This is a genomic window from Anoxynatronum sibiricum (genome assembly GCF_039414295.1).
Taxonomy (GTDB): Bacteria; Bacillota; Clostridia; order Peptostreptococcales; family Tindalliaceae; genus Anoxynatronum; species Anoxynatronum sibiricum.
In genome coordinates this window covers 288,358-346,028 of sequence record NZ_JBCITM010000002.1, presented here as the reverse complement: position 1 = coordinate 346,028, position 57,671 = coordinate 288,358, and the positions used below count along the sequence as shown (strand labels likewise).

The 57,671-nt window shown below is 44.3% G+C and carries 61 protein-coding genes and 1 tRNA gene (1 of these 62 running past the window's edge); 56 read left to right on the top strand and 6 right to left on the bottom strand.

The genetic code is table 11. The annotated features are described in order from the left end of the window. Positions 1-42 precede the first annotated feature (42 nt). The 8 genes from AAIG11_RS03680 (at position 43) to AAIG11_RS03645 (ending at position 7,453) form a co-directional block, all read left to right on the top strand. The gene (locus AAIG11_RS03680; protein ID WP_343184906.1) at positions 43-558 is read left to right on the top strand and encodes an ECF transporter S component; all 516 of its coding nucleotides are present in this window, start codon (positions 43-45) and stop codon (positions 556-558) included. A gap of 207 nt (positions 559-765) precedes the next feature. After that, entirely contained in the window at positions 766-2,376 is a 1,611-nt protein-coding gene (locus AAIG11_RS03675; RefSeq protein ID WP_343184905.1) for a peptide chain release factor 3, read from the top strand. A 209-nt stretch (positions 2,377-2,585) separates the two neighbouring features. Beyond that, positions 2,586-2,972, top strand: coding sequence for a universal stress protein (locus AAIG11_RS03670; RefSeq protein WP_343184904.1), 387 nt, complete (start codon positions 2,586-2,588; stop codon positions 2,970-2,972). 5 nt (positions 2,973-2,977) lie between these two features. Continuing rightward, positions 2,978-3,943: a tRNA modification radical SAM protein MnmL/YtqA gene (gene mnmL / locus AAIG11_RS03665; protein ID WP_343184903.1), complete on the top strand. Its 966-nt coding sequence runs from the start codon at positions 2,978-2,980 to the stop codon at positions 3,941-3,943. A 156-nt stretch (positions 3,944-4,099) separates the two neighbouring features. Continuing rightward, entirely contained in the window at positions 4,100-4,522 is a 423-nt protein-coding gene (locus AAIG11_RS03660) for a hypothetical protein (RefSeq protein ID WP_283408291.1), read from the top strand. A 184-nt stretch (positions 4,523-4,706) separates the two neighbouring features. After that, entirely contained in the window at positions 4,707-5,720 is a 1,014-nt protein-coding gene (gap, locus tag AAIG11_RS03655; RefSeq protein WP_343184902.1) for a type I glyceraldehyde-3-phosphate dehydrogenase, read from the top strand. A gap of 145 nt (positions 5,721-5,865) precedes the next feature. Beyond that, complete coding sequence (yjbM, locus tag AAIG11_RS03650; RefSeq protein WP_425499404.1) at positions 5,866-6,738, top strand: GTP diphosphokinase; 873 nt, start codon at positions 5,866-5,868, stop codon at positions 6,736-6,738. A gap of 13 nt (positions 6,739-6,751) precedes the next feature. Beyond that, positions 6,752-7,453 carry a metallophosphoesterase gene (locus AAIG11_RS03645; protein WP_343184901.1) on the top strand — a complete coding sequence of 234 codons (702 nt, stop codon included), beginning with the start codon at positions 6,752-6,754 and terminating at the stop codon, positions 7,451-7,453. Here AAIG11_RS03645 and fba read toward each other — a convergent pair. Further along, complete coding sequence (gene fba, locus AAIG11_RS03640; RefSeq protein ID WP_343184900.1) at positions 7,430-8,359, bottom strand: class II fructose-1,6-bisphosphate aldolase; 930 nt, start codon at positions 8,357-8,359, stop codon at positions 7,430-7,432. The two genes, AAIG11_RS03645 and fba, sit on opposite strands and share 24 nt — an antisense overlap. Before the next feature lie 280 nt (positions 8,360-8,639). On the opposite strand from fba, the gene pssA reads away from it, so the two are divergent. The 11 genes from pssA (at position 8,640) to typA (ending at position 19,603) form a co-directional block, all read left to right on the top strand. Further along, on the top strand, positions 8,640-9,155 hold the full coding sequence (gene pssA / locus AAIG11_RS03635) for a CDP-diacylglycerol--serine O-phosphatidyltransferase (RefSeq protein WP_343184899.1): 516 nt from the start codon (positions 8,640-8,642) through the stop codon (positions 9,153-9,155). Between the two features lie 108 nt (positions 9,156-9,263). Continuing rightward, a complete protein-coding gene (locus tag AAIG11_RS03630) occupies positions 9,264-9,815 on the top strand; it encodes a DUF6648 family protein (RefSeq protein WP_343184898.1) in 552 nt (183 codons plus the stop codon). 46 nt (positions 9,816-9,861) lie between these two features. Continuing rightward, entirely contained in the window at positions 9,862-10,626 is a 765-nt protein-coding gene (locus AAIG11_RS03625; RefSeq protein WP_343184897.1) for a class I SAM-dependent methyltransferase, read from the top strand. 67 nt (positions 10,627-10,693) lie between these two features. Beyond that, positions 10,694-12,058 (top strand): 23S rRNA (uracil(1939)-C(5))-methyltransferase RlmD, encoded by a 1,365-nt coding sequence (gene rlmD, locus AAIG11_RS03620; RefSeq protein WP_343184896.1) that lies wholly within the window; start codon positions 10,694-10,696, stop codon positions 12,056-12,058. Positions 12,059-12,150: 92 nt separating this feature from the next. Further along, positions 12,151-12,906 carry a hypothetical protein gene (locus tag AAIG11_RS03615; RefSeq protein ID WP_343184895.1) on the top strand — a complete coding sequence of 252 codons (756 nt, stop codon included), beginning with the start codon at positions 12,151-12,153 and terminating at the stop codon, positions 12,904-12,906. 119 nt (positions 12,907-13,025) lie between these two features. Next, the gene (locus tag AAIG11_RS03610; protein WP_343184894.1) at positions 13,026-14,033 is read left to right on the top strand and encodes an NAD(P)/FAD-dependent oxidoreductase; all 1,008 of its coding nucleotides are present in this window, start codon (positions 13,026-13,028) and stop codon (positions 14,031-14,033) included. Next, positions 14,020-14,673 carry a protein disulfide oxidoreductase gene (gene pdo / locus AAIG11_RS03605; protein WP_343184893.1) on the top strand — a complete coding sequence of 218 codons (654 nt, stop codon included), beginning with the start codon at positions 14,020-14,022 and terminating at the stop codon, positions 14,671-14,673. The genes AAIG11_RS03610 and pdo overlap by 14 nt, the downstream gene beginning before the upstream one ends. Positions 14,674-14,900: 227 nt before the next feature. Further along, positions 14,901-15,947 (top strand): P1 family peptidase, encoded by a 1,047-nt coding sequence (locus AAIG11_RS03600; protein ID WP_343184892.1) that lies wholly within the window; start codon positions 14,901-14,903, stop codon positions 15,945-15,947. 56 nt (positions 15,948-16,003) lie between these two features. Continuing rightward, entirely contained in the window at positions 16,004-16,747 is a 744-nt protein-coding gene (gene larB / locus AAIG11_RS03595) for a nickel pincer cofactor biosynthesis protein LarB (RefSeq protein ID WP_425499403.1), read from the top strand. 47 nt (positions 16,748-16,794) lie between these two features. Next, on the top strand, positions 16,795-17,649 hold the full coding sequence (gene larE / locus AAIG11_RS03590) for an ATP-dependent sacrificial sulfur transferase LarE (protein ID WP_343184890.1): 855 nt from the start codon (positions 16,795-16,797) through the stop codon (positions 17,647-17,649). A 130-nt stretch (positions 17,650-17,779) separates the two neighbouring features. After that, positions 17,780-19,603: a translational GTPase TypA gene (gene typA / locus AAIG11_RS03585; RefSeq protein ID WP_343184889.1), complete on the top strand. Its 1,824-nt coding sequence runs from the start codon at positions 17,780-17,782 to the stop codon at positions 19,601-19,603. A 30-nt stretch (positions 19,604-19,633) separates the two neighbouring features. On the opposite strand, the gene AAIG11_RS03580 is transcribed toward typA, so the two are convergent. Both AAIG11_RS03580 and AAIG11_RS03575 read right to left on the bottom strand, forming a co-directional pair. Beyond that, positions 19,634-20,845 carry a M20 family metallopeptidase gene (locus AAIG11_RS03580; RefSeq protein WP_343184888.1) on the bottom strand — a complete coding sequence of 404 codons (1,212 nt, stop codon included), beginning with the start codon at positions 20,843-20,845 and terminating at the stop codon, positions 19,634-19,636. Between the two features lie 163 nt (positions 20,846-21,008). Further along, a complete protein-coding gene (locus AAIG11_RS03575) occupies positions 21,009-21,275 on the bottom strand; it encodes a hypothetical protein (protein ID WP_343184887.1) in 267 nt (88 codons plus the stop codon). A 102-nt stretch (positions 21,276-21,377) separates the two neighbouring features. Here AAIG11_RS03575 and AAIG11_RS03570 point away from each other — a divergent pair, with 102 nt between their 5' ends. Beyond that, positions 21,378-22,766: a pentapeptide repeat-containing protein gene (locus tag AAIG11_RS03570; protein ID WP_343184886.1), complete on the top strand. Its 1,389-nt coding sequence runs from the start codon at positions 21,378-21,380 to the stop codon at positions 22,764-22,766. A 57-nt stretch (positions 22,767-22,823) separates the two neighbouring features. Then, a complete protein-coding gene (locus tag AAIG11_RS03565) occupies positions 22,824-23,033 on the top strand; it encodes an FmdB family zinc ribbon protein (protein WP_343184885.1) in 210 nt (69 codons plus the stop codon). Between the two features lie 5 nt (positions 23,034-23,038). Here the strand turns inward: AAIG11_RS03565 and AAIG11_RS03560 are convergent, their stop codons facing one another. After that, positions 23,039-23,689, bottom strand: a complete 651-nt coding sequence (locus AAIG11_RS03560; protein ID WP_343184884.1) for an NUDIX hydrolase — start codon at positions 23,687-23,689, stop codon at positions 23,039-23,041. Between the two features lie 152 nt (positions 23,690-23,841). Here AAIG11_RS03560 and AAIG11_RS03555 point away from each other — a divergent pair, with 152 nt between their 5' ends. The 27 genes from AAIG11_RS03555 to AAIG11_RS03425 all read left to right on the top strand — a co-directional run bounded on the left by AAIG11_RS03555 (position 23,842) and on the right by AAIG11_RS03425 (position 50,514). Then, the gene (locus AAIG11_RS03555) at positions 23,842-24,381 is read left to right on the top strand and encodes a cob(I)yrinic acid a,c-diamide adenosyltransferase (RefSeq protein ID WP_343184883.1); all 540 of its coding nucleotides are present in this window, start codon (positions 23,842-23,844) and stop codon (positions 24,379-24,381) included. A 32-nt stretch (positions 24,382-24,413) separates the two neighbouring features. Continuing rightward, the gene (gene hpt, locus AAIG11_RS03550) at positions 24,414-24,941 is read left to right on the top strand and encodes a hypoxanthine phosphoribosyltransferase (RefSeq protein WP_343184882.1); all 528 of its coding nucleotides are present in this window, start codon (positions 24,414-24,416) and stop codon (positions 24,939-24,941) included. Positions 24,942-25,362: 421 nt separating this feature from the next. Then, positions 25,363-25,947 (top strand): phosphate propanoyltransferase, encoded by a 585-nt coding sequence (gene pduL, locus AAIG11_RS03545; protein WP_343184881.1) that lies wholly within the window; start codon positions 25,363-25,365, stop codon positions 25,945-25,947. Between the two features lie 158 nt (positions 25,948-26,105). Next, positions 26,106-26,912, top strand: coding sequence for a prolipoprotein diacylglyceryl transferase (gene lgt, locus AAIG11_RS03540; protein WP_343184880.1), 807 nt, complete (start codon positions 26,106-26,108; stop codon positions 26,910-26,912). Positions 26,913-27,251: 339 nt separating this feature from the next. Then, on the top strand, positions 27,252-27,683 hold the full coding sequence (gene mraZ / locus AAIG11_RS03535) for a division/cell wall cluster transcriptional repressor MraZ (protein ID WP_343184879.1): 432 nt from the start codon (positions 27,252-27,254) through the stop codon (positions 27,681-27,683). 24 nt (positions 27,684-27,707) lie between these two features. After that, positions 27,708-28,649 carry a 16S rRNA (cytosine(1402)-N(4))-methyltransferase RsmH gene (rsmH, locus tag AAIG11_RS03530; protein WP_343184878.1) on the top strand — a complete coding sequence of 314 codons (942 nt, stop codon included), beginning with the start codon at positions 27,708-27,710 and terminating at the stop codon, positions 28,647-28,649. A 55-nt stretch (positions 28,650-28,704) separates the two neighbouring features. After that, positions 28,705-29,205, top strand: a complete 501-nt coding sequence (locus AAIG11_RS03525) for a septum formation initiator family protein (protein WP_343184877.1) — start codon at positions 28,705-28,707, stop codon at positions 29,203-29,205. Positions 29,206-29,238: 33 nt separating this feature from the next. Then, positions 29,239-31,407, top strand: coding sequence for a penicillin-binding transpeptidase domain-containing protein (locus AAIG11_RS03520; protein ID WP_343184876.1), 2,169 nt, complete (start codon positions 29,239-29,241; stop codon positions 31,405-31,407). A 46-nt stretch (positions 31,408-31,453) separates the two neighbouring features. Then, on the top strand, positions 31,454-32,929 hold the full coding sequence (locus tag AAIG11_RS03515; RefSeq protein ID WP_343184875.1) for a UDP-N-acetylmuramoyl-L-alanyl-D-glutamate--2,6-diaminopimelate ligase: 1,476 nt from the start codon (positions 31,454-31,456) through the stop codon (positions 32,927-32,929). Next, entirely contained in the window at positions 32,916-34,316 is a 1,401-nt protein-coding gene (locus AAIG11_RS03510) for a UDP-N-acetylmuramoyl-tripeptide--D-alanyl-D-alanine ligase (protein ID WP_343184874.1), read from the top strand. Before AAIG11_RS03515 ends, AAIG11_RS03510 begins: the two co-directional genes overlap by 14 nt. 19 nt (positions 34,317-34,335) lie before the next feature. Further along, the gene (gene mraY, locus AAIG11_RS03505) at positions 34,336-35,280 is read left to right on the top strand and encodes a phospho-N-acetylmuramoyl-pentapeptide-transferase (protein WP_343184931.1); all 945 of its coding nucleotides are present in this window, start codon (positions 34,336-34,338) and stop codon (positions 35,278-35,280) included. Between the two features lie 60 nt (positions 35,281-35,340). Then, positions 35,341-36,705, top strand: coding sequence for a UDP-N-acetylmuramoyl-L-alanine--D-glutamate ligase (gene murD / locus AAIG11_RS03500; protein ID WP_343184873.1), 1,365 nt, complete (start codon positions 35,341-35,343; stop codon positions 36,703-36,705). A gap of 66 nt (positions 36,706-36,771) precedes the next feature. Then, positions 36,772-37,896, top strand: a complete 1,125-nt coding sequence (gene ftsW, locus AAIG11_RS03495; RefSeq protein ID WP_343184872.1) for a putative lipid II flippase FtsW — start codon at positions 36,772-36,774, stop codon at positions 37,894-37,896. Between the two features lie 2 nt (positions 37,897-37,898). Continuing rightward, positions 37,899-38,972, top strand: a complete 1,074-nt coding sequence (murG, locus tag AAIG11_RS03490; RefSeq protein ID WP_343184871.1) for an undecaprenyldiphospho-muramoylpentapeptide beta-N-acetylglucosaminyltransferase — start codon at positions 37,899-37,901, stop codon at positions 38,970-38,972. A gap of 73 nt (positions 38,973-39,045) precedes the next feature. Next, positions 39,046-39,807 carry a cell division protein FtsQ/DivIB gene (locus AAIG11_RS03485; protein WP_343184870.1) on the top strand — a complete coding sequence of 254 codons (762 nt, stop codon included), beginning with the start codon at positions 39,046-39,048 and terminating at the stop codon, positions 39,805-39,807. Continuing rightward, positions 39,794-40,528 carry a DUF881 domain-containing protein gene (locus tag AAIG11_RS03480; RefSeq protein WP_343184869.1) on the top strand — a complete coding sequence of 245 codons (735 nt, stop codon included), beginning with the start codon at positions 39,794-39,796 and terminating at the stop codon, positions 40,526-40,528. The genes AAIG11_RS03485 and AAIG11_RS03480 overlap by 14 nt, the downstream gene beginning before the upstream one ends. Positions 40,529-40,538: 10 nt before the next feature. Next, positions 40,539-41,261: a DUF881 domain-containing protein gene (locus AAIG11_RS03475; protein ID WP_343184868.1), complete on the top strand. Its 723-nt coding sequence runs from the start codon at positions 40,539-40,541 to the stop codon at positions 41,259-41,261. Between the two features lie 5 nt (positions 41,262-41,266). Then, positions 41,267-41,608 (top strand): small basic family protein, encoded by a 342-nt coding sequence (locus AAIG11_RS03470; RefSeq protein WP_283408327.1) that lies wholly within the window; start codon positions 41,267-41,269, stop codon positions 41,606-41,608. A gap of 161 nt (positions 41,609-41,769) precedes the next feature. Next, on the top strand, positions 41,770-42,873 hold the full coding sequence (gene ftsZ, locus AAIG11_RS03465; RefSeq protein ID WP_343184867.1) for a cell division protein FtsZ: 1,104 nt from the start codon (positions 41,770-41,772) through the stop codon (positions 42,871-42,873). A 94-nt stretch (positions 42,874-42,967) separates the two neighbouring features. After that, entirely contained in the window at positions 42,968-43,441 is a 474-nt protein-coding gene (gene nrdR / locus AAIG11_RS03460; RefSeq protein ID WP_343184866.1) for a transcriptional regulator NrdR, read from the top strand. A 14-nt stretch (positions 43,442-43,455) separates the two neighbouring features. Further along, entirely contained in the window at positions 43,456-44,823 is a 1,368-nt protein-coding gene (locus tag AAIG11_RS03455; protein WP_343184865.1) for a DUF512 domain-containing protein, read from the top strand. Between the two features lie 4 nt (positions 44,824-44,827). Next, positions 44,828-46,156, top strand: coding sequence for a ribosome biogenesis GTPase Der (der, locus tag AAIG11_RS03450; RefSeq protein ID WP_343184864.1), 1,329 nt, complete (start codon positions 44,828-44,830; stop codon positions 46,154-46,156). Next, positions 46,153-46,755 carry a glycerol-3-phosphate 1-O-acyltransferase PlsY gene (gene plsY, locus AAIG11_RS03445; protein WP_343184863.1) on the top strand — a complete coding sequence of 201 codons (603 nt, stop codon included), beginning with the start codon at positions 46,153-46,155 and terminating at the stop codon, positions 46,753-46,755. Before der ends, plsY begins: the two co-directional genes overlap by 4 nt. A 4-nt stretch (positions 46,756-46,759) precedes the next feature. After that, positions 46,760-47,800 (top strand): NAD(P)H-dependent glycerol-3-phosphate dehydrogenase, encoded by a 1,041-nt coding sequence (locus tag AAIG11_RS03440; RefSeq protein ID WP_343184862.1) that lies wholly within the window; start codon positions 46,760-46,762, stop codon positions 47,798-47,800. 110 nt (positions 47,801-47,910) lie between these two features. Further along, positions 47,911-47,987 (top strand) — tRNA-Pro (locus AAIG11_RS03435). 169 nt (positions 47,988-48,156) lie between these two features. Further along, positions 48,157-49,437 (top strand): L-lactate MFS transporter, encoded by a 1,281-nt coding sequence (locus AAIG11_RS03430; protein WP_425499402.1) that lies wholly within the window; start codon positions 48,157-48,159, stop codon positions 49,435-49,437. Positions 49,438-49,800: 363 nt separating this feature from the next. After that, positions 49,801-50,514: a hypothetical protein gene (locus tag AAIG11_RS03425; protein ID WP_343184860.1), complete on the top strand. Its 714-nt coding sequence runs from the start codon at positions 49,801-49,803 to the stop codon at positions 50,512-50,514. Positions 50,515-50,537: 23 nt separating this feature from the next. Here AAIG11_RS03425 and AAIG11_RS03420 read toward each other — a convergent pair whose 3' ends face one another. Then, a complete protein-coding gene (locus AAIG11_RS03420) occupies positions 50,538-50,816 on the bottom strand; it encodes an acylphosphatase (protein ID WP_343184859.1) in 279 nt (92 codons plus the stop codon). A gap of 312 nt (positions 50,817-51,128) precedes the next feature. On the opposite strand from AAIG11_RS03420, the gene AAIG11_RS03415 reads away from it, so the two are divergent. The 8 genes from AAIG11_RS03415 (at position 51,129) to AAIG11_RS03380 (ending at position 56,754) form a co-directional block, all read left to right on the top strand. After that, entirely contained in the window at positions 51,129-52,409 is a 1,281-nt protein-coding gene (locus AAIG11_RS03415; protein ID WP_343184858.1) for a biotin/lipoyl attachment domain-containing protein, read from the top strand. 61 nt (positions 52,410-52,470) lie between these two features. Beyond that, positions 52,471-53,169: a YggS family pyridoxal phosphate-dependent enzyme gene (locus AAIG11_RS03410; RefSeq protein ID WP_343184857.1), complete on the top strand. Its 699-nt coding sequence runs from the start codon at positions 52,471-52,473 to the stop codon at positions 53,167-53,169. A 12-nt stretch (positions 53,170-53,181) separates the two neighbouring features. Beyond that, complete coding sequence (locus AAIG11_RS03405) at positions 53,182-53,643, top strand: cell division protein SepF (protein ID WP_343184856.1); 462 nt, start codon at positions 53,182-53,184, stop codon at positions 53,641-53,643. Between the two features lie 16 nt (positions 53,644-53,659). Further along, positions 53,660-53,935 carry a YggT family protein gene (locus tag AAIG11_RS03400; protein WP_343184855.1) on the top strand — a complete coding sequence of 92 codons (276 nt, stop codon included), beginning with the start codon at positions 53,660-53,662 and terminating at the stop codon, positions 53,933-53,935. A gap of 7 nt (positions 53,936-53,942) precedes the next feature. Further along, positions 53,943-54,728 (top strand): YlmH family RNA-binding protein, encoded by a 786-nt coding sequence (locus AAIG11_RS03395; protein ID WP_343184854.1) that lies wholly within the window; start codon positions 53,943-53,945, stop codon positions 54,726-54,728. 18 nt (positions 54,729-54,746) lie between these two features. Next, positions 54,747-55,307: a DivIVA domain-containing protein gene (locus AAIG11_RS03390; RefSeq protein WP_343184853.1), complete on the top strand. Its 561-nt coding sequence runs from the start codon at positions 54,747-54,749 to the stop codon at positions 55,305-55,307. Positions 55,308-55,375: 68 nt separating this feature from the next. After that, positions 55,376-55,831: a signal peptidase II gene (lspA, locus tag AAIG11_RS03385; protein ID WP_343184852.1), complete on the top strand. Its 456-nt coding sequence runs from the start codon at positions 55,376-55,378 to the stop codon at positions 55,829-55,831. After that, positions 55,828-56,754 (top strand): RluA family pseudouridine synthase, encoded by a 927-nt coding sequence (locus AAIG11_RS03380; RefSeq protein WP_343184851.1) that lies wholly within the window; start codon positions 55,828-55,830, stop codon positions 56,752-56,754. Before lspA ends, AAIG11_RS03380 begins: the two co-directional genes overlap by 4 nt. A 14-nt stretch (positions 56,755-56,768) precedes the next feature. Here AAIG11_RS03380 and AAIG11_RS03375 read toward each other — a convergent pair whose 3' ends face one another. Further along, a protein-coding gene (locus tag AAIG11_RS03375) for an Rqc2 family fibronectin-binding protein (RefSeq protein WP_343184850.1) crosses the window boundary here: on the bottom strand, positions 56,769-57,671 show its 3' portion. It continues 885 nt past the right edge of the window; only the last 903 of its 1,788 coding nucleotides appear in the window; its start codon lies beyond the right edge, outside the window; its stop codon occupies positions 56,769-56,771.

Sequence of the window (57,671 nt, the reverse complement as noted above, 5' to 3'; positions counted from 1 at the left end):
ACAGAAAACGATACACAATCGATACAATTGGAGGGGTTGGCAATGAACACACAGACAAAAGATATCACTCTTACCGGGTTACTGATAGCGTTGGTGGCTGCTGCAACCATGTTGATCACTATCCCGGTCCCTGCGACTGAAGGGTTTATTCATGCAGGAGATGGCGTTATTTTCTTTGTAAGTGTATATTTTGGCAGGCGAAAAGGAGCTTTGGCGGCAGGCATTGGCAGTGCCATGGCTGACTTGTTACTTGGATATACCATGTGGATTATCCCCACGTTATTGGTTAAATCGCTGATGGGGTACTTGGTGGGTGCCGTCGCAGAAAAAGGCAAACGAAACCACTTGGGAATGGTTGATATGATTGGTGTATCCCTGGGTGCAGTCTGGATGGCCTGCGGATATTTAGTCGCCGGCATCTTCCTGAAGGGCAGTTTGCAAGTTGCGCTGACAGGCTTACCTTGGGACTTGGTGCAAGGATTCGGCGGCGTGGTCTTATTTATCCCTGTGGCTCTGGCGATTAACAAAACCCGTTTTTTTAATCATCAGTTGCATTAATCGGACAACTGGCTTAAAGAGGATTAGTGCCCGGCGATGCCGGGCACTTTTAGGCTGTGGCGCTTACACTCACCATGATACAGTTCGGTGATTGACATCGCCAAATGATTGGGATAAGATTGTGAGGGTTCGTTCTAATTCAATAATGCAGACACGATTAAGGTGTAGGCGTGATCGCGGATAGTTGAAACAGTAAAGGGGTCATTTATGAAAACGGTTAATCAATCATTCCAAGATGAAGTTCGACGACGCAGAACCTTCGCCATCATCTCCCATCCTGATGCAGGAAAAACAACACTGACAGAGAAGCTGCTTCTTTATGGAGGTGCCATTCGTCTTGCCGGTTCGGTGAAATCACGCCGGGCTCAACGGCATGCGGTATCTGACTGGATGGAAATTGAAAAGCAACGGGGCATATCGGTGACATCCAGTGTTCTCCAGTTTGAGTACATGGGACATATGGTGAATTTGCTGGATACACCCGGACATCAGGATTTCAGCGAAGATACTTACAGAACACTTATGGCAGCAGATAATGCTGTGATGGTCATCGACTGTGCCAAAGGTGTTGAAGCGCAAACCAAGAAGCTGTTCCAGGTATGCCGATTGAGAGGTATACCCATTTTCACATTCATTAACAAAATGGACCGTGCAGGAAAAGACCCTTTTGAATTGCTGGAGGAAATTGAGCAGGTGCTGGGTATTGAATCGTACCCCATGAACTGGCCGGTGGGAACTGATGGCCAATTTAGAGGCGTGTACAATCGTGTGAAAGCGCAAATGGAAATTTTCGAAGGCGGTCACCACGGACAATCGCAGGTTTCTGCCATCACCGGAGATATTGACAGCCCTGTGTTTCATGATTTACTCGGAGAAACACTTCACAAACAATTAATGGGTGAGATTGAACTGCTTGATGAAGCAGGTAATCAATTCGATCTGAAACGGGTGCTGAAGGGAGAACTAACACCAGTATTCTTTGGCAGTGCCATGACAAATTTTGGGGTGCAGCCCTTTTTGGAATCTTTTCTTGAACTAACCTTACCCCCGGCACCACGCTTCAGTCAGGGAAAAGAAGTGGATCCGGAGAGACCTGATTTTTCAGCCTTTATCTTTAAAATTCAGGCGAATATGAACCCGGCACATCGTGATCGTATTGCTTTTTTGCGTATCTGTTCGGGCAGATTTTCCAAAGGGATGAACGCGACACTTTCTCGAAATAGCAAAAAAGTAAAACTGGCTCAACCACAGCAATTTTTTGCGCAAGACAGATCATCGGTGGAAGAAGCTTACCCTGGCGATATCATCGGTATACATGATCCGGGCATATTCCGCATAGGCGATACGCTGTTTGAAAATGATGATCTCATTCAATATGATGATATTCCTGTGTTTGCGCCGGAACATTTTGCGAAAATTCACGCCAAAGACTCCATGAAGCGAAAACAGTTCATTAAAGGAATACAGCAGCTGTCTGAAGAAGGCGCTATTCAGGTTTTCAGACCTATTAACAGCGGGATTGAAGAAATCATTGTGGGCGTTGTTGGAATATTGCAGTTTGAAGTGCTGGAATATCGGTTGGTGAATGAGTATAATGTTGAAATACGCATGCAGCAGTTGCCTTATCGTCAAGTAAGATGGATTGAATCTGAAAGGTTCGATGCAGATGCCTTTAACTTGACAATGGATGCAATTATCGCACTTGATCAAGACGATCATCCCGTGCTGATGTATCAAAACGAATGGTCTGAAGAACGAATCATGGAACGCAACAAAGGAGTTGTTCTGCAACCCATTGCACGAAGAACTTACCGTTAGTTCATTCAATTAACAATTTTAATGATCTGCAATAAATCCAGTGTTGAAATGATGCCTGATATCCGGTTTTTTGCCCACTCATGCAAGCGGCAGTGATTTCATGTTATAATGGAAGCGACATCAGATGGTGCCGCACTTTTGCAAATAAGGTGTGGATGATCGATAAAACGATGATTCGTCAGAATCATGAAATCAAAAGGATGATTCCCATGGATAGCGAAAAAAATGTCATGGTATGTGTGACACAGCAAAAAACATGTGAGCGGCTGATTCGAAAAGGTGCAGCAATCAGAGATGCTCAGGGAGGCAGGCTTCTGGTGGTACATGTCACCCCAACCTCATTGAAAATATTAGGGAATTACAGCCAGCCGGAAGCGTTGGACTATCTTTACGAAATCTCCAAGTCAATGGATGCTGAAATGACAGTCATTCGTTCAACAGAAACGGTGAAAACATTGGTGGATTTCTGCCGTGATCATGAGGTTGTGACGGTGGTAATGGGGGAATCACTTCGCCCATCCAGAGAAAATACCATTATAGACGAATTAAGCCAAAAGCTTGGCAAAAAAACAGCAATTAAAATAGTACCGGTGTGATGAACATGAAAAATGAACTGCGTTATCGCAGCTATGCGGCCCATTTACGTGAACGTTATGGGAAAAAAGTGTATAAAATACCACTGAATCTGCCTGCAGGCTGTCCCAATCGTGATGGCAGCCTTGGGAGCGGGGGGTGTGATTTCTGTGCTCCAGAAGGGGCAGGCTTTGAACTGCTGCCGGAACTGTTACCCGTTGATGAACAGCTGAAAACGAATATGCACTATATCGGCAGCCGTTACGGTGCCGATACTTTTATTGCTTATTTTCAAAATTACTGTAACACGTATCTTTCCAATGCCATTTTTGAACAAGCTATACGTGCTGCAGTTCATCCTCATGTGGTGGAAATGGCCATTTCAACACGGCCTGACTGTATTGATGAGCGCCAATTGATCTTTTTAAAGGAAATGCAGCAAGAAACCGGTATACGCATGACATTTGAACTGGGTCTCCAGACAGCCAATTACAGAACCTTGTATCAGATCAACAGGGGCCATGGGTTGGCTTCATTTATTGATGCAGTTTTAAAGGTGCATCGTTATGAATTTGAAGTATGTGCCCATGCGATCCTAAATCTTCCTGGTGATGATAACCTTGATGCTGTCGAAACAGCCAGGGTTCTATCTGCATTGGAAGTGGAACAGGTGAAACTCCACGCTCTTTACCTTATGAAAAACACAAAAATGGGAGAGGCTTATGAGCAGGGGGCTTTTCAAATGATCTCACTGGAGGATTATCAGGAAAGGGTTATTTTATTTTTAGAGCATCTGGCTCCCAAGATGGTGGTACAGCGCCTGATCGGCAGAGCGCCGGAAAGAAACAGTATTTTTGTGAACTGGGGAACCAGTTGGTGGAAAATCAGAGATGAGATTCACCAAAAAATGGAAAGAGAAAATCGGTGCCAGGGCACAAAGCATCAGCATTTTGCGGGATTCTCTGAAAATGTGACAAAGTCAGAAGAAATATAAAATTTGATTAACAAGCAGCAGGAATTTGGATGTGAGTGTCGAATATAATAAAATATCAGAAGGTTTATCATGATGAAACCGTTTGCTATATCAGATTATGGGAATGTATGCAGTATAGGCAGTATAGAAGGATAACATATAACGGAGGGATGCCACATGATAAAGTTAATTGTCGGGAAAAAAGGCAGTGGTAAAACAAAAAAACTTGTGCACATGGCGAATGAATCTGTCAAACGGGCCAAGGGACATGTTGTCTTTATTGACACAGATCACAGTAAAATGTTTCAAGTTGATTATCGCGCCCGGTTCATGCATCTCAGTGAGTATCAATTGGCTGATGAAATGGAGTTTTTTGGATTTTTATGTGGTGTGATTGCCTCCAATTACGATATTGAGCACGTGTACGTGGACGGCCTCATGAAACTTAGTCGTGATGGCCTTGAAAGTCTGGAGCCCTTTTTTAATCGATTAAATCAGATAGAAATGAAGTATAATATTTCTTTTGTGTTTGGAATCAGCTGGGACCAGCAGGATGTTCCTGATTATTTTAAAAGCTTTCAGATAGAATATCTTACTTAATTCATGTCATACTTAGAAAGCCTCCACGGTGCACTGTGATAAGTTCTTGAGACCATTATCTTTCACTGAAGGGTACGACGTTGACACCACCGAAAGATACACTTTTCGCGTCATTGGGACACGAAATGATTACGGGGGATAAATGTTATCCCTTGAAACAGGATCATTTTTAAGGAGGGTTTTCATGAAAGCGAGAGTAGGGATTAACGGTTTCGGACGTATTGGCAAAGTTGCATTAAGAGTGTGGCTTGAAAATGAGCGCGATATTGAAATTATCGCCATTAACAGCACCAGCGGTCCTGCGAAGCATGCCCACATTTTAAAGTATGACAGTATGTACGGGACTCTTCCCCAAGACGTATCGGCAACTGATAACGAGCTGCACATTGGCGATAAAGTTATCAAGTTTACTGCGCATAGAGACCCGGCTGACATTCCATGGAAAGAAATGGGAGTCGATATTGTTCTCGAATGCTCTGGTAAGTTCAATACAGAAGAAAGCGCTATGAAACATGTTCAGGCAGGTGCCAAAAAAGTCATTCTTTCAGCACCTCCAAAAAGTGACAATATCCCACAAGTGGTCATGGGTGTCAACGAAGAAATCTATGATTCAGCCAAGCACCATGTTCTCTCCAATGCCTCCTGCACCACCAATTGCATGGCTCCTTTTGCCAAAATCATCAACGATGAGTTTGGTATAGAATACGGCTTGATGACAACTGTGCATGCCTATACCAACGACCAGCAGCTGCTTGACAAGCCCCACTCAGATCCGCGTCGAGCCCGCGCGGCTGCGCAATCCATTATTCCCACCACAACAGGTGCAGCAAAAGCTGTCACGAAAGTAATCCCTGAACTGAAAGGTAAATTGAATGGTTTTGCAATGCGCGTACCAACACCTGTTGTTTCAGTGGTTGATCTGGTGATGCAGCTGAAGAAAGATACAACAGTTGAAGAAGTGAACCGGAAGCTGAAGGAAGCCTCGGAGGGTAAGTTAAAGGGTATTATGGGTTTTAGTGAAGAACCGCTGGTTTCCATTGACTACAAAAAAGACAGCCGGTCCAGTATTATTGACGGTCTTTCCACTATGATGGTTGGTCCGCGTTTTTTAAAAGTGGTTGCCTGGTATGATAATGAATGGGGTTTCTCGGAACGTTTGGTAGACTTCTTGGCGTATGTAGCTTCAAAGGGATACTAGCTAACCTTCATGTACGTGTACATGCAAAAAGTCCTTCACTGAGCAAATCCTTGCAGACCGTTATCATAGATGATGACGGTCTTTTGCTGTTCGCGTGCTTCAAGGGTGCTATTTTTGCTGGCATCAATGGCGGAGGTTGTGTATAATGAAATGGGTCTGCATCGAAAATATCAAGGGAGTGGAGAAGATGGAGAATATTGAATGGAAAAAATTTCTCATCCCCTATGAACATGCTGTTGAAGAATTGAAGGTGAAATTTCGCAGTATAAGGAGCGAACTATTAATGGTGGGTGCCTACTCACCCATTGAGTTTGTGGTGGGCCGCGTCAAACGTGTGTCCAGCATACTTGAAAAAGCCAAACTCTTAAACCTTGAGTTGGATGAAATTGAAGAAGGAATTGAAGATATTGCAGGTATTCGCATCATGTGTCAGTTTGTGGAAGATATTTACACAGTGGTTGATTTCATACGCGAACGAGAAGGAAAAGACATGGAAATTGTCAATATAAAAGACTATATTACAAATCAGAAAGACAGCGGTTATCGGAGCTATCATGTGGTGGTGCGATATCCAATTCAAACAGCTTTTGGACACAAAAAAATTCTTGCAGAAGTACAAATTCGAACACTGGCAATGAATTTCTGGGCGACCATTGAACACTCCCTGAACTATAAATATAAGCAGCAAATCCCAGCGCACGTGACTGATCGTTTAAAAAAAGCAGCAGATGCTGCCATGGTGCTGGACCAGGAAATGTCGGAAATTCGCTATGAAATCAGAGAAGCTCAAAAACTATTTGAAACCAAATCAAATGTGGTGTCTGCTATTCTTGGACATATACAGCAGCTGCGAGTAAGAGGATTTCATCAGGAAGCCGAACAATATCATCAAGAATTTGAAAATATATGGATATTAAGCGATTTACAGCAACTAAAAAAATTGGCCAGAAAACTGCGTGAGCAAGTTGATGACTATGACACCTACGGAACCGATAAAAATCGATTTTCAACAGACTAAACAGGAGGTCAATATGATCTATACCATAGGGGATCTTCATCTGGGAAGCCAGGTTGAAAAGCCCATGTCTGTCTTTGGCAGTCACTGGAAAGACCACCATCTGAAGATTGGGGAAAGTTGGATAAAACAAGTGAAAGCTTGTGATGCAGTGCTTGTTCCCGGCGACATCTCATGGGCCATGACCCTTGAGGAAGCGCTGCCAGATCTTCGGTGGATTGACAGCCTGCCGGGACGCAAGTACTTGATCAGAGGCAACCACGATTACTGGTGGCGAAGTATCCAACGACTCAATGAGATATCAGAAACCATGTTTTTTATTCAAAATCAGTTTTTCGCTTATCAAAATGTCGCCATTTGCGGCACCAGAGGCTGGATGTGTCCTGGAACACCGGGGTACACGCAGCAAGATGATAAAATTTATCAACGGGAAGCGCAACGGCTGAAGCTTTCACTTGAAACAGCGAAAAGGGCAGGACATGATCATATTATCGGCATGATTCATTATCCGCCTGCAAATGAAAAAAAAGAACCTTCCCTGTTTACCCAACTGTTTGAACAGTACAACGTTTCACACGTTGTTTATGGGCATCTTCATGGGGAAGATTCTCATTTATTAGGATCACTGGGATACATCAACCAGATAAACTACCAGCTGGCATCTTGTGATTACCTGGACTTTCAGGTAGTTGCGCTACACCAGGCCGCTGGAGCCTAACACGTTTCGAATTTTATGCTTTACCATTTCGCGAATAGCGTCACGACCAGGGCCGAGATATTTACGGGGGTCAAAATTGGTTGGATCCTCAGCAAACTCCTTTCGAATGGCAGCGGTCATGGCCAGACGCAGGTCGGTATCGATATTAACCTTGCAGACACCATGGCGGGCGGCTTCTCGAATCATGGTTTCAGGAACACCCTGAGCCCCGGGAATCTGACCGCCATACTGATTGCAAATTTTAACAAACTCAGGCAACACAGTTGACGCACCATGTAGAACCATGGGGGTGCCGGGAATCTTTGCTGCGATGGCTTTCAGCCTCGCGAAATCTAGGTTGGGTTCACCCTTGAATTTATAGGCACCATGGCTGGTACCGATGGCAACGGCGAGGGCATCTACACCCGTTTTTTCAACAAATTCTTGTGCTTGATCGGGATCTGTGTAGGTAGCATCGGCAGCACTGACGTTAACGGCATCTTCGACACCAGCCAGCCGTCCAAGCTCAGCTTCCACTACTACGCCATGAGCATGAGCATATTCAACAACCTTTTTTGTGATGGCAATGTTTTCTTCAAAAGTATGATGAGAGGCATCAATCATAACAGAAGTAAAACCGTCATCAACGCATTGCTTGCAAATTTCAAAACTCTCCCCATGATCAAGGTGCAGTACGATGGGGAGCCCGGAGTCTTCCACGGCTGCTTCCACCAGTTTTTTTAAATAAATGGGATTGGCATATTTTCGGGCTCCGGCAGAAACCTGCAATATTAAAGGGGAACGCTCCTCTTTAGCTGCATCCACGATCCCTTGTATGATCTCCATGTTGTTGACATTGAAGGCACCGATTGCATAGTCTTTTTCATAAGCCTTTTCAAATAGCGACTGACTTGTAATTAATGGCACGGGCACCACTCCTTTTTGTTTTATTCTACCATATCAAATGAGTGGATGCAATCGAAAAACGTTGGAATATTAAGGATTCAAGCGATTCGGGAAAAGGTTTTCCTGGTCTTTTTTTGTCCCGGGCTTTGTTTTTTAACGTAAATAGGGTAAAATAGTAATAACCATAGAGCTGGTCCATCTCTTAATCAACGTTTTAAGAACGACCTGAATCCATAGCAGGTAAGTAGTTCAGAGATGACGGAAAACAGGCCGATGGACATGATAGAAAGAGGTGTGAAGAATGAGAGTAAAAGCGCAGCTTCCAAATATGCTCACATATTTGAACTTGACGCTTGGTTTGCTGGCAATCGTCTGTATTGTCAGTGAGCAGTACGTAATTTCAGCATTATTGATTATCCTGGCAGCGCTGATGGATCGTCTTGATGGAAAACTGGCCAGAAAGCTGGATGTTGAAAGCGAGTTTGGAAAAGAACTGGATTCACTTTGTGACTTGATTTCATTCGGAGTGGCGCCAGCTATTCTTATGTGGAGCTTTCACATGGCTGATATTGGGGTACTCGGTTTTTTTGTGGTGGCTTTGTTTGCCATTAGCGGTGCCTATCGGTTGGCTTTTTTCAATATCACAGATTTTGACGGATTTTACATGGGAATTCCCATCACCCTCTGTGGGGGATTTGTAGCATTAATGGCGATTTATTCGGCGAATTACGCCACTAATATCTATGTACTGGGATTTATCATGCTTTTGCTGTCTTATGCCATGGTCAGTAAAAGAATTCGCCTTAAAAAAAGGTAATCTCTGGCTAAAGAAGTTGCAGAAGGATTCTGCCAGAAATAGTGTGCATTCAATGTCAGGAATGCGTCCAAAGAAGTATGCGAAGTACAAGTTGGAGGATGTGTGCAGATGCGGTACGTAGCCGGCAGAAACCTGTTTAAGGAATATGCCGATATACGCGAGGGCCTTATTTTTCAATACAAAAAAGGGGATTTAAGTAAAAAAGAGTACATCCGAGAGAGTTATGACCTATTGCTTCGCTACGAAGCCAGTCCCTTTCAGAATGTGGATAGTTTTGATAAGGCTGTTTTCAACTACCACTACTACAACACAATGGCAAAATATATCAAGATGAAGGCCGATGAGCTTCGACAAAAGGAGAAACACCAAGATCTTTATCGGCAAATGATTCAACGAAAAGACAAGTACTATCATCAAAAAGACCGCACAAGCTGGTGTGCTGTCAAGCTCCTGGATTATTCCGGGATAGAAGCCTATCATATTAAGGTAACTTCTCGATTTCTGAAAGAGAGCCTTCTTGAAATTGTTTTTATTGATTACCCTGAAGTGGTTTTTCACTCCCGAGGCAAATGGCTGAAAGAGCAACTGGAGAAGGAAGGTCTATTTCTTGATGGAACCAGGCGTTCGGTCATTGAACATTACGTGAACGAACGATACTGATCAGCGTCATCTTGACAAAACAATACAATGGACAAGGAGGGATTATATGTATCAAATCCATACCGCTGACCATTATTTGTGGGAGAATCTGAACCTTGACGGAAAACTGGTGTTGGAGGGTGGTACCAGCTGGGGAAACACGACTCAACGAATCGCCGAAAAAGTGGAGGAACAAGGCTGGAAGACTCGTCTGATTTCTGTGGATATTGATGATGATCATTTTAACCAGATCCAAGAATTACTGCATGGGAGATTTGAAGAATTGCAGCTGCGCCAAGCTGATCTGAGCCGTCTGGATTTCATGGAAAACAATGTGATCGATGTGGTGATTTGCAACTACACCCTTTCATCTGTTAACCAGTTTCCATTGCGTGCGACAAAAGCCCTCAGTGAGTTTCACCGGGTACTGAAGCCAGGAGGGCAGCTGGTGATAATGGAAGAAATGCCGATATGGTCAGTGGAAAACAGGGATTACCCCTACTGGTCACAACGACTTCGCGTTATTAAAAGCATCAGCGTACTGAAGGCCATGGCACACTTTAACGAAATTCACCCCATTGATTTGGAGCAGACACTGGGGATCCTTGGATTTAAACAGGTCAAATACCAGGAGTTCAAAGAAATCATTGATTCTGAAATGGCAACACGCTTTCTTGACAAACGAAAACAGACACTTCTTAAAGGTGTCAATGACATTGAAAATGAAAACCTCACCAAAGGTTTTGTTGAGATCACAGAGAAATTGGTGAAGGAGTTGGAGCTGGCAAAAGAGTTTTCGGCACCTGCTTATATTCTAAAAGCCATTAAGTAATCAACCAACAGTGTCACATGTGCCCGGAAGAAATCTTCCGGGTGCTTCTATGTAAAGGAGTGATTCAATGGGACTAAAGGGTATGGAAATTGAAATGGATATAGAAGAAATGATTTTCGGCGGCAAGGCGGTCGGTGAATACGAAGGTCAGCGAGTGGTCACCAGTTATGGCATTGTTGGTCAGCGAGTACAGGCAAAAATCAAACGTGTACGGCAAACACATCTTGAAGCTAATACCCTGCAGGTGATTGACAAATCACCAGTTGAAATAGAGGAGGCTTGTCCCCACTCAGGAACCTGCGGAGGATGCAGCCTGCAGGGAGTCTCATACCAGTGGCAGGTTGAGTCGAAAAATGAACAAGTGAAGGCGCTTTTTTCTGAGCGGAAACTCGTGCCGTCTATCTGGCATAAACCAGTTAAGAGTCCTCGAATTGAGGGCTACAGGAATAAAATGGAGTTTTCTTTTGGAAACCAGGAACGAGGCGGGCAGCTAACGTTGGGCATGCATCAGCGGGGCAGACGGTATGATGTTGTGGATACTGCGCATTGTAACCTTGTCGACGAAGATTTTCGCCATATTCGCACCGCCACAGTGACATTTTTTAGAGAGCGGCAGGTGCAACCGTATCACAAAATTTCGCACAATGGCACATTAAGGCACCTTGTAGTTCGTAAAGCTGCATTCACTAGTGAAATAATGGTGAACCTGGTGACAGCCAATGCGCCAGAGCTTTTGGTGAATGAATGGAAAGAAAGGCTGTTGTCACTTGAGTTGGGGGGGGATCTGGCGAGCATCTTGTGGACTGTGAACAATCAGGTGGCAGATACAGTTCAAAGCGATCACATACAATGTCTTTATGGAAAAGAATCCATTCGAGAGAGTTTGCTGGGCTTGAATTTTACCATCACACCCTTTTCATTTTTTCAAACCAACAGCTATGCGGCTGAGTGCCTTTACGAAATAGCGACTTCCTTTCTGTCGGAAACCGACCAAAATGTCTATGATCTTTACTGTGGCCTGGGAACCATTACCCAGCTGATGGCCCGCCGGGCTTCGAAAGTGACGGGTATTGAACTGGTGACAGAAGCAGTGCAGCAGGCAAGAAAAGACGCGCAGCTCAATGGTTTTGAAAACTGCAGCTTCATAGCTGGTGACGTGAAAGAAACATTGGATCAACTGCCGGGAAAACCAGACGCACTCATTCTTGACCCGCCCCGGGCGGGAGTGCATCATAAAGCCATGGCAGATCTGCTGGCCATGAAACCTGAAAAAATGATCTACATCTCATGCAACCCCCGCACTTTGGTGGATAACCTGGAGCAGGCGACAGCAGCTGGCTGGCATATTGAATCTGCGCAGTGCGTTGATCTTTTTCCAAATACGCCCCACGTTGAGTGTGTGGTATTGATGTCAAAAAAAGAAGCAAATTAAATAAATCAATTAGTGGCGTTTTTAAATAAAGAGGGGACGCAACTTGACAAAAAGAAGCGGTAAGGATATAATAAGCTCAGGAAGGTGATCACATGGCCCGGCAGGCAAGAAGTGCAACTACCTATGGTATTTATCATATTTTTCAGCAGGGGCATGAGAGTCGACCTCTTTTCTCCAATGAAGAAGATCGGATCATCTGGTTACAAATGGTTGCCCGTGCTAGGGAAAAGTTTCGGTTTAAGCTTTACGCCTACTGTGCAGCTGATTCCCAGGAGTACCATTTGGTACTGAATCTTCAAGGTGGCGATATATCGAAAGTGATGAAAAGCATTAATATTGCTTATGCAATGTACGCCAAGTGCGATGGGCAGCTCTTTAAAGATCGATATAAAAGCACCCTTGTTGATAGTCGGAATCAGTTGTTGGACCTTATGGGACAGATTCATCGCCGATCAAGGGCGCGCAAAACCACGCCAGATCTTTTTAACAGTTTTTGTTGTTATCGGGGGTTAGTAAAAGACCCGTTGGTATCACTGGATCTTGACGACTTTTCAGCACTGGAAGAAATCGTTCAAAGCAGCAAAGAAGACGGCAAACCTTGTAATAGGTGCATACAAACTGTCTCAGAGGCTGAGGCTCACCTGAAGACGATTCTGTCATTGAATCAAGTAACAGCAGAAGAGATGTACCGGGACAAAACCTTCCGCAACCAGCTGATCCTCCGGTTTCGCCAAGAAACTACACTGAGTCAAAAGGAAATCGGTCAGATTTTTGGTGGATTATCCGAATCCGCTGTTAGCAAAATTATCTCTGGTAATGCTGGAGAGCATCGCTCAAAGGCAAACTGACAAGGCACGCATACACTCGAAAGTTCAAAGTCACTTGTTTGACCGTCGGCAAGGATGGGAACAGGTAGTTTATAAGCGTAAGTTCAAGTACCGTCACCTGTGATGAAAGGAATGATACAATGGAACTGCATTTAAATATGGGTATTGACAGATCGAAAGAAAATGTGGACGCGATCCCGGTTGATGCCGATGTGGCCATCATTGGAGGTGGCCCTGCGGGTATCAGTGCTGCCATTTATGCAAAGCGCAAGGGATTGAGAACAGTGGTCATCACAGAAACCACCGGAGGGCAGATAAACGACACAACTTCTGTGGAAAATTATCCTGGATTTTCGATGATATCAGGTGAAATGCTGGCGAGAAAGTTTTATGATCAGGCACACGAACTAAATATTCCCTTTATGAAAAATGTCAGAGTGAAGCAAATCATATCCGGGGCAAATAATCTTAAAACACTTGCGTTGTCCGACGGAAACACATATAACGCTAAAGCAGTCATTATCGCCACCGGCAGTCGTCATCGGAAACTGGAAGTTCCGGGTGAAGAGACATTAGCGGGAAGAGGGGTGGCTTACTGTGCGATCTGTGACGGTCCTTTGTTCAGGGATCGGAATGTGGTGGTTGTTGGAGGAGGTAACGCGGCGGTCGAAGCTGCCATTGATCTGTCAAAAGTAGCAACTAAAGTGATAATGGTTCACCGCAGTCAGTTCCGGGCAGATCAGGTTTTGTTGGATCGCATGCACCTGATCAACAATATTCAGGTTCGCCTGGAGACTCAAATTACTGAAATACAGGGAATTGAAAAAGTTTCTGGTATAGCAGTTAGAAGCTTGACCAAACGAAAAAGGGAGGTGATTCCTGCTGACGGTGTATTTGTGGAAGTTGGATATTTGGCAAATACAGAGTTCGTCAAGGGCTTGGTGGACTTGAATGAAAGAAACGAAATTATTGTAGACCATAAGATGCAAACCAGTCTTCCGGGAATTTTTGCTGCAGGTGATGTGGCGGAAGGACCCTTCAAACAAATTGTGATTGCTGTTGGAGAAGGTGCTAAAGCGGCATTGACTGCCAACGAATATTTAAATACCCTAACCAATGAGGAGGAAACAAACCATGAAATTGCTTAATGACGAAGTGCAAGCTCAGCTAAAAACCGTGTTTGAAAACATGCAGAAAGATGTGACCATTGCCCTGTTCATCAAAGAAGATCCCTGCGTGACATGCCAGGAAACAAATGATTTTCTCAACGAGCTGGTTGCCACCAGCCCGCACCTTCACTTAAAAATGTATGATATTGAACGTGATCATGCCATTGCAGAGCAATATAATGTGAAAATGGTTCCATCCATCGTGCTGCTTGACCAAGACCAACAGTATCAGCGCATCAAGTTCAATGGAATTCCTGCCGGCCACGAAATTAATTCCTTTGTAAAAGGAATTTTGGAAGTCGCCGGCGCTGGGGCTCCGCTTTCGGGTGAAGTGATGGACAGGCTGTCAGAGGTGAAGCATCCGGTGAACATTAAGGTTTTTGTTACTTTGGGGTGCCCTCACTGCTCGGGTGCTGTTGAAAAGGCCCATAAACTGGCTTTATCGAATGAATATATCGATGCGGAAATGATAGAAGCTCAGACATTCTATGATTTATCTGATCGATTCAATGTATCCAGCGTACCGAAAATTGTCATCAATGATGACTTTGAGTTCGTGGGAAATCAGCCACTGGAGACATTTTTGGAAGAAATCGAAAAAATTCAGGCGGTTAACTAAAACGGCCAGCTTACAATCAAAACTGAGAGATGGTATTAAATGAAGAAAGAGTGCCAGAGGAGAGTGACAGAATCCTGAAGGCACTCTTTTTTACGCCCATCATGAAAGAGGATGACCTGACGAACATGATCATTTTGATTTGGTGAGGCTTTGAAGAATGTTCGATTGATTGCCTGTTTTTTGTGGTAAAATGGGTGGGTAAATCAATGAGCAGGGAGGCAGTGTGAATGAAAAAACGACTACGAAATCATGGTGTGGAGATTGGAACACTGCCCACTGGGCCGGGAAATCGGATTACAGATGTTGCCGGAGTGCTGGTAGGACATGCTACTTGTGATGAATCGCCCCATCAAACAGGTGTCACGGTGGTGATTCCAGGGGTAAGAAATCCTTTTACAGAAAAATACACGGCTGCTGTTTACGTAATAAACGGATTTGGCAAAAGTCAGGGCCTGGTTCAAATCGAAGAACTGGGAGCCCTGGAAACGCCCATAGCTTTAACCAATACATTGAATGTGGGCCGGGTGCACGATGCCTTGGTGACATATATGCTGCAGCGTTGCGATCAAGATGGGATTTCTCCCGTATCTATTAACCCGGTGGTGTGTGAGTGCAACGACAGCCGTCTGAATCGAATTCAAGACAGGGTTGTCAGCGAGGCGCATGTGCAAAAAGCTATTGAGACTGCTTCGATTGATTTTGATGAAGGTTCTGTGGGTGCCGGGCGTGGAACGACGGCTTTTGGTCTTAAGGGTGGCATAGGGTCGGCTTCCAGAGTGATTCGATTTGACGAAAAGCCCTATACATTGGGGGTTCTGGTACAGAGCAATCATGGCTGTCGGGAAGATTTGATGATTAATGGACAGAAAATCCCCCTCTTGTCGTCGGAAAAGGCAACTGCGGAAGTGGACCAAGGCTCCATCATTATTATTGTGGCAACTGACCTGCCGGTTTCAGATCGACAGTTAAAGCGCATCATTAAACGGGTGGGTGTGGGGTTGGCGCGCACAGGTTCTTATCTGGGTCATGGCAGCGGCGAGATTGCCGTGGGCTTCTCTACGGCCAACCCTGTTCATCACCATTCATCGTCAGATTTCATGCAAGTCACCATGATCAATGAAAATCAGATTGACCGTGTTTTTCGGGCGGTTGTGGAAGCAACTGAAGAAGCAGTTCTGAATTCGATGATTACGGCAACGCCTGTTGCGGCTGGAAAAGAAAAGCCCTTGTGCCTGTCGGAAGTGCTGGGTGAACTGAACTGGCCGGATAGCTGAATAAATGACATCAGAGTTGAGGTGAGGGTGAAATGAGAGAAGAAGATGTGAGAAAAATGCTAGAGGAAGTTCAGGCTGGAATCCTGACAGTTGATCAGGCTGCAGAACAGTTAAAAGAACTTCCTTTTTCAGATTTGGGTTTTGCAACGGTTGATCATCACCGGGAAATTCGCACTGGGTACCCGGAAGTTATTTATGGTGAAGGGAAAACAGCCGAGCAGGTGACGGGTATTGTCAAAAGCATGCTGAAACGTGAGAGCAATGTACTGATCACAAGAACAAACAGGAATGTTCATGATTCAATCAGGTCGCTGGATGATCGGGCCCGGTTCAATCCGGTTGCCAAAACCATCGCATTGTGCCGGCGGGAAATAACTTTCAGTGATGGCTATGTTGCCATTGTGGCTGCCGGCACATCCGATTTACCTGTGGCAGAAGAAGCTTTTGAAACAGCTCAGATCATGGGAAGTCGGGTGGAAATGGTGATGGATGTCGGTGTAGCGGGAATTCACAGGCTTTTTGCCAAGATGGATGTGATCCGCAAGGCGAAGGTGGTTATTGTGGTGGCGGGTATGGAAGGTGCTCTCGCCAGTGTGGTGGGAGGACTTGTGGATAAACCTGTGATTGCGGTACCCACCAGTGTGGGTTACGGCACAGGGTTCGGCGGTGTTGCTGCACTGCTGACGATGTTGAACAGCTGTGCCAGCGGCGTAACGGTGGTAAATATTGATAATGGGTTTGGGGCTGCTTACAGTGCCAGTCTGATTAATCGGATCAGCAGTGAGAATGCTCATGGTTAGAACAGAATGGTGCTGCAAGACGACGGCATTGAGAGGAGCAACAATAAATGACGCAACAGGAAAAACTGATCCATTTGAAAAAACTGATACAGGATATGGAACGGGTGGTAATTGCATTTTCGGGAGGGGTCGACAGCACCTTTTTGCTTAAAATTGCCTGGGATATACTGGGTGAAGGAGTTACAGCTGTCACAGCCACTTCATCCACATACCCGGAAAGGGAGCTGAAGGAGGCTGTTCAGTTTGCCCGACAGCTGGGATGCACACATGAAATTATTTCTTCGGAAGAGTTGGAAATAGAGGGATTTGCCCAAAACCCCACCAATCGGTGCTATTATTGCAAGCATGAGTTGTTCTCAAAACTGGGGCGGGTGGCAGAACGAACAGGGGCAGCTTATGTATTAGACGGCTCGAATCTGGATGATTTGAAAGATTTTAGACCTGGAATGCATGCGGCGAAAGAGTTGGGTGTGGTCAGTCCATTGAAAGAAGCGGCTCTGACAAAAGAAGATATTCGACAGTTGTCAAAACAACTCGGCCTGCCAACGTGGAATAAGCCGGCATTCGCCTGCCTCTCTTCCCGGTTTCCTTATGGAGAAGTGATTACTGTTGAAAAGCTTAAAATGGTGGAGGAAGCGGAGCAATTTTTGCTTGATCTGGGATTTTGTCAACTGAGGGTCAGAATACATGAAAGCATGGCGCGGATCGAGGTGGCGCCTGAAGAGCGGGCACGATTTTTCGATATGGTTTTGATGAATCAAGTGGATGATAAACTTAAAAAAATTGGCTTCAGCTATGTAACACTTGACTTGAAAGGCTATCGAACCGGGAGTATGAACGAAGTATTGGATGAATCTGTTCGAAGGAGTTCTGCTGAGAAGGCAATTGACACAAAAAAGTGAAGACTTACCCCTGCAAACGAAGGAAAAAGTTTCGAAATAGTCTATGCGAATTCTACTGTTTTATGATATAATTTAAAGTCTGTGAAAACTGTTATTGGAAAAGCGCTGATTTAGAAAGAAGGAATATTTTTTGCAAAGACGAGATGCGTTACGAAATGTTGCTATTATTGCCCATGTAGACCATGGAAAAACCACGCTGGTAGACCAGCTGTTGAGACAAAGCGGTACTTTTAGAACCAATGAAGTAGTTGACGAACGAGTGATGGATTCCAATGCCATCGAAAGAGAACGGGGCATTACAATTCTTTCCAAAAACACTGCCATCATATATCAAGATGTTAAAATTAACATCATTGATACTCCGGGACATGCCGATTTTGGCGGAGAAGTGGAACGGATCATGCAAATGGTTGATGGCGTATTGCTCTTGGTTGATGCAGCGGAAGGCCCGATGCCTCAGACCAGATTTGTGCTTCAAAAAGCGCTCAAGCAGGGCCTGAAGCCTGTGGTGGTTATCAATAAGGTGGACCGGCCTGAAGCGAGAGTTGAAGCGGTGATTGATGAAGTACTCGACCTCTTTATTGAGTTGGAGGCAGATGATCATCAGCTGGAGTTCCCGGTGGTGTATGCTTCTGCCAAAAACGGGTATGCTTCCCTTGATCCTGGGAATGCCGGTGAAAATATGGCGCCCCTGTTTGAAGCTATTTTAAGAGAAATTCCATGCCCGGTGGGTGACACTGAAGCAGGTTTTCAACTGCTGATTTCTAATATTGACTATGACCGGTATATTGGCCGTATTGGCATTGGAAAAATTGCCCGTGGAACAGTCGAAAAAAACCAGCCTGCTGTGCTTGCAACAACCAATGGGAAAGAGCTGTCTGTAAAAGTCAGTAACCTTTCCACCTTTCAGGGGCTGAAACGAGTGGAAACAGAAACGGCGATGGCAGGAGATATCATCGCGGTGTCTGGCATTGAAAATATTAACATTGGAGACACGCTTTGTGATGTGGACAAGGTGGAAGCACTGCCCTTCAACAAGATTGATGAGCCAACCATTTCCATGAACTTTATGGTGAATGACAGTCCTTTTGCAGGGAAAGATGGCCAGTATATAACCAGCCGGCACCTGAAAGAACGCTTGGAGCGGGAAATGCTTTCCAATGTGGCCATGCGCATGGAAGAACTGTCGACAGAATGCTTTAAAATTATGGGACGTGGCGAACTGCATATTTCCATATTAATTGAAACAATGCGCAGAGAAGGTTATGAGTTTGCGGTTTCACGACCGGAAGTGATCATGAAAGAGACGCCTGAAGGCCGTATGGAACCGGTGGAAATCCTCTATGTTGAAGTTCCTGAGAGCCATATGAGCAGTGTGATTGAAAAAATTGGCCAGCGAAAAGGCGAAATGTTAAACATGAACCCCACTGGCACAGGTACCATGAAACTGGAGTTTCGGATTCCTGCTCGTGGACTGATTGGATACCGCTCTGAATTTTTAACAGACACCAAAGGATACGGGACGTTTCATCACTTGTTTGATGGCTACGAAGCCTATCGGGGTGAGATAAAAAATCGTTTAAGAGGCTCGCTGGTTGCTCATGAAACTGGTGCAGCTGTTGCATATGGCATTTTTGGAGCTCAGGAACGCGGAAAAATATTTGTTGAACCAGGCATGGAAGTTTATGAAGGCATGGTGGTGGGTGAGAGTTCTCGCCTGGAAGATATTGTGGTGAATGTCTGCCGTAAAAAGCAGATGACCAATGTGCGGGCATCAGGTTCTGATGATGCGATGCGCTTGGTGCCGGCCACTATTTTTTCGCTTGAACAGTCGCTGGAGTTCATTGGCGATGATGAACTGGTGGAAGTAACCCCCAAGCAAATTCGTTTGCGCAAAAAGATTCTTAATAAAGTGCAGCGAGAGCGTGGTCAGCGAAAAACGAACGTATCATAATGAAAATGGAGCCTTTGCGGGCTCCTTTTTTTATTCCTCGGGAGGAAGTGTGGTAAAGTGCTGGACAAGTCTGGCATAGATATCAACGCCATTAACCAGATCATCAATGGCGATATGTTCTTCTTCGGTATGGGCCAGCGATAAATCTCCAGGACCAAAAACCACTGTGGGAATATTGGCATAGGTCTTTAGCAGGGCGGCATCTGACCATCCGATTCCCCGGGTGATGGTGGGCTCCCGATGAATGACATCCCGAATGGATTCTCTGACTGCACTGACAATGGGTTCGTTGACTGAGGTGATGAGAGGCGGATGGTAAAGTTCCAGAAGACTTTCTGGCGTTACGCGGATCTCGGCTTTAAAAGTGTTATCTTCAGCCTGTAATCGGTCGATGATTTCCTGATACTCAGCCATAACAGAATCTTTCGTTTCGCCGGGAATGTAGCGACGGTCCAGGCGAATGACACACCGATCGGCAACTGTACTTTGTTCGGTTCCACCAGTGATGGTGCCAAAGTTCATGACAGATTCGCCGGTATACTCGTCATACTTTTCTTTCAGAATGGGATAAAGATCCTGCTTAACCCGCTGAATGAATGTCATGGCATGCTCAATGGCATTCACTCCCTTATCGGGACGCCCGCTGTGAGATGCTTTTCCCCGAATAATGACATCAAACCATTCCAGCCCGCGATGACCCACTGCATATTCGTAATCAGAGGGTTCGCCGACGACGGCAGCATCAGCCCGAATATCTGATTTAACAACGTATTCAGTGCCTTCGCTTTTTCCTTCTTCACCAATCACACCGGTAAAAATGACATCACCGCCAGGAACAAAGCCACTTCGTCGCATCATAATCAGCGTCATCATGAAGCAGGCCAGGGCACCTTTCATATCCACTGACCCGCGGCCATAAATGCAGCCATTTTTGATTTCGGCCGCATAAGGATCGACTGTCATGTTGTATGGCAACACGGTATCTGTATGACCGTTAAACATCAGGGAGCGGCCGGTTCCGTTTCCCATAACACGGGCGATCACATTGCTGCGCTCATCAATAACTGGATGAAGAACGGACTCAATGTGGTGTTTCTGAAGAAAATGGTGAATAAAATGAGCAATATCACGTTCCTGGCCAGGAGTATCTTTGTGGCTGGGAATGCGAATCAGTGATTGGGTTAAATCCACCAGTTCTTCAGTGGTAAAATAGTCGCGAGGTAGAAAAAAAGGTTGCTCCATTGGATTTCACATCCTATCTTGTAATCTTTCAATAGACGGTGGACAACTTGTATCATATCAGAAAAAGTCAGTGAGGAACAGGTTGACGGCATGAAATGATAAGCGTATGATAAAAGCAGGAAATAAATAACCGGTGAGCTGTTGTGAAGGAGGGGATATTATGTCACTCTTCAAATCCGTTCACATCCCACGCAGACATCATTTGGACAAGGCAGAAAAGCCTGATGAAAAGCGTTCGCAAAAATCCTGGCTGATGAAATCGGGAGAGTTGGCGCCGCATTGGCGTCTTGGATGCCGTCACGGGTATGCCCGCTTTCGGTTTAAAGACGACGTGAATCATTGAGAAAAGCATACTACTGTAGAGAGAGTCAAATGCTTCCGGCATGATCGCTTCATTGGCGAGTATGCCGGTTTTCTTCGGTTGACGCATCTTCAGTACTGGCGTTATACTTATGGTTGAAACATAATCGACAGGATGTTACTTAAATGAACTGATCTGCGACTCGTCCATCCGATGGAAAGGAATGACAACATGGCATCTGCAAAGTTCTGGCACGACCTCTTTAATGCTAAAAATATTAACGGGCTAGTTTATCCTGCCTGCTTTGACCCTGATTTCATCGATTTTGCCGGGCGTCATCTGGGAAGAAAAAGCACAGAGACCTACCTTCCGGGAAGTGACTTTAGTCGTGTTAAATCGCTGCGCTGGAAACACTTGAACGATGCAGACAATATTGGTGGATTGATTTATCCAGAGACATTTGATGTGACGAATGTGGATTTTGGAAATAGAGATATATCGAAAAGTGATTTCAGCCGAGTGGACAGCCTTTGCTGGGAACACATCAGCTCTGCGACTGAAATATGGGGGATTGTTTATCCGAAGTTCTTTGAACCGAAGAAAGATGCCTGGGAAGGTCGCTACATTGCAGGCAGTGATTTTAGCCGTGTGAAGGGATTGCGATGGTGTCACCTGGATCGTGTATGGGGACTCAGTGACCTCATATACCCTTCTGATTTTGACGCGGATAATGTGGTGTTTAATGACAAAAATATCAGTGGTAGTGATTTTTCAAGGCTGGAAAAGCTTCGGTGGCGTCAAATTAATCGGGCAGAATTTATTTTTGGTATGCGCTATCCGGGTTCATTTGATATTGAGAACGCAGATTTTAATGACCAGCCTTTTGGTAAACCCAGGGATTTGACCGGAAGCGATTTCAGCCGGTGTCAGGCGCTTACATGGGAGCAAGTTCAGTATGCAGGTGATGTTTCCGGGATGATATACCCAGAACATTTTGATGCTGACAAGGCAAACTTTACAGGGAGGGATATCAGCCGCAGTGATTTTTCCATGGTGAAAAATCTGAACTGGATGCATATTGCCCATGCGGAAGATGCCAGCGGACTAATCTACCCGGAGACGTTTTGTCCTGCGAAAATGGAATCCGCGGGAAAAAATTTTAGTGGTAATGATTTCAGTCGCGTTCGCGGACTAAGGTGGGAGCATATCTGTCAGGCGCGGTATTTGGCGGGTATGGTTTACCCTGAAGATTTTGACATTGACAACGCTGATTTTTCAGGCCTGGATCTCCGGTTTTCTGATTTCAGCCGGGTTAAAAAGCTCAAGTGGGAGCACTTGCAAATGGCGGGCAAAGATCTGACTGGGATAAAGTATCCCCGGGGGTTTGATTTTGCAGAGGCTGATTTGGCCGGCCGGGAAATTGCCGGCAGTGATTTTAGCGGAGTTATCAACCTCTCCTGGGATCAGATGACGGAACAAAGTGGTTGGAAAAAATGGCTTGGGGTAAAAAAATCACTGAAGGCAATTGTGTTTCCGTCGAATATTGATGAAACTGCGAAGTCCTTTGAAGGATACGATGTGAGCTTTGGTGATTTCAGCGCGATGGATAAACGACTATAAACCTGATTGTCTTTTGATAAAGGAAGCGAGTGTTTTGATAAGTGAAGGAGGGATAAAATGCCAGTATACGAATACCGATGTGAAGAATGTGGACACATCTTCGATCAATTACGTCCCATGGATGAAATGGATGAATCCATCAATTGTCCCCAATGTGGAAGCCAACATACGAAACGAAAGATGTCGGTTTTTGGCGTGGGATCATCCGGCGGCGAAAGCGGATGTCAGATGACGGGTGGTTCGAAACCGCCTTCTTGCGGTGGCTGAGGTTTTTAGGTTTCCTGTATGGAAACCGATGAAAATCCGGGACTATTGCGGATAACAGTCAGGAAATACTGAAGCATTTTTGCGGTGAGTCCCCATATCACATATTGCTGATAGTAATAGAAAACGACTCGGTAATGACCAGCTTTCCATTCATATTTATCACCGTTTGGAATGCGATGATAAGGAAACAGGGGATCCATCTTCATGTCATATTCCAGTGAAAATTCTTCTGGCTTCTGGTTCAGAAGTGTTTCGAGGGGGACGGTGAAGATGGAATCCACCTCATCTTTTGAAAAGTCGATTTCTTCAAAAACAGTGTGTTGAATGACACCGCAAAAAGGATAGATAGTGAAATGAAAAGGTGTTGTTAATGGGGGGAGTGAGCCGATGATTTTCAATTGGTGAGGCTGCAGATTGAGCTCTTCCATGGTTTCTCGACAAGCAGTCTGAGATGGTGTCTCGCCTTTCTCCATCTTGCCGCCGGGAAAACAAATTTCGCCAGGTTGGCTCTCCAGCTCGAAAGAACGGACCTCAAAGAGAACGTGCGTCTCGCCGTTCACTTCAATTAGCGGAATCATTACTGCAAACAGCTTGTTTTTTTCGTAACCTTCATGGGGGTAGCTGGCCAAAGCCTGCGAGATCAGACGGTAATCCATGGTTCGATACACTCCTGTTCATGATGGGAAGAATCGCACGGGTGCGTTGATATCATCATATCACGATCAAAATGAAATGCAAACGATGATGCCTTGAATGCTGCATGAGAAAAGGTTATAAGACTGCGGCAATACAGAAATGGAGGGATAAGATGAAAATTTATACCAAAACGGGTGACAAAGGGGAAACCAGCTTATACGACGGAAAACGAGTGAAAAAAGACGAAATTCGTGTGGAAAGTTATGGAACTGTGGATGAGTTAAACAGTTGCATTGGATTTGCCAGAAACTTTATTGAAGACGCTGAAGTGGTGCGAATCCTTTTCAGAATTCAGCGGGAGCTTTTTGACGTAGCAGGCGAATTGGCAACAACCGACCGAAACCTTTTCCCTGAAAAAATTGATGAAATCCATGTTCAGTTCCTTGAAGCCACCATTGACCAATATCTTGAAAAAATTGATAAAATGGATGCCTTCATTATTCCGGGCAGTAATACGGCTGCAGCCAGCCTGCATGTTGCCAGAACTGTCTGTCGTCGGGCTGAAAGAAGAATTCTAAAATTGAGCAGGGAAGAAGATGTTAGTGAGTGGTTGATAAAATATGTGAATCGATTGTCGGATACATTGTACGCCATGGCGCGCTACCTGGAAACAGAGCTCCATTATGTGGTTTTTGATAAGCAAGAGATATGATGACTAAATAATATACTGACAGAGGTGATTTAATGGATAAGCAATTGGACGGTGTTTTATTTACTAAAGAAGAAATTTATGAAAAAGTTCGGGAGTTAGCCCAGAAGATTGAAGCAGATTATAAAGATGTAAATGAACTTGTACTGATCGGCGTTTTGAAAGGCGCCAATATTTTCTTGGGTGATTTGATGCGGGAAATCAAAAGACCGCTGAAAATTGATTTCATGGCAGTTAGCAGCTATGGGCATTCTACAGAGAGTTCTGGAATTGTGAGAATACTAAAAGACCTGGACATGGAAATTGAAGACAAACATGTTATTATTGTAGAAGATATTGTGGACACAGGCCTGACGCTGAAATATCTTACAGATAACCTTAAAAGAAGAAACGCAGCTTCTCTAAAAATCTGTACATTACTGGACAAACCTATTAGGCGGAAATGTGATTTGACCGTAGATTATGTTGGTTATGAAATTCCGGATCGATTTATTGTAGGATATGGAATCGATTACGCAGAAAATTTCAGAAATCTTCCTTACATTGCAACTGTGGCAGATTAAATTTAAGAGAAAGATGCTTAGCTATTAAACGCTCTACAAGCTCCTCTTGGAAAGTTAATGGCATTTGTGATGCTATTTGCTGACAAGAGGAGCTTGTTTATGATAATCTTCCACGAATTTACAATCCAGGAAGTGCGGTTTTCGCAGGTAGAGATAAATTTGTGACGTTTCCACTTGTTACTCAACAGAAAGCTGCGATCACAATCAATACACACTGCCAATTTGTTAAATGATTAACGATTATTTCCCTGAAATCCGATCACTCTGAATCAAGGCAGAAAACTACAGCGGCAATAAGTGTGTCAATTTTGATAATTCCGAATCAAGATGATCGGTTTGATTTCATACACGAATTACTCTATAATATAAGAAGAACATGTTAACGCTTTAACCAATGCAAGAAAATTAAGGAGGCTGTCAAATGGGTCAAAATAGGATTCCGATTGCGTTATCGAACCGCCATCTTCACATAAGCAGAGAGCACCTGAACAAGCTTTTTGGAGAAAACTATGAGTTGACCAAGCTGAAAGATTTGAAACAACCAGGACAGTACGCAGCTGAAGAAAAAGTTGACCTGATCGGACCAAAGGGCAAAATCAAAGGGGTGCGTGTTCTAGGGCCGGTACGCAACAAGACCCAGGTGGAGATTTCATTTGCAGACAGCTTTGCGTTGGGCGTGAAACCACCGGTTCGAGATTCGGGAGATTTAATGGATAGCGCAGGTGTGACCATTGTTGGTCCTCAGGGAGAAGTAGTCCTGGATGAGGGGGTCATTGCCGCCGCCCGCCATATTCACATGACGCCAGATGAAGCGATGGTTTGGGGCCTGAAAGACAAAGATGTTGTCAATGTTCGTACCGGAGGTCAGCGCAGCGTTGTTTTTGAAAATGTGTTAGTGCGGGTGAATGCTGAATATGCGCTTGAAATGCATGTTGACCTTGATGAAGGCAATGGTGCAGGTGTTAGGAATAACGATGAAGTAGAACTGATCTTGGAACAAAAATAAACGAACAAAACAGAGTTGCTGGGAAAGCAATCTATCTTGAGGTGGATTGCTTTTTCTGTTGGTAAGCTTGAGAAGCTGAATGAAACCGATGCTATCATTGTTTTGTGGTAGAATTGTGAGGAAACCTGATACTTAATCATAGGGGGAGTGACAGTGTAATGGATAGAGTTGCGTTTACCATTTTTGGAATAGAAGTTGCCTGGTACGGGATGCTGATTGCGATGGGGATGTTGCTTGGTGTTTTATTGGCGGTGAGAAGAACAAAGGCAATTGGTGTACAGGAAGATATCATGTATGATATTGCACTTTGGTCGATACCGGCAGGTGTAATTGGTGCGAGGATCTACTATGTTATCTTTAACTGGGCATATTATTCTCAGGATTTGATACGGATTCTACAGTTTCGTCAAGGCGGCCTGGCTATTCATGGGGGGATCATAGCAGGATTCGTAACGGGATATTTTCTCTGTCTTAAGCATGGAGTGAGTTTTCCGGCTATGGCTGACGTTACTGCTCCCAGTATGATTTTAGGTCAGGCAATTGGCCGCTGGGGCAATTATTTTAACCAGGAAGCTTATGGCAGACCAACAGAACTGCCTTGGGCGATAATCATTGATGGTGTGGGAGTGCATCCCACATTTTTATATGAATCAATATGGAACTTTTTGGTGATGGGCTGGCTGCTATTTTACACAGATAGGAAGAAAGTGGATGGTGAGGTGTTTCTGCACTATCTAATTTTATATTCTGTCGGACGATTTTTCATTGAAGGTTTGCGCACGGATAGTCTAATGATTGGTCCACTGCGCACGGCGCAGGTTGTTTCGCTGCTCATGATTATTGTTGGTCTTGTGGGGGTGAAGTGGCTTCGATACCAAAATAAACACGCACACGGCCATTCTGAGAGCTCGAACGAAAAAATGATGGATGACAACGACGAACAGCAGCAACACAAAGATAAATAGTTCAGAAAGAGTCGACAACCTGAGAATTGTGGATAGAAATATAGGAATGAGAATCGCGTATCAAAGCGTTTTAAGCCGCTCTTTTGTGAGCGGTTTTTTATTGCCTTATAACAACAAATATTCTCGCGGGAAACCATTGAAAGCATGACATTTTCTGGTCGGTTGGAATGCGTGAGAATGTGTGTTTGTAGGAAGATACTCCTGATGAGTTGAAAAAACGACCATTGTCATGAAAAAAAATGAATTTCGGTTCAAAAAAAGTTGAATATTATCAAAAAGTGGTATAAAGTGGTATAAAGTGGAGAAGATGACCATAGAAGATAGGGATGGGTGGCGCGCATGTTCATTGGTGAGTACTCTCATACAATTGATACAAAGGGCAGGCTTAGTATGCCGGCGCGTTTCCGTGAAATATTGGGAGAATCTTTTATTGCAACCAAAGGGCTGGATCAGTCTTTGTTTGTCTATCCAATGGAAGAATGGCGAATTCTGGAGGATAAACTGAAACAGCTGCCATTAACCAATCAAAATGCGCGCGCTTTCGTCAGGTTTTTTTTCTCAGGAGCAACTGAATGTGAGCTTGATCCTCAGGGGCGAATTCGAATTCCTGCCAACCTCAGAGAACATGCCGAGCTGGAGAAAGAAATAGTAATTATTGGTGCGGGAACACGAGTGGAAATTTGGAGTCAGTATATATGGTCAAAATATATTGATGATGAGAATCTTAGTTACGATGAGATCGCGGGTAAAATGCAAGAGTTGGGCATATAAAACGAGACTGAGGAGCTGACCCGGATGGAAACTCAACATGTATCTGTGATGCTTCAAGAATGCCTGGAATCCTTGGCCATCAAGCCATCGGGTGTCTATGTGGATGGCACATTGGGAGGAGCCGGACATTCAGGTGAAATAGGTAGACGGTTATCTGCTTCCGGCAGATTGATAGGCATTGATCGCGATGAAGTGGCTATACAGCGAGCGCAAACGCATTTAAATACCATGAATCTTCAATGCGGAGTGACAATCGTACGTGACCACTTTTCGAATTTACGGAACATTTTGCATAATCTGCAAATAGAGCATATTGATGGGTTTTTGTTGGATCTGGGTGTTTCTTCATTCCAGTTAGATGAAGCGGAACGAGGGTTTAGTTATATGCAGGACGGACCTTTGGACATGCGAATGGATCAGAGAGAGACGTTGACAGCTAAAGAAATTGTTAACACTTACTCTGAAGAAGAGTTGGCATGGTTGATTCGTGAATACGGAGAAGAGAAATGGGCAAAACGAATTGCGGTCTTCATTGTGAAGGCAAGACAATTAGAGCCTGTCGAATCCAGCAGTCGACTGGTGGAAATTATTAAACAGGCAATTCCTGCCAAAGCAAGAAAAGAAGGTCCACATCCAGCGAAAAGAACTTTTCAGGCAATACGCATGGAAGTCAATCAAGAATTACAACAAGTTGATAGAACGCTTGAAACTGCTGCGAAGTCGCTGAGTCCAGGTGGTCGAATTGCAGTTATTTCATTCCATTCATTGGAAGATCGTCTGGTTAAAAACACATTTAAGCGCTTAAGCGTAACGTGTGTTTGTCCGCCGGAGTTCCCTGAGTGCCGCTGTCAGCATGTGCCACTTATAAAGCTTGTGACACGGAAACCTTTATTACCAACACATGAGGAAGTGGAACATAATCCCAGGTCAAGAAGTGCCAAACTAAGAGTTGCAGAACGAATATAACTGGTTGATTATTGCGGGTTGATATCATTGACTGTAGCAAAGGAGGTGTCACTTAATGTATGCTGCGGAAAGAATCAGGGAAATGGATTATGATGATTTTAAGCAGATGCCCAAGCGTCAGCAGACAGCACAAAAAAAGGCAAAGCCACAAAAAAGCTACATGCCTGAGACTTGTGCACTTTTACTATGCATCGTGGTTTTTCTTGGGCTGAATTTGTTTTTAGTCAACCGTTTTGCTGAAATCACTGCCACAAAACATCAGGTGACACAGTTGGAAAAGAGCTTGGAGCAATTGCAAAATCAACGAGAACAACTCATGGTTGAAATTGAGCAATCATCAAAACTGGAATGGATTGAACAAGAAGCAGTGAACCGGCTGGGTATGCGGTACCCTGACAAAAGCCAGTTGATTTATATCAGTGTAGACCCGGCCAGCGTGGCGTTGTTAGCAGGAGAAATACAGGAGGACCCGCTGGTGGATAACGAAGATGGTGGCCTGCTGCCCTATTCCATTGAAAAGATTTTTCATAAATTTGCCGGCATACTTCGGATCTAAAAATGGTATACTGAATCTGAAGGGGTGGTTTGATTGAACCGCAGAATGGAAAGCAGCCGTAAACGGTTACTTTTTTTACATATGCTGGTTTCACTATTGCTTTTTGTGTTGGTCTTGCGATTGGGTTGGCTTCAGATTGTGGAGGGAGAAAAATATCAGTCCATTGCAAATCGACAACAGACAAGTGATATAGTGGTTCCTTCCAAGAGAGGTACCATCTATGACCGAAATGGAAAAGAGCTGGCGATCACAACAGTCAAAAATAGAATATGGGCGAATCCGTATTTGATTGACGAACCGGTTGAAACGGCCAGTCAACTCTCGGAAATATTGAACATGGATGAAGAGGACCTGGTGGAACGTCTTACCAGAGAAAACACAACGCTGGTGAGCCTGGCCAGAAGAGTTGATGACAGTGTAGTTCAACAAATGCGCGACTTGGGCGTGCGTGGAATTTGGTTTGTGGATGATAATGAGCGGATGTATCCATATGGAAATTTCGCGTCATTTGTGCTTGGACACACTAATGTTGATGGGCAGGGGATCGCAGGAATTGAACAAAGATATGAGAAAGAGCTGGCAGGCATTGCAGGTCGGTCGATTGTCAACATCGACGGAGCAAGACGACAGCTCCCTTTTCATGTGGAAAAACATTTTCCGCCGGTGAATGGGGCTGATCTGGTGTTGACCATTGATGAAGTCATTCAACACTATACCGAAAGAGCTGTCAATCAAGCCTGGCAAGAGCATAATGCAGAACGGGTGATTGCCATCGTGATGGAAGTTAAGACCGGGGAAATTCTGTCTTTGGGCATCAAGCCAGACTATGATCCTAATCAGCCCCGTGTTCTTCTTCAAGAAGCCGAACAGGAACAGCTTTTGTCAATGACTCAGGAAGAGCAGATGGAGCGCTGGTTTGAAATGTGGCGAAATCCGGCGTTTCAGGAAGTCTATGAGCCTGGTTCTGTTTTTAAAGTTGTTACTGCTGCAGCAGCTCTTGAGGAAAATCTGGCGACATCGTCGACCAAATTCTATTCTTCAGGCACGATTGATGTTGCAGGAACAACCATTCGCTCCTGGCGATGGTACAATCCTTTCGGTGAGCAGACTTTTAAAGAAGCCGTTCAAAATTCCGATAACCCGGTTTTCGTTCAATTAGCTCAGCAAATGGGAAAAGAATCACTCTACAGACATTTATTCGAAGCTGGAATTACTCGGCCAACAGGCGTTGACTATCCTGGTGAAGTAAGTTCGTTCATGTACTCATTGCCACAAGTTGGGCCGGTGGAGCTTGCGACGATATCCTTCGGGCAGGGAATATCGATCACACCAATCCAAATGATGGTTTCAGCAATGGCAACCATCAACGATGGAAATGTGATGCGTCCACGACTGGTGCGTGAACTGCGCAACGAAAAAGGAGAGTTAGTTGAGCGATTTGAACCGGAAGTGATCCGACAGGCATTTTCTGCCGAAACATCCAAGCAAATGCGGGATATTCTGGAATCAGTTGTGGCTGAAGGATCCGGCAATCGTGCCGCTGTGCAGGGTTACCGGATTGGTGGCAAGACGGGTACAGCTCAAAAGGTCATGCCAGGTGGTTATCAACAGGGCAAATACATTGCATCTTTTTTCGGTTTCTTTCCAGCGGATGATCCCGAACTGGCATTACTGGTGATAATTGATGAACCCAGAGGCGCTGCCTATTATGGTGGAGAAATTGCAGCACCTGTGGCCGGTGATATATTTCGTGAAGTGATTCGCTATAAAGAGTATAAACCGGCATATCAGGAAACTGAAATGGACGCTCCTCCGGTGGTGGAAGTGATTGTGCCTGAAGTACGGGACATGACGGTGGCAGAAGGTGAACGTCTTTTGAGGGAAAACTTGCTGGTGATGCAGGTGGAGACTCAATCTTCACTTGGTGATCAGGCGATTATTGCTGATTTGTTTCCAAAGCCTGGCACGACTGTACCCGCTTATTCAAATGTGATATTATATACGGGTTATGATTCTGGAACATCATCACTTGTGATGGTGCCTGACTTAAGTGGGAAGACGATACGCGAAGTTAATACCATTCTAAGTGCAAGAGACTTAAAACTAAAAATTACCGGCAGTGGGTTAGCTAAAGAACAGGTTCCGGAGGCAGGTACGCTTTTAGAGCCGGGTTCGCTGGTAAACGTTCATTTTGCACCATAAGCTGTATGACGGGAAAGACAGAACTCGAACCATAAGGAGATCGCTCATGAAACTCGAAGAAATAGTTAGAAACCAGACTTTCAAGCTGCTACAGGGGACGCTGGCATGTGAGATAGGGTCAATTGTTTATGATTCGCGCCAAGCCAAACCAGGAAGCCTTTTTGTATGTATCAAAGGGTTTCAAACGGATGGCCATCTCTATGTTCATCAGGCCGTCGAGCTGGGAGCTGTGGCAGTTATGTTGGAAGAGGAAATAGCATTACCTGACCACCTGACGGTTGTTCAATCACCTGATACACGAAAGGCTTTATCGGCAGCGGCTTCGGTTTTTAACGGGCTGCCCTCTCAGCACCTTGACTTGGTGGGGGTGACTGGCACCAACGGCAAAACAACAGTGACCTATTTGGTGAAGGAGATTTTAAATCATGCGGGGAAAAAAACCGGCTTGATTGGCACGATCACCAACTGGATTGGTGATCGTCAAATACAAACCATCCGCACCACGCCTGAGTCCGTCGATTTTCAACGATTACTCAAGCAAATGGTTTGCGAACAAGTGGCAGTCTGTGTCATGGAAGTCTCTTCTCATTCCCTGGCGTTGGAGAGAGTCAATCATACCGAGTTTCACACAGGTGTATTTACCAACCTGACAGAAGACCATCTTGACTTCCATGCTTCAATGGAAGCCTATTACCAGGAGAAGAAGCGTTTATTCACAATGACTAAACATAACAATCTGCTCAATATCGATGATGAATATGGGCGGCGAATGGCAGAAGAATTACGCTCAGAGGGTTATCCGATTATCACTTATGGAATGAGTGATGACAGCGATCTTCAGGCGATGGATGCTGTCTTGACGCTGAATAGTGTTTCTTTTTATGCAAAAGGGCTTGAGATGGATCGGAAAGTAACATTGCATATTCCTGGAAAATTCAGTGTTTATAATGCGTTGGCTGCCATTGGAGCAACCAGATCGCTGGGTATAGCTCCTGATAGAATATGTGAAGCCTTGAAAGTGGTAGGCGGAGTACCGGGAAGATTGGAACAAATCTCTGAATTTACCAGTTTTGGTGTCGTGGTGGATTACGCACATACGCCCGATGCTCTGGAAAATGTTCTTAATACCATCAGACAATTTACTGAGAATCGAATTATCACTGTTTTTGGATGCGGTGGCGATCGGGACAAAATTAAACGACCATTAATGGGGAAAATTTCTGGCGAGCTGAGCGATATAAGCATTTTAACATCTGATAACCCCCGCTCAGAAGACCCGATGGAGATTTTAAGGATGATCGAAATGGGAATCCGAGAAACAAAGGGTGCATACCAAGTCATAGAAAATAGGAAAAATGCCATTAAAGAAGCGCTGTTGCTTGCAAAAAGTGGCGATGTGGTATTGATTGCTGGAAAAGGTCACGAAACCACACAAACAATAGGTCATGTAACGACCCATTTTGATGACCGGGAAGTGGCCAGATCGTTAGCAAGGGAGGCTGGCATCCATGAAGGCTGTTAGTCTGTTGCAAATTAGCCAATGGACAGCGGGTGTTATCAAGAAATCAGGTCAGCAGAAAGAAATCAACCATGTGACCATCGATTCAAGGCAGGTAAAGAAGGGGAGTCTTTTTGTTCCACTAAAAGGAGAGAGAGTAGATGGACATGCGTTTTTGTCACAGGCGGCTGAAAACGGCGCAGTAGCAGCGCTTGTCGAAGCGGGATATACCTATCCTGCATCAACCGGGTTGTCGATGGCAGTCATTGAAGTGGACAATACCCTGCTGGCGCTGCAGCAATTAGCTGCCGCTTATAGAGATCAATTTCAAATTCCTGTGATTGGAATTACTGGAAGCAATGGAAAAACGACAACGAAAGATTTGATTTCATCAGTGCTTTCTGTAAAATATTGCGTGCATAAGAACAAGGGAAACTATAATAATCATATCGGTTTGCCTTTGACACTGCTGGAACTTGAACCAGCTCACCAATGCGCTGTGTTGGAAATGGGAATGTCTGGAATGGGTGAAATCAGTGAGCTCAGCCGCCTGGCAAAGCCATCGCTCGCATTGGTCACCAATGTGGGGTGGGCTCATGTGGAAAATTTGGGAAATCGCGAGAACATTGCCGAGGCAAAAATGGAAATACTTGAAGGGCTTCAATCTGATGGCATACTCATCATCAATGGAGATGATGAGTACTTATTTCAACAGATTGAAAGAAGGTCGCTGAAAAAGTCTGTTCTTCGTGTGGGTTTTTCTCCGGGATTGGAGATGCAGGCACAGGGAGTGGAAGACTTGGCTGGGGAAGGGTTTGCTTTTCGTACTAACAAGACTGGGGAGAATGTCTTCCGTGTCATGCATCCAGGGATGCATCATGTTATCGGTGGTCTCTTCGCCGTTCTTACAGGACAACTTTTCCGTATGACGCCAGAAGAAATCCAGGAAGGCTTGAATGCTTTTGAACCATCTGGCATGCGCATGGAAATGATACATATCAACCAATGTGAGTTGATCAATGATGCATACAATGCAAATCCTGATTCGGTTAAGGCGGCATTGAAAGTGTTGAAAAGCAGGGCTGGCAACAGACGCTTTGCAGTGCTTGGCAGTATGTTTGAACTGGGTGAAGATGCAGAATGGCTGCATCGGGAACTGGCGCATGAACTGATGGATGGTGCAGTGGATGTACTCATAACTGTGGGTGAGATGGCCAGGTGGATTGCGCTGGAAGCGGCTGCACTGGAAATGAAGACAAACGAGTTGATTATCTTTGAAACTCAGACACCAGAAGAAGCTGCTGCAATTTTATCCAGAGAGACCAGGGAGAAAGATGTCATTCTCATTAAAGGGTCACGGGCCATGGCCATGGAGAGAATTGTGGTGCAATTGATGGAAGGGGACATGTAAGGTGTTGCTGCAACGCTCACTGGTATTGGCAATTCTTTTGGGTTTTATTTTTGCCGCTGCACTGGGGCCGGTTTTGATACCGGTTTTAAAGAAAATCAAGGCAGGGCAAAGCATCCGACAGGATGGTCCACAGAGCCATCTGGCAAAACAGGGCACACCGACCATGGGCGGACTAATGTTTATTCTTGCCTCGGTAACGGCCACATTAATGATGACAGAACTGGATGAGACATTGCTGTTAGCATTGATGGGTTTTCTCATATTTGGAGCGATCGGGTTTGTTGACGACTATCTCAAAGTCGTATTGAAACGCCCCATGGGTTTAAGAGCCTATCAAAAAATGATCATGCAGTTAACCGCTGCTGGTTTGTTACTGATGTTTGCTGAAAATAGAGGCCTTGTGCCGTCTCACTTATACATTCCATTTCTGAGGGATGAGCTGACACTTGGTTGGCTGATGATGCCATTTCTCATGTGGGTGATAGTGGGAACTGTCAATAGCGTTAATTTAACAGATGGTCTGGATGGTTTAGCAGCAGGCACCATGGTAATTGTTAGTGGTTTTTTCAGTCTCGTGTGCTGGCATCTTTCTTTTACTGAGCTGGCATGGTTTGCTGGTTCACTTTCAGGAGCATGTCTGGGATTTTTGATTTTTAATATTTATCCAGCTCGGGTTTTTATGGGCGACACTGGTTCTCTGGCTCTTGGAGGCGCATTATCAGCCATAGCTCTCATGACTAACCTGACCCTGCTTTTGCCTGTGGTAGGAGGGATCTATTTTGCTGAAACACTCTCGGTTATTTTGCAGGTAGTGAACTTTAAGTTGACAGGAAATCGGCTTTTTAAAATGAGTCCGCTACATCATCACTTTGAATTGTCAGGCTGGTCTGAGAGTCGTGTGGTGACAACCTTCTGGGGCGTCACGATCATATTGTGCTTACTGGGTATTCTCGGCATTCCATGAACAGCGTAAGATGAAAGCAGGCATTGGTTGGTTTAATTAGCAAAACAGGGAGGGTTTGACATGCATCTGAATGGACTTAAAGTACTGGTAGTAGGAATTGGCATTACAGGAGTCCCTTTGATTCAATTTTTGCATGCCCAAGGTGCGCGGGTTTTCCTAAATGACATGAGAGATGCAACTTCATTGGCGGATACGTTGCAAAATTTGGAAAACATGATTGAGAAAGTTATTCTGGGTGGGCATCCCCAGGATCTGTCACACTATCATGACCCTGAACTGATTGTCCTATCACCAGGAGTTCCCGTGGACCTACCCTTTTTAAGAGCGTTCAAAAAATTGAACATTCCCATCATAGGAGAAATTGAACTGGCTTATCAGCATATGAGGGCCCCGGTGGTGGCTATCACAGGAACCAACGGCAAAACAACAACAACAGCTCTAACGGGTGAGATGTTTCGTCTGGCTGGGAAAGAGACTGAAGTTGTGGGCAACATTGGCATTCCTGGGATTTCGCGAGTTGACACACTCAACAAAAATGGCTATTACGTGATGGAAGTCAGCAGTTTTCAGCTTGAAACCATTCAACATTTCAGGCCAAAAGCTGCTGCGTTATTGAACATTACACCGGATCACCTCAATCGCCACGGCTCGATGGATGCTTATGCAGCGCTGAAGTATCGCATTTTTGAAAATCAGACTAAAGATGATGTGGCTGTCATCAATGCAGATGATGCAGCCTCCATGGCATATAATAGCGGGTTGCGCTCGATGCCTCTTTATTTTAGCAGGCAAAAAAAACTATCTCGTGGCATCTTTGTTGACAAAGATGAAATTGTTTTCCGCTGGAATGACACTGAGAAGAAAATTATTGCAGTTGACATGATCCAGATTCCTGGTACTCATAACCTTGAAAATGCGCTGGCTGCATCTGGTTTGGCGCTGGTTTGCGGTTTGCCTCCAGAAGCCGTTGCTGAGGCGTTGGTTAAGTTTCCAGGAGTAGAACATCGCATTGAATTTGTTGCAGAAAAAAATGGGGTAATGTACATAAATGATTCGAAGGCAACTAACCCTGATGCAGCGATTAAAGCAGTGGAAGCCGTCACAGCTCCTTTGATTTTACTTGCAGGTGGAATGGATAAGAAGAGTGATTTTACCAGTTTGCTTAACACTTTTCATGGGAAAGTGAAATATTTATTGGTATATGGTGAAACAGCACCTCTTTTGATGGAAACATCGAAACGCTTGAACTTTAATAAAGTGAAACAGGTCAGAAACTTGGATGAAGCTGTAAGGGAAGCAGCAGCATTGGCTGAATCTGGGGATTCGGTACTCTTGTCTCCAGCCTGTGCCAGTTGGGATATGTATGCAAACTTTGAAGAGCGAGGCGCTCACTTTAAAGCACTGGTTGGCGAACTGGTCGGCTAAAACGCGTTTGTTGAGACTGACGATCTGCAGGTTTAAGCTGGCTTGCAGAGACATTGGAGTGGTACCATGGACAAGGAAAACCGACAACGAATGGATTTGACCCTCTTACTAACAACAATTCTACTGGTGGCTATTGGCATTATCATGGTTTTTAGTGCCAGTTATTCTTATGCGATGTCAAATATGGGAGACGGATTGTTTTTTTTGATACGCGTGTTACAGTGGGCGGCTGTTGGACTAGTGCTGATGATTGTGTTCAGTCAGATTAACTATCAGTTGTGGAAAAAACTGGCTAATCTATTGCTGTTGGCTTCGTTGGTGCTATTGATACTGGTGTTAACGCCCATTGGAACGGAAATCAATTTTGCCCAACGATGGATACATATTTATGGTCTTTCATTGATGCCCACAGAAGTGGCGAAATTCAGTTTGATTATTTTTATGGCAGCCAGTCTTGAACGTAAGAAGAACCAGATGCAGACATTTGACCAAGGAGTCATTCCCTATCTACTGCTGTGTGGCGTAGTTTTTTTACTGGTATACAAGCAACCGGATTTTAGTACCGGGCTGGTGCTGGTTTTTCTGATGATCATCATGATGTTTATTGGTGGAATACGCATTAGCCACTTTGTATTTCTTTCGTTGGCAGGGCTGGGTGCAGTGGGGAGCTTTCTGGCATATGTCTTTTTGACCGGGCAAGGGTATAAAACACGCCGTCTGGTTGCCTATCTGGATCCTTGGGCCGATCCGTCTGATGCAGGTCTTCAGACAATCCAATCACTTCTGGCAATAGGTTCGGGTGGACTTTCAGGCAAAGGTATCGGTAGGAGCATTCAGAAGCACCTTCATTTACCAGAGCCCCATAATGATTTTATTTTTTCGATTATTGCTGAAGAACTGGGATTTATTGGCAGTGCTTTTGTCATTGTGCTTTTTGCGTTGTTCATCTGGCGCTGCACGCGGATTGCCATGAATGCACCAGATATTTTTGGATGCCTTGTTGCCTCGGGTGTTGCCACTTTGGTGGGAATACAGGTAATCATTAACATTGGAGTGGCGACATCTTTGTTGCCGGTAACAGGGATTCCACTTCCTTTTATCAGTTTTGGAGGGAATGCACTTGTTGTGCTGATGGCATTAACCGGGATACTTCTAAACATATCCAAGAGATCAATTGGAGCAGGAGGTTAAACATGCGGTATTTAATTAGCGGAGGTGGAACGGGCGGACACATCTATCCAGCCATTGCCATTGCTGATCGAATAGTGGAAGCTGAACCGGATGCTTCAATTTTATTCGTTGGAACACAAAAAGGTCTTGAGATGGAGCTGGTAACGGCTGCTGGTTACGAGATTAAGCCGATCACTGTTTCATACCTCAAAAGAAAACTCTCACTTCATAATGTCAAAAGTTTAGGCATGCTTTTGAAGGGATTGACTGAAGCAGGAAAAATAATTCGACAATTCAAGCCCGACTGGGTAATTGGGACAGGTGGATACGTTTCAGGCCCCGTCGTCTACCTCGCTGCAAAAAAAGGGATTAAGACACTGATTCATGAACAGAATGCATTCCCAGGGCTCACCAATCGTATTTTATCAAAACATGTTGATGTTGTGGCTCTCAGCTTCGAAGAAGCAGCATGCCACTTCAGAAAAAAAGATCGACTGGTGGTGACGGGAAACCCGATTCGCAAAGAATACTATCAGCTGACAGTAGATGAGGCCAGAAAGAGTTTTCCTGAGTATGATGAGAAAAAAATGGTGTTGATCGCTGGTGGAAGTGGTGGTTCATCAAGCATTAATACAGCTGTCCATGAGATGATTAAACACTCTGAAGAGCTGCCTTTCAAGCTTTTATGGGCTACTGGAAAGAATCATTACAATCAGATGAAAAACATCATTGATGAACAAAAACTCAAGCAATGCGGGCACCAAATAGTTCCTTATATTCATCGGATGCCATATGCCCTGAAAGCTTGTGATCTTGTTGTGTGTAGTGCTGGAGCAATTACCATAGCTGAAATACAGGCTTCGGAAAAATATGCAATTCTGATACCGAAAGCCTATACGGCAGATAATCATCAGGAAAAAAATGCACGTATGATGGAATCCTGCGGATTTGCCACGGTCATTCGAGAAGAGGAGCTGAATGGTGCGCTTCTATATCAGCAGATACTGAATGGCTTATTGGAAGAACATCAAGTGTTGGAACTTACAAAAGTTAGACCCGCCGTCGATCGCATTTGGGCACATTTGCGGCAGGATTAACCGGTGCAGCCGGATTTGTTTTAAATAGAGAGAAGTGGTACTGATGACCCAAAAAAAATACCGAAAAAAGAAAATGAGAAGCTTTTGGATACGCATGATTTTGACTTTGATCGTGCTGGTGTTGATGTGTGGAACTGGTTATTATTTTGTTTTTAGATCGCCGCTGTTCAGAGTGAAAGCGATTCAGATTGAAGGAGTAAGCCGGCTTGAGCAGGATGTGGTGGCGGCATTGTCTGAAATAAAACTGGGGGATCAGTTTTATGGCTCAAGTCTGAAACAAGCGGCAGAAAAAGTTGAAAGTCATCCGTATATTCGTGATGCTATCCTCACCAGGAAAGGTTTCAGCACCATAAATATAGTTGTTCGAGAACGGGAAGAATATGCTATAATACCATATATGGGTTCTTATATTTATCTTGATCAGGAGCGCGTGGTTCTGAATGTAACTGATGGAATTCTTGACAGTAATCTCTGCCTGGTAACAGGCATTAAGTTCATCAGCTTTCAAACCGGAGATACGGCTCTGGTGCAGAATGAAGAATCTCTTGAGACTGCTTATCAGATTCTGGGTGCTGCACGGGAAGCTGAAATTCTCGAGATGATCTCAGAAATTAATATTGATGAGACTGGACAGGTAAAAGTTGTGACATTTAATGGAATTGAAGCTTTGTTCGGTTATATGGATAATCCGGCGTATTCTGTACTGGCGCTGAAAGAAGCTTTGATTACACTGCATACCAGAAACATGAACAGTGTCATCATTGATATGCGCTACGAAGGTCACATCACCGTGCAGGACAGAGCCCGTCAGGAGGATGAGGATGACAAGCCGTAAAGGTAAAATAGCCATCGCAGTTATCTGTGGTGTGCTTGGATTGATAATTGCCATGCAGATAAAATCGGTCCGCGAAGTGTCAGAAGGCGGGTTTTTGTCAACTCAGAAGGCACAGACGCTGGCTGCTGAACTAAGACAGTTGCGACTGGAGAAAGAGCAGTTGTATGAAGAACTGACTGACTTGGAAAACCGGCTGCGAGAGTATGAGCTTTCGGAAGCAGATGAGAATCTGATGATTAAAAATCTTAAAAATGATCTGGAGCGCTATCAATTGTTAGCGGGATACCTCCCCGGTACTGGTCCGGGTGTTGTCATTAACCTTGAAGATCCACCAAGAGCATTTAACCAATCTGAAAATGAGAGTTTAATTGTGTATAATTATGAAATTTTGCTGGAACTTATCAATACTTTGAATGCGGCAGGAGCAGAAGCAATTTCCATTAATGAACAGCGCTATGTCGCAACGACAGAAATTCACTTTTCATCAAACACACTTCACATCAATGACACGCCGGTATCACCCCCTTTTGAGATTAAGGCTGTTGGAAATCCAGAAACATTGGAAGCAGCACTGAATATGCGGTATGGTATTATCTGGCAGATGCGTCAGTATTATAATCTTCAGGTAACTGTTCGAAAAGAAAACGAATTGCAGGTTCCCCGGTATCAGCGGGTGTTTCAGTTTGAATATGCTGCACCGATGGAACCAGTCCAACAATGAGGCGATAAATGTGAAAAAAAATGCCCAAAAGTGGTTTCTGATTGCAGCTTTTATGCTGGTTGGTTTTTTAATCACACTTCAGTTTAAGAGTGTTGGGTCGGATTACAGCTTTATTACCATTAAAACCATGAGTGATTTGCAAAATGCCGTTAAACGTGAGCAGGATGAGATAAATCAAATTATTTCGCTCATTGAAGCTCAGGAGGAGAAGCTGCGAAATTATGAAGCGGCTATTGCATCAGATGGAAGTATTCAGGAAATATTGGTTCAAGACATAGAAAACATGAAAATACACAGTGGATTTTATGATTTGGAAGGACCCGGCGTTATGGTGCTTTTGAGTGACAGTGACCGAGACCTTTACGAAGGTGAGGATCCTAACAATGTCATCGTACATGATGCTGATGTGCTGAGAATCATCAACGATCTAAAAATTGCAGGGGCAGAAGCACTGTCTATCAATGGACAACGGGTGTTAAGCACATCAGAAATTCAATGTGCCGGAGCGACAATTACCATCAATCAGTTCACGTATGCACAGCCTTTTGTCATTAAAGCCATTGGAAATTACGATTTGCTCAATGCAGCGATTAAAGCACCCAACACATATGCCTGGGAGCTGAAAGAGGTTTTTGGTTTGAGAGTTGAATCTCATGTCAGTGAACGAGTACGTATTCCACGGTATCATGGCCAGCGTCAGCTACAATACGTTTCAGTTAAGGAAGGTGAATGATTTAAATGATTTATGCCTTTGTTGGACTACTTTTGGGAATACTGCTTGGCGTTATCTTACCAGTAACTTATCCTGCTGCATTTACTCTCTATATATCTGTGGCAATTTTAGCCTCCCTCGACTCGGTTTTCGGGGGCTTGAGAGCGAGCCTGGAAAATAAATTCAATACTGAAATTTTTGTGACCGGATTTTTTAGCAACGCAATTCTGGCTGCATTTTTGGCGTATATCGGTGATCGATTGGGAGTTCCCCTCTACTATGCTGCCATTTTTGCCTTTGGGAGCCGCTTGTTCCAAAACTTTGCAATTATCAGGCGTCACCTTATCAATCGGTTACATACCCATTAGTGATTATGATGCTGGTGCTCTCTGAAAAATGGAATGGTTGATGTGTTATCCATAATAAAAAGACAAAGGAATCAGAAGATTTATGTGGAATAAATAACCATGTAAACATGAGATAAACAGGTTTTGTTCAAGATAAATTCGAAGATCGAGGAGGGGACTTCGTGTTAGAATTTGACATGGATATGGAGAATGTAGCACAGATTAAAGTAATTGGTGTTGGTGGCGGAGGTAACAATGCAGTCAACCGAATGATTGAAACCGGTATGAAAGGTGTCGAGTTTATTGCTGTCAACACTGATAAGCAAGCTCTCATGAACTCCCGCGCAGAACAGAAATTGCAGATAGGTGAAAAGTTAACAAAAGGCTTAGGTGCAGGAGCTAACCCTGAAATAGGCAAAAAGGCAGCCGAGGAAAGCAGGGATGACCTGTGCAAGCTGCTTCAGGGTGCTGATATGGTGTTTGTGACTTCTGGCATGGGAGGGGGTACGGGTACCGGAGCAGCGCCTGTTGTTGCCGAAATTGCAAGGGAAATGGGCATTCTCACCGTTGGTGTCGTGACAAAACCCTTCTCTTTTGAAGGAAAAAGAAGATGGCGTCATGCAGACCAGGGAATTAATCAGTTGAGGGATTGTGTTGATACGCTGGTTACTATTCCCAATGACCGTCTTTTGGAAGTTGTTGAGAAAAAAACATCGATAATTGAAGCATTTCGACTGGCCGATGATATACTGCGTCAGGGGGTTCAGGGTATCTCTGATCTGATCGATGATGCCGGTCTTGTAAACTGTGATTTTGCGGATGTAAAAACAATCATGTTTGATCAAGGGTTGGCACATATGGGCATCGGACGGTCAGCAGGAGAGCATCGGGCACAGGAGGCAGCTAAACAAGCCATCAACAGTCCATTACTGGAAACTTCCATTAATGGTGCACGGGGCGTGTTGATTAATATTACCGGCAGTTCAAATCTGAGCCTCTTCGAGGTGCATGAGGCAGCCCAGATGATTCAGGAAGAAGCAGATGAAGATGCCAATATTATTTTTGGAGCGGTGATCAACGAAGAGCTGAAAGACGAGATTCAGATTACGGTAATTGCAACCGGTTTTGATGGTCAACCTCAACGTGTTTCTCAAAAGAAACAAAATGAGACAAAAGCAGCCAAAGTCTCAGAAGAAAAACAGAAGGATCTCCTGGATGAATTAACTGAAGAGCCCGCAAAATCTGATGAGTTGGATATTCCAGTTTTTCTTAGACGTAAAAAATAGTGACGCATTTAACGAAAGAAAAGACGTGAGAGCAGGGGGCAGGTCTTTTCTTTTTGATTCATAGGAGATTAATGAAAGAAAGCGGGTGAAATGGATGAATTGCCCATTTTGTGGCCAGTTTGACTCAAAAGTGATTGATTCCCGTCCAACGGATGAAGGGCAAGCCATTCGAAGAAGAAGAGAATGTAATGCCTGCCAAAAAAGATTCACCACATATGAAAAAGTGGAAGAAATTCCATTGATTGTCATTAAAAAATCAGGCAACCGTGAACCCTTCAATAGAAATAAAATTTTAAATGGTATGATTCGAGCCTGTGAAAAAAGACCTGTTCCATTAAAGGAAATAGAGACACTGGTCAATCAAATTGAAAAGTATTTGCAGAATGAAATGGAAAAAGAAGTGGCGACAGATCAGATTGGCGAGATGGTTATGGATGCCCTTAAAAAGCTGGATGAAGTGGCTTATGTCCGATTTGCATCTGTTTATAGGGAGTTTAAAGATCTGAACACATTCATGGATGAACTGACAAAAATACTGCACGAAAAAAAAAGACCTGCCAATCGATGATTTTTTGAGGCGTTATGGAGTGTGTAAAATTGGAAGATATGCGAACAGTTAATATCATCTCCCGGGTGGTGCCAGGGAGTATTGCTTCTGAGTTGGGCGTACAGGCTGGCGACTGTTTGATAGCCATTAATGGATGCCTGGTGGAAGATGTGATAGATTATCGATTCTTGACAGCAGATGAAAATATTGAACTGACACTGCAAAGAGCGGATGGCGGTGAATGGGTACTTGAAATTGTCAAAGACTATGATGATGAACTGGGAATTGAGTTTGAAAATCCTGTGATGGCTGAAACCCGCCAATGCCGTAATAAGTGTCTTTTTTGCTTTATTGATCAGATGCCTCCAGGGATGCGCTCAGCACTATATGTGAAAGATGATGATTCCAGACTTTCTTTTCTGCAAGGTAACTACATTACTCTTACAAATATGAAACCAGATGAAATCGACAAAATGATACGTTATAGGATCAGTCCGCTAAATATATCTGTTCATACATCAAACCCAGAGCTAAGGGTTCAAATGCTCAACAATCGATTTGCCGGCAATCTGATGACAACTCTCAAGCGGTTTCATGAACATCACATACGCATGAATCTTCAAATCGTCTTATGTCCCGGATTTAATGACGGTTCTGAGTTGGATCGAACCTTAACAGATATGGAACCACTTGCAGAAAGTATCATTAGCATTGCAGTGGTTCCGGTAGGTATTACCAAATATCAGAAAAATGCAGCGCTGCAGTCTGTTACAGGTTCAAAAGCGAGGCAGGTGCTGAAGCAAATACATGAATGGCAGAATCGTTGGGAGAACAAGTTGGGCAGAAAGCTGGTATATCCTGCGGATGAATTTTATCTTAAAGCAGAAGAACCATGGCCGGATGCCTCAGCATATGAGGCTTTTTATCAGCTTGAAAATGGTGTCGGAATGCTGGCTTCTTTTGAGTTGGATGCAATAGCTTTTTTGCAGAAAATGCCATTAATTCGCAAAAGACACTCTTTTCATATGACCATTGCTACTGGAGAAGCTGCAGCACCTTTTATGATGTTGCTGGCTGAAAGGCTGATGCTAAAGGTTGAAGGTCTTATAGTAAAAGTGATACCTGTAGCGAATACATTTTTCGGTCCGTCAATCACCGTTAGTGGATTGGTGACAGGACAAGACTTGGTTACACGCCTAAAAGGTGAGTTTTTGGGCGATTTCGTGATGATTCCAGAAAATATGCTAAAACATGGAGAAATGGTTTTTTTAGATGATCTGACTGTTTCTGATGTTTCTCAACAGCTTGGCATCAAAGTGATTCCATGCCAGGTGGATGGAAGTCAGTGGATAAAAACAATGTTGCGACATTCGGCAAGGAATACAAAGAGCAGGAGTGAATAATAAGATGTCAAAATCAATTGTGGCCGTCATTGGAAGGCCAAATGTAGGGAAATCAACTTTTTTTAACCGGTTGGCAGGACGCCGCATTTCCATTGTTGAAGACACTCCAGGAGTAACCCGTGACAGGATATATGCTGAGGTGGAATGGTTGAACCATACGTTTTCATTGATTGATACAGGTGGCCTTGAACCTTCTTCAAGTGAGATCATTCCTTCACAAATGCGAAAACAGGCACAATTGGCCATGGAAATGGCCCATGTCATACTTTTTATGGTGGATGGTAGAGCAGGTATTACTGCTCAGGACCAGGAAATTGCTGATTTGTTACGCAAAAACAATCGCCCTGTGATTTTAGTTGTTAATAAAGTGGATTCACACCAGCATTCTGAGTATTATTATGATTTTTATGAACTGGGTCTGGGGGATCCTATTGAAATCTCGGCTGAAATGGCTTACGGTTTAGGGGACCTGCTGGATTTGGTAATTAGTCATTTTCCTGAATCAACGCACAGCCATGAAGATCAAGATCAAATTAAAGTATCTGTGATTGGAAAGCCAAATGTAGGCAAATCTTCCCTTATTAATAAATTTCTTGGTGAAGAACGCGTTATTGTCAGTGATATCGCAGGGACGACCCGAGATGCCATTGACACACCATTTTCCATGGATGGGCAGGAATATCTGCTGATAGATACAGCGGGCCTGCGTAAGAAAAGCCGCATTAATGATGATGTTGAACATTACAGTGTCCTTCGAGCGATTGCTGCTATTGAACGCTCTGACGTATGTGTGTTGATGATTGATGGCCGTGAAGGCGTGACGGAGCAAGATAAGAAGGTGGCAGGCCTCAGCCATGAAAACGGCAAAGCGATGGTCATACTTGTCAACAAATGGGATTTGGTGGAAAAAGATAATAAAACAGTGAATCAGATGACGAAAGACATCAGGCGCGAACTCGGATTTTGTCAATATGCACCGATTCTATTCGTATCTGTCTTGACGGGGCAGCGGATAGATCGCATCATCCCAGCAATTCAACATGTTTCCAATCAACATGCCATGCGCATACAAACAGGCGTTTTAAACGAAGTGATAGCAGAATCAACCCTTATGAAACAACCGCCTTCAGATAAAGGCAAACGCCTGAAAATATTCTATGGCACACAGGTTTCTGTGAAGCCGCCAACGTTTATTCTCTTCATTAACGACAAGGAACTCATGCATTTTTCTTATCAGAGATATCTCGAAAATCGGATTAGGGAAAACTTCGGATTTGAAGGCACGCCCGTGCGCTTTATGTTACGAGAAAAATCGGGAGGAACCGGGGCATGAAAATTGCAGTTTTATTGATGGCAGCTTATTTTCTCGGGAATTTTTCGCCAGCTTTTTTTCTGGGAAAATTAACCGCTAATATTGATATTCGTGAACATGGCAGTGGAAACGCCGGCACTACCAATGTGATGCGCGTTCTGGGTCTGAAGCTGGCCATATTGGTTCTTTTCTGTGATCTCCTGAAGGGTGTTGTGGCTGTTTGGATGGGTCGCTATTTTTCAGGTGAAACCATGGCAGGGGTATGTGGTCTGTTGGCGGTAGTGGGACACAATTGGCCAGTGCTTCTGCGATTTAAAGGCGGCAAAGGAGTGGCAACAACGATGGGAGTGGGTTTTATGATCCATCCACAGCTGGCTTGGATTTGTCTGGCGGTGGCTATTATTATCATTATTATTACTCGCTACGTCTCGTTAGCCTCTATGACAGGTGTGTTATTATGGACAGTGCTTCTTTGGAAAACCAACGGTGAATCTGCACATATTTGGTTGGGGATTGCTTTATCACTTCTTGTTCTTTATCGTCATCGGAGTAACATCAAACGTATTGTTGATGGAACTGAAAACCGGTTTGATCTCAAAAAAAAGTTGAACAGGAGTTAATGAAATGGAACCAAAAACCATTACAGTTTTGGGAGCGGGCAGTTGGGGAACTGCCCTTGGAACAGTGTTGCACTCCAATGGACATCGTACACGTTTGTGGATGCGCAGTGAGCAACAAGCACAAGAAATGAAAGAGCAGCGAACGAACCAGCGGTATCTTCCAGATGTTCAGCTGGCCCGGGAATTAGAGATTATAACTGACCCGGAACGAGCTCTTTGGAAAACTGATGCTGTTGTGTTGGCAATCCCAACTCAGCAGGTTCGTGCGGCACTGCAAACGGTGAAACCGTATCTATCACCGACCATGTTGATCATTAATGTGGCGAAAGGAATTGAAAAAAAAAGCTACTGCCGCATCTCGCAAATTGTAAAGCAAGAAGTGAGAGGAGCCACTTTTGCGGTGCTTTCAGGGCCATCACATGCAGAAGAAGTAGCCAGGTGCATGCCCACAACGCTTGTGGCGGCAGCTCGCAGCAAACAAATTGCCGAATACACCCAGGATTTATTCATGAATCCATATTTGCGTGTTTACACCAATCCGGATGTGGTTGGGGTTGAACTGGCGGGAGCATTGAAAAACGTCATTGCTTTTGGGGCTGGCATAGCCGATGGGATCGGCTATGGTGATAACTCGAGAGCAGCTCTGATTACAAGAGGGATAGCAGAAATTGCGCGACTTGGGAAGCAGATGGGTGCCTCGCTGAACACTTTTGCCGGCTTGGCTGGTATCGGTGATTTGATTGTAACTTGTACCAGTATGCATAGCCGTAATCGGAGAGCGGGTATTCTAATTGGACAAGGGAAAAGTCTTGAAGAAACATTGGCGGCCATAGGCATGGTTGTGGAAGGTGTTTTTACAGCTGATGCAGCCTACGAGTTGGCCCTTCATCATCATGTGGAAATGCCAATTACCACAGCGATTCATAATTTGCTGCATAGCCATCAACCGGTAGAGCAGGTGGTGCGTGAGCTCATGACACGTCAACGCAAGCATGAAATGGAAGAAGTGGCAGCAGGGCATATGATAGAGTGGTTAGAGAAATAATGTGGAAGTGTGTCAGATAATTCGGTTATCACCGGAAGATGAAAATAATACTTGCATGTTCCAATGGTTTCCTTTATAATATCCTTGTGTCCAAAAACACCTTTTTTCAACTGGCTGTGGCGCAGTTTGGTAGCGCGCTAGAATGGGGTTCTAGAGGTCGCAGGTTCAATTCCTGTCAGCCAGACCAGTCAGGCCTGTATTCTTCAGAATACAGGCTTTTTGTTGCAATGATCATGTCCAGGGGACACAAAGCAACAGAATAACGTTTTTCGTAAAAAAACCTTTTCGAAGAGCACGGTTTCTGATAAAATGAAATGAAATCAACGAAATAGCATGTAGAATTCAGGGGGTGCGATGTGGAGAGAAGAAGGTTAGGAGCAGGGTGGGTAGTAACGTTTGCTGGCTTAGGGGTTAATTTGATGCTGGGTGTTCTGTACGCCTGGGGGGTCATTTCTGCTGCGTTGATCGATCAATTGGGATGGAGCGCTACAATGACGCAAATCCCCTACATGGTTGCTTGTGCTGTGTTTGCATTATCAATGGTACCTGGGGGCAGGCTTCAGGACAGGCTTGGACCACGGCCAATCATTATGGGAGCAGCAGTTTTGGCAGGTATTGGATTCCTAATGTCCGGTCTCTATCTGACGATCATTGGACTGACGCTTTTCTTTGGGGTTGTTTTTGGAATGGGTATGGGGATGGGATATGCTGCCCCAACGCCAGCGGCTGTAAAATGGTTCAGCCCTCAAAAAAGAGGTTTGATATCAGGGATCGTGGTGAGTGGATTTGGCCTGGCGCCACTTTATATTGCACCGGTCACTAATTATTTATTAACCAACTACGGCTTACAACGCACGTTTTTTATTTTAGGTGGAGCCTTTTTCACTTTGATCATGGCTTTAGCCCAGTTTATCAAAAATCCGCCCGCAGGATATGTACCTGCAGGCGTTGACCCTGAAGCTGCTTCAAGAAAGCAGCTATTGACGCATCAGGCGCCTGAAAAAGTGGACTATGAATGGGATGAGGTTCTAAAAACCAAGCAATTTTACCAACTTTGGATTATGTTTTGTTTCGGAACATTTGCAGGACTTCTAATCATTGGGCAGCTTTCTAAAATTGGCCTTGAACAGGCTGGAATGGCAAATGCCTACATGCTTGTTGGGATATATGCCATCTTCAATTGTGCAGGTCGTGTTGGGTGCGGTGTGATTTCTGATAAATTTGGCCGCATGCGCACTTTGTTTGCAATGTTTGTGCTTCAGGTAGCTGTTTATGTGTTCTTTCCCAGCTTAAACAGTCCATTGCTTCTGATTGCAGGGGTTTCAGTCGTGGGATTCACATTTGGAGGCATGTTGACTCTTTTCCCGGCAACAACAGTAGATTATTTCGGAGTGAAAAACTTTGGTATTAACTATGGCATGGTTATTACTGCTTGGGGAATTGGCGGCGTATTTGGACCACTATTGGGAGGTATTGTCAGAGACTTGACTGGTACCTATGCACTGAGTTATGTAGTATCAGGAGTTTTAAGCGCTGCTGGTGCAGTGATGACCCTTTTTACCAAGGCGCCGGCTGTTCAGGGTGTTGTTCAGGTCGTCTCATCTTTGTCATCGGATCCTGAACCAAAAGCTGACTAATAGATGGAATATAATAATCTACCATGATCCGCTCATCAGGAGCTTCTGGCATTTGCCAGAAGCTCCATGTACTTTCTGTGGTTCATCACATTCAATTTAGATCAGCCTGGATGCTTTCATACCAGATAAACTTGACGAAGGATATACATCAGGAGAAAATGAGCAAAAATAAAGAATGAGCAATCCTGAGACAAGTCCAGATGAATATGAGGAAGTGAAGAGATGGAGAAGCTTAGGCAGACGGGCAGGAGAAGTAGGTGCGTGATATGGCTGTTAATATTTTTGATGGCCACTACAGCTCCATGGTATTATTTGCTTCGAAGTGTCCTGGTCATGTGGCCTTACAGTTTACATCATCAGAAAATGAGTTTGATCAATAAAAACGAGTATTATTTGGATATTCCCACTAACCAATCCCAAAAGGATGATCAATGGCATCCACTAATGTTGGTTTACCATGATGAAACTGGATTTGACAGATGGAAGGGAGAACCATGGGCACTGACAGTTTTATATCGCTTTGGGGGCTTTTCACCATGGCAACGCAACGCATCGTATTTTGACCATACATCTCCGCGATTCTCAAGTTTTTATGGTGCTTATTTGGTTCAGCATAAACAAACTCCTGAGCTTGGTTTTGGATTTGACAAAGATGGCAATTTTGATCCTGATCAATGGATAAGTGTTACCGAATATGATCAACGATTTCTTGTGATGCCATCGATGGGACTGAATCCGGAAAATGTGACATTTGATATCGAAATTGAAAAGATTGAAAGTGATGTAACGTATGTTGGCAGGAAAGGGTGGACGCAAATTGATGCATCGATTTTTACCAACAGCCCACAACATGTTTATCAAAAACACCAGAGGGGATATCTGCAATATGGAAATCCTCTGCCTCCACAAGAAGGGCATGCCGATTTTGAGATAATAAAGCTTTATGGGCGATTCTATGCAATTTTTGAAAAAGAATATGAACTTAGCCTGGGGCTTTATCTATTGGCACCTGATCGGGAAATATTGGAGCAAATTGACCGGGAAGAATTGTCACGTATGATTCTTCCGGAGTGGTAACTGAAAGATCAATCTGGCAGGAATTAACAGGTTGAGCGAACGACAAACCCTTTCAGAGAAGCATCGACGGTGGCTGTTTCGGCTAAGACATGGGCAACTGATGCCGTTGGCGGTCCATGATGACACCAGGCTGCTATTGCGTCAACGGCTGAAGATTCGCCCTGAAAGAAAGCCTCAACAGAACCGTTCAACCGATTGCGTACCCAACCGCTGATTTCCAGAGATAAAGCTTTGTTTTTCGCATGAAACCGAAAGGCAACTCCCTGGACATCACCAGTAATAATCACGTGGATTGCTTTCATTAAAGCACCTTCTTTTTAGGGAATTTATTAGGTGAGTCTAATCAGATGATCCACCCACTAATGCATCAATACCCAACAAATAAATAATTATCCGGTGAGTGTATTTTTTCTTCACAATACCATATTTATGGGGTACAGCATCATCAAACCAGACGGATCAGATAAAGGGTCAATCCTATGAAATATGTTCAATTACTGTAAAGAGTACTGGATTGGTGCGGATAAAATACCAACACAGCGGTTTTGTTCCAGGAGAGTTATGTGGTAAAATAAAGACGTTGCATTAGTCTGAAGATAAGCAGGTGGAGGACCATGAAACTGTCTTGGAACTGGAAACTTACAGGCGGCCTGGTTATTGCCTTGCCTGTATGTGTCATTATTCTATTATATCTGTTTTATAAAATGAGCCCCTTGATCAGTCAACTCAAAATTGATGTTGTTTTGGCGGAGTACGGCATATTGGAAGAAGTGGTTTCAGCTGAAGGAGTAGCCCTGCGGCAGGAATCGGTGTATCCGGTGACGGCCGATCATGGGTTGCGATGGGTGATTACTGAAGGACAGAAGGTGGCACGTCAGCAGAAACTTGCCGAGATTTTAATTTCCGATCAGGATCATGCCCTGTTATTGCAAAATCAGCTGATTGATATGAGACTAAAGAACTTGCAGTCTGGAGGAGATTTGTCTGCATATTCTCAGGAAGCAGAACGAGAGATTGATCAGCAGATGAATTTTTTGATGTCTGATATACGTCTTAACCTGAAGAATGGGCAGTATGAACTGGCATTTCAAAATCAACAAATGCTGGAAGAGTTGGCAGATCAACATCAATTAATTGCAGTACATCGTCAGTTGCCTGAAATGACGCTGGAAGAGCTGGAAGTGGAAAAGGAAAAAATCGAGCAGCGATTGAAGCATACCAGTCACGAAATCAGAGCGGAGAGCCCGGGTATTTTTGCCATCGGCGATGACGGGTGGGGTGAGAAACTGAGGCTTTCGTCAGATGACGAAGAAGCTTCAACGCTGGCTGATAGTTTTTTGCATTTGATCAAAGAACCTGGTCTTGAGGATACCGGGTATTACAGGATTATTCACGACCAGCGGTGGCAGCTGCTGCTGGCGGTCAATGAGGAACTGGCAAAGCAGTATGAATCTGGAATCAGACTGCTGATACGTGACCCGATAACTCGGAAAGAAGTCAGAGGAACTCTGCGGGAAGTTCTAACAAGCGCCAGTCAGCTGGAGGTCATACTGGTCATAGACATGCAGGATGGGATTGGCACATGGTATCAAAGCAGAGTATTGCCTTTAGAGTTGATTCATCAGCGACATGAGGGACTGAAACTACCGATATCAGCTATAATGAGTGATCACAGCGGAAAAAGTGTTTATCGGATAGACGTCAACGGCTATGCGGTTAAAACCCCTGTCAAAGAACTGGGGCGGGATGATCGGACCGTGGTGGTGGGTGAAGGAGCGGTGACGGTTACTGCCTCGGATTCTGAAGGGCATGAAGTTAGAATGACTACTATCCGTCAGTATGATGAGATCATTGCTAATCCGACGAGTGTGGTGGAGGGTCAAAAGGTGAGATAGTCTTATATGGAGAATGATAAGGTGACAAAGTAGCGGTATTCCAGATGATGAGATGGAGTGAATGATGATGAGCATAGGTGAAAACTTACGAATAATTCAAGAACGCATACGGGAATCATTGATTAAATCGGTTTCACCAGAGAGGCAAATCGATGTTATTGCTGTGACGAAAAAAGTTGCCGTGGATCAGATTCAGGAGGCAGTCAACCTGGGTGTCAGAAACGTGGGAGAAAACAAGGTTCAGGAAATGCTGGGAAAATTTGATCAGATCGATGGCTTGGTGAATTGGCATATGATTGGACATTTACAGCGAAATAAAGTAAAATATATAGTTGATAAAGTTTCATTAATTCATTCTGTCGACTCACTTCCGCTGATGGAGGAAATTAGCGTACGGGCACTGAAAAGCGGGCGGCAGATTGACTGTCTAATTCAGGTCAATGTTTCAGGAGAAGTCAGTAAGTTTGGAATCGAGCCGACTGAACTGGAAGACTTGATCAAAAAGTCACAAGAGTTATCCGGAATAAGGGCGATAGGCCTGATGACCATGGCTCCCTATGACGATAACCCGGAAAAGGCAAGACCATATTTTAAGAAACTGAACGAACTCTTTCAGCTAACGAAAGAAAAGAGGCTCAGCTCCGTTGAAATGAAAGTGCTTTCCATGGGAATGTCCAATGATTTTGATGTAGCCGTTCAGGAAGGGGCCACAATGGTCCGCATCGGCAGTGCTCTTTTTGGCAGTCGCAATTATGCATAGGGAGGAATGTTCATGGCTGAAAAATTTGTTGATAAAGTGAAACACTTTATGGGATTGGATGTTTTTGAGGATGAAGAGGAAGAGTTATACCCAGAGCCCCTTTATGATCAACCCATGTTTGACCAGGATGATAGAGGCAATCAGTCGGGTTCCCGAAAAAACAAGGTGGTTAACATTCACACAACGACACAGATGAAGGTCGTGATTTTTGAACCGAATGCCTATGATGAGGTTCAGAACATTGTAGATAATCTTAAAAATCGCAAACCTGTGATTGTCAACCTTGAAACGTTGGAGGCTGATGTTGCCAGAAAGATTTTCGAGTTTTTGAACGGCGCCATTTATGCGTTAGACGGCAGTATTCAAAAAGTATCTTCCGACATTTTCATATTGGCCCCCAACAATGTTGAAATTGCCGGCAACATAAAAGAAGAATTGCGAAACAAAGGTGTGTTTCCCTGGCAGAATCGATAAAGGAGTGTGAAGATGCTTGTTTGAAACAACAAATGTGGCAATGGCAGTTCATTATTTTGCACGCCTTCTTAACTTTTTTATTTTGGTTCGTGTCATTTTTTCCTGGCTCCGCATAAACCCATACAGCATGTTGGGTCAACTCATTTACGGCATCACAGAGCCAATTCTCGGCCCAATCAGAACGATGATTCATCAAGTGTTTCGATATCAGGGAATGATTGACTTTTCTCCAATCGTAGGCATCATTTTCATTAATGCGATTGCAAACTTTGCAATCAGTCTATTGCGGTAATCATCTAATGGGTATTGAAGCAGCTTTAAGTCGTATTTCTCAGTCTGAAACCAGACAACGATGGGAGATGCTGATTGATCAGGCGAGGCAAGTGACCGACAGACATATTCCAAAAACATCCTTTTTTTTAACTCCAGGAGAATGGTTGCTTGCTGAGTCTTTACTGGTACATATTGGTGGACTCAAGTGGCTGCTGGACGGTGGTTTTGACAATGCTGAAAGACGGCGGTTGGTGATGGTTCCCGATTACTTGGAACCCTCGGATTTTCGACCTCTTGTGTTGTTCCTTGAGATATCACGCTCTCATAAGTCTTTCTCTCTCACGCATCGGGATTATCTGGGTGCTTTGCTATCCCTGGGAGTTCAACGGGATGTTGTTGGTGATATTGTCATTTTGGAAGAAACCGCATGGGTTGCTCTGGTGCCGGAAATGGCCGATTATGTAATGTGGAATCTGGAGAACGTGGGGCGCGTAAAAGTTAAAAACAGACTGGTTGAATCGATTCCTGTCAAGCCGCCGTCGACAGACATGCACCTTGTTGAAGGGACAGTGGCTTCATTGAGACTGGATGCGGTTTTGTCGTTGGCGATGAAAACTTCTAGGAACAAAGCCCAGGTGTTGGTTGCTGGGCAAAAAGTGAGTGTTAACTGGCAGGCAGCCACGAAACAGAATATTGAGCTTCATGAGGGGGATGTTCTTTCGGTGAAAGGATATGGAAGAATTCAGTTGCTTAGAATTGGTTCCCTCAGCCGTTCGCAGCGCTGGCATGTTCAAATTGGTATAATGAAGTAGTTGACTGGAGGGGACGGAATGATAACACCACTGGATATTCAAAACAAAGAGTTTAAAAAAAGTGTTCGCGGCTATAATGAGTCAGAAGTAGACGCTTTCTTGGATCAGGTAATGGCCGATTATGAACAGCTTTTCAAAGAAAACATGGAATTGAAAGAGCAATTAGAGCGGGATTCCAAGCAGGTTGAAAAATATAAACAAATGGAAGAAACACTGAAAGAAACTTTGGTGGTGGCCCAGTCTTCGGCAGAAGAGTTGAGAAGTAATGCGTTGAAAAAGGCGGATTTGCTGGTTGAAGAAGCAGAGATGCGAGCGAAGGAAATAGTAGCAAGTGCGCGGCGTGAGCTGGAACGGATTCACGCGCATCAAGATGAAGTGCTTCAGCAGATTCAGATATTCAAAACCAGGTTTAGGACACTGCTTCAGGCGCAGCTTGAAACAGTTGTCAGTGACACCGACGAAATTGCGAATGATCTTAAAAATTACACTCATCGTAAACATACAGTTACCAGATCTGATGACCATTCATTGGAGCGATTCAATACCGCCCCCACACCCGTTCGGTCTGAAGAAGAATAATATGATTCGGCAAGTACGCCTGTCTTTAACACAGATGACAGGCTTTTTTATGCGGAAGGAGCAAAAAAATGAAATGGTGGGTAATCATTGTCACGGTAGTTCTTGATCAAGTGAGCAAATGGCTGGTGGTGGCGTACCTGAAAGATATTGGCACATTTCCGATAATTGATGGAGTGTTTCATCTTCACTATTTGGAAAACCGGGGAGCAGCCTTTGGATTGCTACAGAATCAACGATTGTTTTTTATCATCACCACAGTACTGATTGTTGGCGGAATTCTTTGGTACCTTATTTTCAATCCCCAGTTGAATCGGTTGCTGACATTGGCATTAAGCTTGGTGGTTGGTGGTGCCATCGGCAACTTTATTGATAGAATGATGTACGGGTATGTGGTGGATTTTTTTGATTTTCAGTTCTGGCCAGTCTTTAACATTGCAGATTCAGCTATTGTCATCGGCCAGGCTTTACTGATTTACTATATTTTCAAGGGACAGCCAGAGCATCAGGCAGGTGAGGTTTCATGACGCAGATAACACTGGTGGTGGATGAAGAACTGGATGGACTCAGACTGGATCAATACCTGGCAGAATCTGTTGAAAACAAGAGTCGGAGCTATTTACAAATTTTAATTCAGAACAAGCAAGTTTCTTTGAATGGGAAACATTGTAAAAACAGGCATTTGGTTAAAATGGGTGATGTTGTTGAACTATCGTTGCCGGAGCCGCGACTTTTATCAGCAAAAGCAGAAGACATCCCTTTGGAGATTGTATACGAAGATGAAGATTTACTGGTTGTCAATAAGCCACAAAAAATGGTGGTTCATCCGGCAGCTGGCAATGAATCGGGGACGCTGGTCAATGCCCTTATGTACCATTGTAAAGGCCAGCTATCGACGATCAACGGCGTGATACGCCCAGGAATAGTTCACAGAATTGATAAAGACACATCGGGTCTGCTGGTGGTGGCCAGAAATGATGTGGCTCATCAGGGACTGGCTGCACAATTAGCTGCCCATACTATGATTAGATGTTATGAGGCAGTGGCAGTAGGAGTGATTAAAGAAGATAAGATTACCGTGGATGCACCCATCGGACGTCACCCGAACCAGAGGCTTAAAATGGCTGTTCTGCATGAGGGAAGGCCGGCAGTGACACATATTACTGTCAAGGAGCGTTTTCGGGATCACACATATCTTACAGCGCGTCTGGAGACTGGCAGAACCCACCAGATACGAGTGCATATGGCTTACTTAAACCATCCCTTGCTTGGAGATGAACGCTATGGCGGGACTCAAAAGAAGTTTAGTTTAAGTGGACAGGTGCTGCACGCCAAAAGCTTGGGCTTCAGGCACCCTGTTTCGGGCCAGGAAATGATATTTGAATCAAAGCTGCCAGATTCTTTTCAGAAAGTGCTGATAACACTTCGCGCACAAATGGGGAAGGAATAAATAAAACAGCCACATCAACGGCTGTTTTTTAGATTATTCTCAAGCAAGTTGCTGATGCCGGACTCACTTGGAGTAACATAAATTGTCTGATGTTGTTCATAGATCACCATTCCAGGCTGGGCACCACGTTGTTTTTTTACATGCCGGCACCAGGTATAATCGACGGGCAGCTTCCCGCTTTGCCGGCCTTTGCTGTAATATGCGGCTAACAAAGCTGCTTCCCGAATTTCGTCATCTGAGGGTTGCTGTTGCTCCAGTATGAGGACAACATGCGAACCGGGAAGGTCCTTCACATGGAACCAAAGGTCATTTTTCTTTCCGATTCGAAAAGTGACCATTTCATTTTGGAGATTATTCTTTCCTACCAGAATCGTGCGACCTTGACTGGATGTATACTTAAGGGGTTGGCTTTCCGCCGGTGGCTTGGGCTGTTTGCCACGGGATAAGCGTTTCTTCAAGTAACCTGCATCAACCAGTTCCTGGCGAATCACCTCTAAATCTGCCAATGAGTCTGCCTGATCAAGGGAATGAAATAATTGATCCAGGTACTGAATTTCCTGTTGAGTTTTTTCGCGTTGTCGTTTGATTTCCACCAAAGCTGTTTTGGCTTTGTGATAGCGCTTATAGAGTCGCTGAGCATTTTGAGCCGGTGTTTTTCGGGAATCCAGCTGAATATCTATTATAGGTTGTGCGTCGTCATAGTAATTAACTGTTTGATATGTGGACTGACCGGCCTCAATTTCATGCAAACCAGCCATCAACAAATCGGCCTTAGTCTTGTCCTGCGTGGCCTTCAGTGCATTGGTTTCATCCTGATGCAGGTTTTGCAATTTATGGGTGTGGCGATTTCGTTTAAGAGTAAGCATCTTACGCAGATCTGAAGAACGCTGTGTTAAACGTTCTTGGTGATCTTTCAG

Bases quoted from the DNA above. Each gene is read 5' to 3' on its own strand.
- nrdR (WP_343184866.1), top strand. From the start codon at position 42,968: ATGAATTGCCCATTTTGTGGCCAGTTTGACTCAAAAGTGATTGATTCC.
- AAIG11_RS03625 (WP_343184897.1), top strand. From the start codon at position 9,862: ATGTATCAAATCCATACCGCTGACCATTATTTGTGGGAGAATCTGAAC.
- AAIG11_RS03675 (WP_343184905.1), top strand. From the start codon at position 766: ATGAAAACGGTTAATCAATCATTCCAAGATGAAGTTCGACGACGCAGA.
- AAIG11_RS03525 (WP_343184877.1), top strand. From the start codon at position 28,705: ATGTATGCTGCGGAAAGAATCAGGGAAATGGATTATGATGATTTTAAG.
- AAIG11_RS03565 (WP_343184885.1), top strand. From the start codon at position 22,824: ATGCCAGTATACGAATACCGATGTGAAGAATGTGGACACATCTTCGAT.
- AAIG11_RS03660 (WP_283408291.1), top strand. From the start codon at position 4,100: ATGATAAAGTTAATTGTCGGGAAAAAAGGCAGTGGTAAAACAAAAAAA.
- mraZ (WP_343184879.1), top strand. From the start codon at position 27,252: ATGTTCATTGGTGAGTACTCTCATACAATTGATACAAAGGGCAGGCTT.
- AAIG11_RS03560 (WP_343184884.1), bottom strand. From the start codon at position 23,689: ATGGATTACCGTCTGATCTCGCAGGCTTTGGCCAGCTACCCCCATGAA.
- AAIG11_RS03405 (WP_343184856.1), top strand. From the start codon at position 53,182: ATGGCTGAAAAATTTGTTGATAAAGTGAAACACTTTATGGGATTGGAT.
- AAIG11_RS03645 (WP_343184901.1), top strand. From the start codon at position 6,752: ATGATCTATACCATAGGGGATCTTCATCTGGGAAGCCAGGTTGAAAAG.
- der (WP_343184864.1), top strand. From the start codon at position 44,828: ATGTCAAAATCAATTGTGGCCGTCATTGGAAGGCCAAATGTAGGGAAA.
- hpt (WP_343184882.1), top strand. From the start codon at position 24,414: ATGGATAAGCAATTGGACGGTGTTTTATTTACTAAAGAAGAAATTTAT.
- AAIG11_RS03455 (WP_343184865.1), top strand. From the start codon at position 43,456: ATGGAGTGTGTAAAATTGGAAGATATGCGAACAGTTAATATCATCTCC.
- AAIG11_RS03420 (WP_343184859.1), bottom strand. From the start codon at position 50,816: ATGAAAGCAATCCACGTGATTATTACTGGTGATGTCCAGGGAGTTGCC.
- AAIG11_RS03410 (WP_343184857.1), top strand. From the start codon at position 52,471: ATGATGATGAGCATAGGTGAAAACTTACGAATAATTCAAGAACGCATA.
- AAIG11_RS03670 (WP_343184904.1), top strand. From the start codon at position 2,586: ATGGATAGCGAAAAAAATGTCATGGTATGTGTGACACAGCAAAAAACA.
- AAIG11_RS03580 (WP_343184888.1), bottom strand. From the start codon at position 20,845: ATGGAGCAACCTTTTTTTCTACCTCGCGACTATTTTACCACTGAAGAA.
- AAIG11_RS03390 (WP_343184853.1), top strand. From the start codon at position 54,747: ATGATAACACCACTGGATATTCAAAACAAAGAGTTTAAAAAAAGTGTT.
- larB (WP_425499403.1), top strand. From the start codon at position 16,004: ATGCTAGAGGAAGTTCAGGCTGGAATCCTGACAGTTGATCAGGCTGCA.
- AAIG11_RS03600 (WP_343184892.1), top strand. From the start codon at position 14,901: ATGAAAAAACGACTACGAAATCATGGTGTGGAGATTGGAACACTGCCC.
- AAIG11_RS03570 (WP_343184886.1), top strand. From the start codon at position 21,378: ATGGCATCTGCAAAGTTCTGGCACGACCTCTTTAATGCTAAAAATATT.
- AAIG11_RS03425 (WP_343184860.1), top strand. From the start codon at position 49,801: ATGAGTTTGATCAATAAAAACGAGTATTATTTGGATATTCCCACTAAC.
- AAIG11_RS03380 (WP_343184851.1), top strand. From the start codon at position 55,828: ATGACGCAGATAACACTGGTGGTGGATGAAGAACTGGATGGACTCAGA.
- AAIG11_RS03485 (WP_343184870.1), top strand. From the start codon at position 39,046: ATGAGAAGCTTTTGGATACGCATGATTTTGACTTTGATCGTGCTGGTG.
- larE (WP_343184890.1), top strand. From the start codon at position 16,795: ATGACGCAACAGGAAAAACTGATCCATTTGAAAAAACTGATACAGGAT.
- pduL (WP_343184881.1), top strand. From the start codon at position 25,363: ATGGGTCAAAATAGGATTCCGATTGCGTTATCGAACCGCCATCTTCAC.
- ftsW (WP_343184872.1), top strand. From the start codon at position 36,772: ATGGACAAGGAAAACCGACAACGAATGGATTTGACCCTCTTACTAACA.
- AAIG11_RS03470 (WP_283408327.1), top strand. From the start codon at position 41,267: ATGATTTATGCCTTTGTTGGACTACTTTTGGGAATACTGCTTGGCGTT.
- AAIG11_RS03415 (WP_343184858.1), top strand. From the start codon at position 51,129: ATGAAACTGTCTTGGAACTGGAAACTTACAGGCGGCCTGGTTATTGCC.
- pssA (WP_343184899.1), top strand. From the start codon at position 8,640: ATGAGAGTAAAAGCGCAGCTTCCAAATATGCTCACATATTTGAACTTG.
- mnmL (WP_343184903.1), top strand. From the start codon at position 2,978: ATGAAAAATGAACTGCGTTATCGCAGCTATGCGGCCCATTTACGTGAA.
- AAIG11_RS03480 (WP_343184869.1), top strand. From the start codon at position 39,794: ATGACAAGCCGTAAAGGTAAAATAGCCATCGCAGTTATCTGTGGTGTG.
- AAIG11_RS03630 (WP_343184898.1), top strand. From the start codon at position 9,264: ATGCGGTACGTAGCCGGCAGAAACCTGTTTAAGGAATATGCCGATATA.
- AAIG11_RS03615 (WP_343184895.1), top strand. From the start codon at position 12,151: ATGGCCCGGCAGGCAAGAAGTGCAACTACCTATGGTATTTATCATATT.
- yjbM (WP_425499404.1), top strand. From the start codon at position 5,866: ATGAAATGGGTCTGCATCGAAAATATCAAGGGAGTGGAGAAGATGGAG.
- plsY (WP_343184863.1), top strand. From the start codon at position 46,153: ATGAAAATTGCAGTTTTATTGATGGCAGCTTATTTTCTCGGGAATTTT.
- pdo (WP_343184893.1), top strand. From the start codon at position 14,020: ATGAAATTGCTTAATGACGAAGTGCAAGCTCAGCTAAAAACCGTGTTT.
- gap (WP_343184902.1), top strand. From the start codon at position 4,707: ATGAAAGCGAGAGTAGGGATTAACGGTTTCGGACGTATTGGCAAAGTT.
- AAIG11_RS03575 (WP_343184887.1), bottom strand. From the start codon at position 21,275: ATGCGTCAACCGAAGAAAACCGGCATACTCGCCAATGAAGCGATCATG.
- rlmD (WP_343184896.1), top strand. From the start codon at position 10,694: ATGGGACTAAAGGGTATGGAAATTGAAATGGATATAGAAGAAATGATT.
- lgt (WP_343184880.1), top strand. From the start codon at position 26,106: ATGGATAGAGTTGCGTTTACCATTTTTGGAATAGAAGTTGCCTGGTAC.
- AAIG11_RS03395 (WP_343184854.1), top strand. From the start codon at position 53,943: ATGGGTATTGAAGCAGCTTTAAGTCGTATTTCTCAGTCTGAAACCAGA.
- AAIG11_RS03440 (WP_343184862.1), top strand. From the start codon at position 46,760: ATGGAACCAAAAACCATTACAGTTTTGGGAGCGGGCAGTTGGGGAACT.
- rsmH (WP_343184878.1), top strand. From the start codon at position 27,708: ATGGAAACTCAACATGTATCTGTGATGCTTCAAGAATGCCTGGAATCC.
- lspA (WP_343184852.1), top strand. From the start codon at position 55,376: ATGAAATGGTGGGTAATCATTGTCACGGTAGTTCTTGATCAAGTGAGC.
- AAIG11_RS03610 (WP_343184894.1), top strand. From the start codon at position 13,026: ATGGAACTGCATTTAAATATGGGTATTGACAGATCGAAAGAAAATGTG.
- AAIG11_RS03555 (WP_343184883.1), top strand. From the start codon at position 23,842: ATGAAAATTTATACCAAAACGGGTGACAAAGGGGAAACCAGCTTATAC.
- murD (WP_343184873.1), top strand. From the start codon at position 35,341: ATGCATCTGAATGGACTTAAAGTACTGGTAGTAGGAATTGGCATTACA.
- murG (WP_343184871.1), top strand. From the start codon at position 37,899: ATGCGGTATTTAATTAGCGGAGGTGGAACGGGCGGACACATCTATCCA.
- AAIG11_RS03680 (WP_343184906.1), top strand. From the start codon at position 43: ATGAACACACAGACAAAAGATATCACTCTTACCGGGTTACTGATAGCG.
- AAIG11_RS03515 (WP_343184875.1), top strand. From the start codon at position 31,454: ATGAAACTCGAAGAAATAGTTAGAAACCAGACTTTCAAGCTGCTACAG.
- AAIG11_RS03510 (WP_343184874.1), top strand. From the start codon at position 32,916: ATGAAGGCTGTTAGTCTGTTGCAAATTAGCCAATGGACAGCGGGTGTT.